Consider the following 57,671-nt stretch of genomic DNA (forward strand, 5'->3'; position numbering starts at 1 on the left):
GTAATGTTCTTTTAGGATATCATCGCTGATATCGACACATTGCCAAATTGGTCAACGGTTAGGTAATTAACGGCGCACGGTGGATGCCTTGGGACTAGGAGCCAATGAAGGACGGGACTAACACCAATATGCTTCGGGGAGCTGTAAGTAAGCTTTGATCCGGAAATTTCCGAATGTGGAAACCCACTGCTCGTAATGGAGCATTATCCTTAGCTGAATACATAGGGTATGGAAGGCAGACCCGGGGAACTGAAACATCTTAGTACCCGGAGGAAGAGAAAGCAAACGCGATTTCCTGAGTAGCGGCGAGCGAAACGGAATTAGCCCAAACCAAGAGGCTTGCCTCTTGGGGTTGTAGGACACTCAACATGGAGTTACAAAGGAACGGGGTAAATGAAGCGATCTGGAAAGGTCCGTCATAGAAGGTAAAAACCCTGTAGTTGAAACTTCGTTCCCTCCTGAGTGGATCCTGAGTACGGCGGGACACGAGAAATCCCGTCGGAAGCAGGGAGGACCATCTCCCAAGGCTAAATACTCCCTAGTGACCGATAGTGAACCAGTACCGTGAGGGAAAGGTGAAAAGCACCCCGGAAGGGGAGTGAAATAGATCCTGAAACCGTGTGCCTACAAGTAGTTAGAGCCCGTTAATGGGTGATAGCGTGCCTTTTGTAGAATGAACCGGCGAGTTACGATCCCGTGCAAGGTTAAGTCGAAGAGACGGAGCCGTAGCGAAAGCGAGTCTGAATAGGGCGAATGAGTACGTGGTCGTAGACCCGAAACCAGGTGATCTACCCATGTCCAGGGTGAAGTTCAGGTAACACTGAATGGAGGCCCGAACCGACTCACGTTGAAAAGTGAGCGGATGAGGTGTGGGTAGGGGTGAAATGCCAATCGAACCTGGAGATAGCTGGTTCTCTCCGAAATAGCTTTAGGGCTAGCCTCATGTGTTAGAGTCTTGGAGGTAGAGCACTGATTGGACTAGGGGTCCTCATCGGATTACCGAATTCAGTCAAACTCCGAATGCCAAAGACTTATCCATGGGAGTCAGACTGCGAGTGATAAGATCCGTAGTCAAGAGGGAAACAGCCCAGACCGCCAGCTAAGGTCCCCAAGTATACGTTAAGTGGAAAAGGATGTGGAGTTGCTTAGACAACCAGGATGTTGGCTTAGAAGCAGCCACCATTTAAAGAGTGCGTAATAGCTCACTGGTCGAGTGACTCTGCGCCGAAAATGTACCGGGGCTAAACGTATCACCGAAGCTGCGGACTGTTCTTACGAACAGTGGTAGGAGAGCGTTCTAAGGGCGTTGAAGCTAGACCGTAAGGACTGGTGGAGCGCTTAGAAGTGAGAATGCCGGTATGAGTAGCGAAAGAAGGGTGAGAATCCCTTCCACCGAATGCCTAAGGTTTCCTGAGGAAGGCTCGTCCGCTCAGGGTTAGTCGGGACCTAAGCCGAGGCCGAAAGGCGTAGGCGATGGATAACAGGTTGATATTCCTGTACCACCTCCACTCCGTTTGAGCAATGGGGGGACGCAGAAGGATAGGGTAAGCGCGCTGTTGGATATGCGCGTCTAAGCAGTAAGGCTGAGAAGTAGGCAAATCCGCTTCTCATTAAGGCTGAGCTGTGATAGCGAGGGAAATATAGTACCGAAGTTCCTGATTTCACACTGCCAAGAAAAGCCTCTAGCGAGGAGTATGGTGCCCGTACCGCAAACCGACACAGGTAGGCGAGGAGAGAATCCTAAGGTGAGCGAGAGAACTCTGGTTAAGGAACTCGGCAAAATGACCCCGTAACTTCGGGAGAAGGGGTGCTCTGTTAGGGTGTTAAAGCCCGAGAGAGCCGCAGTGAATAGGCCCAGGCGACTGTTTAGCAAAAACACAGGTCTCTGCGAAGCCGTAAGGCGAAGTATAGGGGCTGACGCCTGCCCGGTGCTGGAAGGTTAAGGGGAGAGGTTAGCGCAAGCGAAGCTTTGAACCGAAGCCCCAGTAAACGGCGGCCGTAACTATAACGGTCCTAAGGTAGCGAAATTCCTTGTCGGGTAAGTTCCGACCCGCACGAAAGGCGTAACGATCTGGGCACTGTCTCAACCAGAGACTCGGTGAAATTATAGTACCTGTGAAGATGCAGGTTACCCGCGACAGGACGGAAAGACCCCGTGGAGCTTTACTGTAGCCTGATATTGAATTTTGGTACAGCTTGTACAGGATAGGTAGGAGCCTGAGAAGCCGGAGCGCTAGCTTCGGTGGAGGCGTCGGTGGGATACTACCCTGGCTGTATTGAAATTCTAACCCGCAGCCCTTATCGGGCTGGGAGACAGTGTCAGGTGGGCAGTTTGACTGGGGCGGTCGCCTCCTAAAGAGTAACGGAGGCGCCCAAAGGTTCCCTCAGAATGGTTGGAAATCATTCGCAGAGTGTAAAGGCACAAGGGAGCTTGACTGCGAGACCTACAAGTCGAGCAGGGACGAAAGTCGGGCTTAGTGATCCGGTGGTTCCGCATGGAAGGGCCATCGCTCAACGGATAAAAGCTACCCCGGGGATAACAGGCTTATCTCCCCCAAGAGTCCACATCGACGGGGAGGTTTGGCACCTCGATGTCGGCTCATCGCATCCTGGGGCTGTAGTCGGTCCCAAGGGTTGGGCTGTTCGCCCATTAAAGCGGTACGCGAGCTGGGTTCAGAACGTCGTGAGACAGTTCGGTCCCTATCCGTCGTGGGCGCAGGAAATTTGAGAGGAGCTGTCCTTAGTACGAGAGGACCGGGATGGACGCACCGCTGGTGTACCAGTTGTCTTGCCAAAGGCATAGCTGGGTAGCTACGTGCGGACGGGATAAGTGCTGAAAGCATCTAAGCATGAAGCCCCCCTCAAGATGAGATTTCCTTTTACTTCGGTAAGTAAGATCCCTGAAAGATGATCAGGTAGATAGGTTCGAGGTGGAAGCATGGCGACATGTGGAGCTGACGAATACTAATAGATCGAGGACTTAACCCAACAACAATGAACTAATTTGAACGATAGAATGTCTTGATATGAACACATTATCTAGTTTTGAAGGAACAAAGAAAGATGTAAAAACATCTTGATTTTCTTCCTCAATTTTGTATAATATAATTTGTCTGGTAATGATGGCGAAGAGGTCACACCCGTTCCCATACCGAACACGGAAGTTAAGCTCTTCAGCGCCGATGGTAGTTGGGGGATCTCCCCCTGTGAGAGTAGGACGTTGCCAGGCTAGTATTGTTCCACCATAGCTCAGCGGTAGAGCATTCGGCTGTTAACCGAAGGGTCGTAGGTTCGAATCCTACTGGTGGAGCCATGCTTCCATAGCTCAGTTAGGTAGAGCACTTCCATGGTAAGGAAGAGGTCACCGGTTCGAGCCCGGTTGGAAGCTTATACAAAAAATTGGCCCGTTGGTCAAGCGGTTAAGACACCGCCCTTTCACGGCGGTAACACGGGTTCGAATCCCGTACGGGTCACCAAAGTTTTTTCGCGACAGTGAAAATAACTTTCCTTAATAACATATTTTTTTACATTGGAGGATTAGCTCAGCTGGGAGAGCACCTGCCTTACAAGCAGGGGGTCGGCGGTTCGATCCCGTCATCCTCCACCATATCCCTTGGAGGGGTAGCGAAGTGGCTAAACGCGGCGGACTGTAAATCCGCTCCTTCGGGTTCGGCAGTTCGAATCTGCCCCCCTCCACCATTTTAACTTCGAAATGAAAATTCCGGAGTTTTTGTTTGAAGAAATGTATAAACTTCCCGAAATCAGAGATAATAAGTGAAGTTAGTTATCAATGAAGATAGGGTATGTGGTACATAGAGACAACTACAATTAATGGGCTATAGCCAAGCGGTAAGGCATCGCACTTTGACTGCGACATGCGTTGGTTCGAATCCAGCTAGCCCAGCCAACGTGCCATTAGCTCAGTCGGTAGAGCATCTGACTTTTAATCAGAGGGTCGAAGGTTCGAGTCCTTCATGGCACATAATTTTTTTCAAAGCTTTATTATAACTTCATAAGGGGCCTTAGCTCAGCTGGGAGAGCGCCTGCTTTGCACGCAGGAGGTCAGCGGTTCGATCCCGCTAGGCTCCACTTATTAATAAAGTTTAAGTCATAGACCTTTTGGTTTATGGCTTTTTTGTTTGTTTTCTGGACTACGTAAGATTTTTACGAAAAAGTTTTAATTGTAACTTAAGGCTGAGAGAACTCCAATTACTCCATAAATAAATCGGGCGATAATTTAGGATTACGGGCTATTTTTCTACCTAATCGGGCGATAATTTAGAATTACGGGCGAAAATAAAATTAATCGGGCGATTTTTAAAAAATACGGGCGAAAATAACGACTAATCGGGCGAAATGCAAAAATGGCCAGTCAAGTCCTTAATATTGTGTAAAATTCCTTACAAGTGTTTTCAACTATTATAGGATATATGGGTTATTCCCCTCACATTTTTTTGAGCGGAACTTCCGTGATTTTATCTCTTCATAGTCAGGATGGGCTGTCAAAGGCTCCTCACTTTGACAGCTCAGGCTCGGATCGGTTCACTTAACTTTATCTTTATAGATATCCTCACATCTTCCCTCCGTCATAAATAATCCAACAATTCCAAACTGCATATATATTCAAAACTATGTCGAGTTGAGTCATCTGATAGTTTCCCTATACAATAGAACTAGATTACATAAAGGGGGACACGATTCATGAAGAAAGATATCAGCATTATTGGAGTACCAATGGACTTGGGGCAGACACGTCGCGGAGTGGATATGGGTCCTAGTGCGATAAGATATGCAGGAGTAGTAGAAAGATTAGAAAATTTAACAAAGACAATAGAAGATCTTGGAGATATCGAAATAGGCAGTAGAGAAAGAACAGCATCAGGTGAAAGTAACCTCAAAAATTTGAAAGCGGTTGCGGAGGCAAGTGAAAACCTGGCTTCTAAGGTAGATGAAGTCCTATCAAGTGGAAGGTTTCCTCTTGTATTTGGTGGAGATCATAGTATTGCTATTGGGACCATTGCAGGTCTTGCGAAGCACTATTCCAACATGGGAGTCATCTGGTATGACGCACATGGGGACCTGAATACGGGAGAAACTTCCCCATCAGGTAATATTCATGGCATGCCACTTGCAGTAAGCTTAGGAATTGGTGATTCTACATTGACGTCTATCGGTGGTGACCATGCTAAAATCAAACCAGAAAATATTGTCATAATTGGTGCAAGATCTTTGGATGAAGGCGAGAAAATATTAATTAAGGAAAAAGGCATTAAAGTATTCACGATGCATGAGATTGATCGCTTGGGTATGACTGCCGTGATGGAAGAAGCTATTGCCTACTTGAAGGAACGAGAAACTGATGGGGTTCACCTATCATTAGACCTTGATGGACTAGATCCTCATGATGCACCTGGCGTTGGGACACCAGTACTTGGAGGAATCTCGTATCGCGAAAGCCATCTGGCTATGGAAATGCTAGAAGAAGCAAATATCCTGACATCAGCAGAATTTGTAGAAGTTAACCCAATTTTAGACGAGCGTAACAAAACAGCTACGGTAGCTGTGGCGTTAATGGGATCCTTGTTTGGCGAAAAACTTCTATAAATCGGTCTGTTAATCTACTTTTACAAAAAAACACCAGCAACTAATACTTAACTAGTTGCTGGTTTTCGTTTTATTTGTAAGTATAGGTATTGATTTATCAATGAATCAAGCGAGGTGCTCGCATCAATTACTTCCTTAGATTGAAGATGGTTAGATGAGGAAAGTCGAATCATTTCTTCTCTTTTTCTCTCAATTGCTTCTTGTAAATGGACGGTAGCATGGACGGCCACTATACAACACCCCTTATTCATTAGGCTTCAAAAAACCAATAATAGTTGCTTTTACCCTCTTTTATCCTTTTTTAAATCAAATTCAGTAAAAATTTGTTAGAATATATTTTAGAGAGAAGTTTTTCGTGAAAAAATGAAACCTTTTACGGCGTAGGCACGTATTACAAGTCGACCGCCAGACAACGGGGGAACGGAATGGAAGAGCTAATCAGAAAAAGAATAAAACAAATAAAAAAAGGCGATCAGGATGCATTTGCGGAAATTGTGGAATTGTTTAAGGACAAGATTTATCAATTGGTCTATCGAATGATCGGCAATTCGCATGAAGCAGAAGACATTGCACAAGAAGCGTTTATACGTGCATATATTAACATCAACAGCTTCGATGTAAATCGCAAGTTTTCGACCTGGTTATATCGAATTGCCACAAACCTGACGATTGACCGCATCCGCAAAAAGAAGCCAGATTATTATCTAGATGCAGAAGTAGCAGGCACAGAAGGTTTAACTATGTATTCCCAGGTTGCAGCGGATATTGCGTTGCCGGAGGAGGAAGTGGAAACAATGGAGCTGCAAGGAGAAATCCAGCGCCAGATATTAAAGCTTCCGGATAAATACCGATCGGTAATTGTCTTAAAATACATTGATGAGTTATCATTGATTGAAATCAGTGAAATTCTAGAAATTCCGGTCGGAACCGTAAAGACTAGAATCCATAGAGGGCGAGAAGCGCTGAGACAGCAATTGCGCCATGTTTAATTCTGGAGGTGTTATAAATAATGAATAAATGCCCGGAACATATCGTCCAGTATATGCATGAGTATTTAGATGGTGATCTAGAAAAAGAACGAGAAAAAGAGTTAAAAGCACATCTCCACGACTGCAAGGAATGCTATCAGCAGTTTCATGAACTGGAGAAGGCGATTGCCCTTGTGCAAAGCACCTCTCATATATCTGCACCAAATGATTTCACGCAAAGAGTGATGAATAGTTTACCGAAAGAAAAGAAGACGATCGGTTGGAATCGCTGGTTCCGTTCCCATCCGATGCTTGTAGCTGCTGCCATTTTCTTTATTTTAATGAGCGGAAGTTTATTTGGAGGTTGGCAGGAAGAGAAGTTTGCATTCACGAACCAGCCGAATCTTGTAGTCGAGGATAATACCGTCGTTGTCCCAGAAGGAAAGGTTGTAGATGGTGATGTTGTCGTAAAGAACGGAAACATTCGCGTGGAAGGTGAAGTTAGAGGGAATGTGACGGTCATCAATGGCGAAAACTACCTCGCTTCCGCAGGCCAAGTAACAGGAGAAATCGAAGAAATTAACCAAGTATTCGAATGGATCTGGTACACCATGAAAGACGGTTTCAAAAAAGCGGTTGATGTGTTTAACGATTGAGCAATAACTTAGTTGATCGCAGTGGAAGGCGCGAAGACTCCCGCGGGAGGAAGGGACAGGGAAGACCCCACAGGGCGCATGCCCGAGGAGGCTTCCGGACCGCCCGCAGGGAAGCGAAGCGCCTGAAACGAAGATCAACTGTTATAAGTTATATCAAAATGAGGTGCTTGAAACTATTCAAGCATTTTTTTATATTTCAAGGAGATTATAATAATATTGCAAAACATGAATTAACAGGCCATTTCTACCTGATTGTTAAAAATATGCTATAATAACATGGTTACGGTTTTCGTACTAGATACATAAATCTTGTACTGTTAAAGGAAGTGTGAGGATGCCTTTTGAAATACCTTTTGGAGATATGCCATATTTAAGTTACCTTGCTAATATCATAGATATTTTACTCGTTTGGTTTGTTATCTATAAGCTTATCATGGTCATCCGTGGGACAAAGGCGGTCCAGTTATTAAAGGGGATAACAGTAATTGTAGTGGTAAGGATCATTAGTAACTTTTTAGGATTCAGTACCTTACAATGGTTGATGGACCAAGCTTTGACATGGGGATTCCTGGCGATTATCATTATTTTTCAGCCAGAGCTTCGTCGCGCCTTGGAGCAATTAGGTAGAGGGAAATTGTTTTCAAGAAGCGGGATAGATGATGAGGAAGAGCATGCCAAAATGATTGAAGCAGTCGTTAAATCCGTGCAATACATGGCCAAACGCCGTATTGGAGCGTTGATTTCGATTGAACGAGAGACCGGGATGGGAGATTACATAGAAACGGGTATTCCGTTGCATGCAAAAGTTTCATCCGAACTTTTGATTAACATCTTTATTCCGAATACACCACTTCATGATGGAGCGGTTATTTTACAAAAGAGCCAAGTATCTGCAGCAGCTTGTTACCTGCCATTGTCCGAGAGTCCTTTTATATCAAAAGAGCTCGGAACAAGGCATAGAGCAGCACTTGGTATCAGTGAAGTAACAGATAGTATCACCATTATCGTATCGGAGGAGACTGGTAGTATATCTGTTACAAAGAACGGTGAGTTGCACCGTGATCTAGAACCTGAATTATTCAGCGAGCTATTGAAGAAAGAATTGGATATAAGTGTGAAGACCGCTACTTCGAATCGCTGGCAATGGAGGGGGCAGAAGGATGGATAAGTTTATCAATAACCGTTGGGTGATGAAAATTATCGCTTTGTTGTTGGCTTTTATGCTTTACATGTCAGTCAGCATTGAGAATAGTTCCACTCAGCAGGCAGACTCTCCCCCTTCCCCTTTTTCCGGCTCCACTGATGTGCAAACAGTGACAGATGTTCCGGTTGAAGCGTTCTATGACCGGGAGAATCTAGTTGTTTCCGGTGTTCCGCAAAGTGTTACAGTAACACTAGAGGGTCCTACGGCATCTGTTAAACCAACGGCCTTGCAGAAGGATTTCGAAATCATTGCAGATCTTTCGAATTTGGGTATCGGGACTCATCAAGTAACGTTGGAGTCTAGGAATCTTTCTGACAGATTAGATGTAGTAATTGAACCGTCAGTAGCTTCCGTTACCATCCATGAAAAGATCTCTGAGGATTTCCCAGTGGACGTTGATTTTATTAACAGAGGCCAGATGGAAGAAGGTTATCAAGCAGAACAACCAATTGTAAAGCCTAATATTGTTAAAGTAACAGGATCTCGTGAATTGATTGAAAGTATCGCATTGGTGAAAGCACGTGTTGATCTGAAGGGCGTCAATGAAGCTGTTGAACAACAGTCTCGTGTGACGGTATATGACAGGGAAGGAAACACGTTGAATGTGGAAGTAAATCCTCCTGTAGTAGATGTGAGTGTTCCTATTACAAGTCCCTTTAAATCAGTTCCGTTGAAAATAAATCGCAAAGGGTCTTTAAAAGAGAATCTAAGTATTACAAAGATAGAAGCAGTACCAAATGAAGTAACGGTCTATGGACCAAAGAGCGCCCTTGACAAGTTAGAGTTCATTGATAATATAGAGTTGGATTTAACTCAGATTACGGAAAGCACAACCATTGAAGTTGATGTACCTGTACCGGATGGCTTGAAACGTGTTGTACCGGAAAAGGTGAAGATCAATGTGGAAGTGGAAAAAGAAGAGCAAAAAACGTTTACGAATGTCCCTATTCAACAAATCGGTCTATCAGAGGGCCTCGAAATAGAATTCATTGACCCGGAAACTGGTTTGATGGATCTTAGGGTACTTGGTGCACCAAGCACCCTTGAGGGAGTTAACAGCTCCGATATGGAAATGTATATCAATGTAACAGACTTAAATGCTGGGGAACATGAAGCTCCTCTTGAGATCAACGGTCCACAAAACGTTTCGTGGGACCTGCCAAAGAGAAATGTGAAGTTTAGATTAATAGAAGAAACTAATGAGTAGTAAAAGGAGAGATTTACGAAATGGGTAAATATTTTGGTACGGATGGAGTGCGCGGTGTAGCGAACTCGGAATTAACACCTGAATTGGCATTTAAAGTAGGACGTTTGGGAGGATATGTGTTAACAAAAGACCAAACTCGTCCGAAAGTGCTGATCGGCCGTGATACGCGTATTTCAGGACATATGCTGGAAGGAGCGCTAGTGGCAGGTTTACTATCCATTGGTGCAGAAGTCATGCGTTTAGGTGTAATCTCTACTCCTGGTGTGGCTTACCTGACAAAAGCATTAGGTGCCCAAGCTGGTGTGATGATCTCTGCTTCTCATAATCCGGTTGCAGACAACGGAATTAAGTTTTTCGGTCCGGATGGTTTCAAACTTTCTGACGAGCAGGAAGCGGAAATTGAAGCATTGATGGATGAAGAAACAGATAGCCTTCCTCGTCCAGTCGGTGCAGACCTAGGTCAAGTAAACGACTATTTTGAAGGCGGACAGAAATACCTTCAGTTCTTAAAACAGACTGTGGATGAGGATTTCTCCGGTATTCACATTGCATTAGATTGTGCACATGGTGCGACATCTTCTCATGCTACACATCTTTTTGCAGACCTTGAGGCGGACATTTCTACAATGGGATCTTCTCCAAATGGACTGAACATCAATGATGGTGTAGGATCTACTCACCCAGAGGCGCTTGCACAATTAGTGCTTGATAAGGGTGCTGATATCGGTCTTGCATTTGATGGAGACGGAGACCGCATCATTGCGGTGGATGAAAAAGGACAAATTGTCGACGGTGACCAGATCATGTTCATCTGTGCAAAATACTTAAGCGAACAAGGTCGTCTTCGCCATAACACAGTCGTATCCACTGTGATGAGCAACCTTGGCTTCTACAAAGCATTAGAAGCTAACAATGTAGAAACAAAGCAAACAGCAGTGGGTGACCGTTATGTAGTAGAAGAGATGAAGAACGGCAATTACCTCCTTGGTGGAGAGCAATCCGGCCACATCATCTTCCTTGACTACAACACTACAGGTGACGGCATGCTAACAGGTCTTCAGCTAGTAAATATCATGAAGTTAACGAAAAAGAGCCTATCTGAGCTTGCTGGTGAAATGACAAAGTTCCCACAACTTCTTGTGAACATAAGAGTGACGGACAAGCACCGTGTAACAGAGAACGAAAAAGTAAAGGCTGTCATTGAAGAAGTAGAAGCGGAAATGAACGGCAACGGCCGCATCCTTGTGCGTCCTTCCGGTACAGAGCCTCTTGTACGTGTCATGGCCGAAGCGCCAACTCAAGAGCAATGTGATGAATATGTAGAGCGTATCGCAGCTGTTGTGCGCGCGGAAATGGGCACGGAATAATTGATACGGTGAACGAGAAAGATATGCATATACCGCACTTATGGAGCGGTGGATGCATATCTTTTTTATATGGTGTGGAATTTTTGGTTATGGATGGTGATTGCATGTAACGTCTTTGTTTGGTGGTATCAATGCTGGAAAAGATTGAAGTAGCAGCATGCGTCATGCGTTGGATGAAGTGGAATTTGCATTTGTCCGAAGTTTTGCCGTTTTTGACCGAAGTTTCAGCGAAGTTGGCCGAAGATTTCGCGAATTTGACCGAAGATTGGACATAATTGTCCGAACGAAATTTTAATATGTCCAAACATCGTGGATTTTTGACCGAACAGTGCCCATCAATTGTCCGAACCTACCCCTAAAACCATGCCGAATTGTCCGAACTGTATGGGAAAGTGTCCGAATGCTTTTTTAACCTATCAAAAAGCAGGAAATTTGCTCATTTTTACAACTTTCTAATGTCTAATCCAACTCCTTGAGCTAACTTACTACTCAATTCACACCAGTAGCATAAGTAAAAATGGCCTCACCTTTGCATAAAATGGAAATAATCCACATAATTGTTGACGAATTGGGGTATGGAAGGTAAGATATTATTTGTTGCTATTCAAGAATGGAAAGGAGCATTAAAGCTACACGACAATAACTAGATACACAAAGCGCCTGAACTAAGCGACGGACGATACAATGCTTAGTTGACGAGGAGGAGGTTTATCGATCTATCGGCGGATGCCTCCCGGTTGCCAATCACAACCGACTTTAGGGACAGTTTAAAGCATAAAGGCAACTTTATGTACAAAGACTGTTACTATGATTACAAAATTATTTTATAGGTAATGTGGGGGCAAGACTGTCCCCTAACTATGGTGTGCTTTCTTGTCCCTGCAACTCTAGGGAGGAAACTATTTATGTGCGGAATCGTAGGATATATCGGAACACAAGATACAAAGGAAATTCTTTTAAAAGGTCTAGAAAAGCTTGAATACCGTGGATATGACTCTGCTGGGATCGCTGTTATGAACGAGAGCGGCGTACACGTATTCAAGGAAAAAGGCCGTATTGCAGACCTTCGCGAAGTAGTGGACAATGACGTTTTAGCATCAACTGGAATCGGTCACACTCGCTGGGCAACTCACGGTGTACCAAGTCAAGTAAATGCGCATCCACACCAAAGTACATCTGGACGATTTACACTTGTACACAACGGAGTAATCGAAAACTATTCACAACTTAAACGCGAACACTTACAAGGCGTAGAGCTAGTAAGTGAAACTGATACAGAAGTAGTCGTACAAATCATCGAGAAATTTGCAAACGAAGGACAGCATGTGGAAGAAGCGATGCGTCGCACTCTTTCCATCCTAAAAGGTTCTTACGCGATTGCTTTACTGGATAATGAAGATCCTGAAACAATCTATGTAGGGAAAAACAAGAGCCCATTATTAGTTGGAGTAGGAAAAGGTGACTTCAACGTAGTGGCAAGTGATGCAATGGCGATGATTCAGGTGACGGATCAATTCGTTGAGCTGATGGACAAAGAGATGGTTATCGTGAAGAAAGAAGCGGTAACGATCAAAAAGCTGAACGGTGAAATCATCGAGCGCGCGCCATACACGGCTGAACTTGATGCAAGTGATATCGAAAAAGGCACATACCCACATTACATGTTAAAAGAAATCGATGAGCAGCCATTAGTAATTCGTAAGCTCGTCCAAAAATACCAAAACGAAAACGGCGAATTGACGATTGATGAAGACATCATCAACGCAGTGAAACAATCTGACCGCCTTTACATCGTAGCAGCAGGAACAAGCTACCACGCAGGTCTTGTTGGAGCGCAAATGATTGAAAAGCTTGCAAAGGTTCCTGTAGAAGTACACGTAGCAAGTGAGTTCAACTACAACATGCCGATTCTATCTGAAAAACCGCTATTCATCTTCATCTCTCAAAGTGGAGAAACAGCGGACAGCCGTGCGGTACTTGTACAAGTAAAAGAGTTGGGTTACCCTGCACTTACTGTAACTAACGTACAAGGATCTACACTATCCCGTGAAGCAGATTTCACATTGCTACTTCACGCTGGCCCTGAGATTGCAGTTGCTTCTACAAAAGCTTACACGGCTCAACTTGGCGTTCTGTCCATTTTCGCTGCTGTACTAGCGGAATCTAAAGGACACAACCTAGAATTCGACCTAGTGCAAGACCTAGGAATCGTTGCAAACGCAATGGAAGTTCTATGTGATGCAAAAGAAGAGCTAGAAGACATCGCTCGCAAATTCTTGGCAACAACAAGAAACTGCTTCTTCATCGGCCGTACAATGGACTACTATGTTGGTCTTGAAGGTGCGTTAAAACTAAAAGAAATCTCCTACATCCAAGCAGAAGGATTTGCTGGAGGAGAATTAAAGCACGGAACGATTGCCCTGATCGAAAATGGTACACCAGTTATCGCGATTTCCACACAAGAACAAGTGGACTTAAGCATCCGCGGTAACGTGAAAGAGGTAGTAGCACGTGGTGCCAACCCTTGTATCATCTCCATGAAAGGCTTAGAAACAGAAGAAGACAGCTTCGTTGTACCACCAGTAAACGAACTGCTCTCTCCACTAGTTTCTGTTATTCCGTTGCAGCTGATCTCTTACTATGCAGCACTTCACAGAGATTGTGACGTAGATAAGCCACGTAACCTTGCGAAAAGTGTTACGGTGGAATAATTCAATAATTAGGTTAAATATGAGAAGCACCTTTACTGTGAAAAGTAAGGTGCTTTTTGTATCTTCTTAGTCCTGTATCTCTAATCCAAAGTCAGTGATTGTGATCTGTACTTCATAATCGATGGAGTCTGAGTGAAAATAGAATCCCAGTCGATTTGGTGATCTTTCCAAGCTAGATTTAATCTTTTTTTTAAAAACTTCTTCATCTATTTGCTCCTCTAATTTTCTTCTTGCTTTTTCCTTTAATCAAAGATTAGGCCTTCTGATTTAACTGCTACTATTATCACTCATGACCTAAATACGATGCGTTCCTTTATTCAATTATCGAACATAAAACGAGAAAAGATTGTTCCTGAGAGATTAGAATGTAAAACTAGCTCCTTGACAATATAGATGAATTTTATTATTTTTATATAGAACTTGATAAAATTATCACATTCGTATAACTCCAATAATATGGTTTGGAGGTTTCTACCAGGTACCAATAATTCCTGATTACGAAGGAAATACAAGAATTTTTTCTTGTGCTTTCTTCGTAATCAGGATTTTTTTTGTTGAAAAATAGGAGGACAAATAATGAATTTTTCTAAAATACCTAAAATTGAACTTCACTGCCATTTAGATGGGAGTGTTAGACCGGAGACTATCATTGACATCGCAAAGAAAGAGGGCATCCATATACCTTCTTTTGATAAGGAAGAGATAAAAGAAGAACTAATTGCTCCATTAAATTGCGAATCCTTAGATGAATATCTTAAAAGATTTTCAATTCCTAATTTAGTAATGCAGTCAAAAGAAAATTTGAAAAGAATTACTTATGAGCTTTATGAAGATGCAGCAAAGGAAAATGTAAAATATATGGAGGTTCGATTTGCCCCCTTACTTCATACGAAAATGGGATTATCTATAGAAGAAATTATCTTAAGTGTGATAGAGGGAATGAAAGAGGCAGAAGAAAAATTTGATATTCATGGAAATATCATTTTGTCATGTATGAGAACAATGCCGGTGGAAAGTGCTTTTGAGGTCGTTGAGAAGGGGGAGAAATTCTTAGGGAAAGGGGTTGTCGCAATAGATTTGTGTGCTTCTGAGGAAGAAGGTTTTTGCAGGGAATTTATTGAACCAATCAAATTGGCTAGAAAATATGGCTTTAGAGTCACGATTCACGCAGGTGAAACTGGAATCGGGAAAAATGTGCTCGAAGCTGTTAAATGGTTAGGAGCTGAAAGAATTGGACATGGTGTGTTCATTCATGATTGTGAAGAAGCATATAATATTGTAAAGCAAAGGCAGGTAGTACTTGAAATGTGTCCAACAAGTAATGTCCAAACCAAAGCAGTAAAACAAATCAGTGATCATCCAATCTATGATTTCCACAGGGATGGAATAAAAGTAACTGTTAATACAGACAACAGAACGGTTTCGAACACAACGATGGCAAAGGAATGTAATTTAGTCTGGAATGAATTTGCCATGAGTGATGTTGAGTATAAACAGATTTACATGAATAGCGTACAAGCCTCTTTTGCAAATGAAAAGGTAAAGAAAAAACTGAAGAAATATTTACAGTACATTTAAAATTATTCATTTATAAAATACCTGTAAATGGATGGTATGCCGAAAGAATTGGTAGTAAGCGAATGGGTAGCTTAAATAAAACACCGTTTCAATACTGAAACGGTGTTTTATGTGTTTTGTCGCTCTCACAATATAAAACATTTTTTAAGTGTACCCGATTCTAAATTAGGCTTTATATAGGAGAGTCATTAACTAGCATTTCTTTCAAGTTCTACACTTTGCGACTTTTCTTTTTTCACCTGCCCCCAAACGTATCCCAACACACCACCAATAATTGCTGGAAGAATCCAACCTAAACCTACTTCATATAAAGGAAGAATCGTAGCAAAAAGGTTTTCAACCGGTGCTATGCTAATACCCGCAGCCTTCAATGCATCAGAGAACGCCACAATGGAAGTGAATATCATGCTTCCCTGATACACTTCTTTTCTTCCGTTAAAGAATGAATGCAAGAAGGTTAAGGCCATCAAGCAGACAACAAATGGATAGATCGCAACTAACACCGGTACAGAAACGGCGATCAACTGAGTTAAGCCCACGTTTGCAAAAATAGCACTAATGGTAGATAACAAGACAACAAAAGTTTTATAAGAAATGTTTGGCAATAGTTTATTAAAGTAGGAAGAACATGAAATGATAAGACCGATACTTGTTGTTAAACATGCTCCTATAACAATCAGGCTTAGTAATAACCCGCCATAAGCCCCGAAGAAGTGATTAGATGCACCTGATAGCACCGCTCCCCCATTTTCTAATAATCCTAAGGCTTCTACACTTGAAGCACCAATATAAGATAGAGATGTATAGATGATGGCAAGAAGTCCTGCTGCGATGCTGCCTGCTTTAGTCACAGCAATCATGATTTCCTTTTTCGATGTCGCGCCTTTCTCTTTAACGGCATTGATGACAACAATTCCAAAAACAAAGGCAGCAAGGGCATCCATGGTCAGGTATCCTTCTTGGAATCCTGTGAAGAAGGAGCCGTCTACATAACTCTCAGTAGGAGCCTGGAAGCTACCTATTGGGAAAATAAATGCCGTGGCAATTAATATTCCTATGAAAACTAGTAATAGTGGTGTTAAAACTTTTCCTACAATATCGACTATTTTAGTAGATTTTAAAGAAAAGAATACGGTAACGCCAAAAAATAGACTGGTGAAGATTAATAACCCAATGCTGCTACTTTCTTCTGATAAGAACGGTCTGATTCCCATTTCAAAGGACGCCGTTCCTGTTCTTGGAATGGCAAAAAGAGGTCCAATAGCTAGATATAAAATAACGGTAAAAGCAAGTCCGAAAACGGGGTGGACCCTACTCGCTAAAGACTGGAGATCGCTTTTCCCTGAATAGCCCAAAGCTAGTACTCCAAGCAAAGGCAAACCAACTCCAGTTACGATAAAGCCTGCATTAGCAGACCAGATATTTGTCCCTGCAGATTGACCGAGCATGGCTGGAAAGATTAAATTTCCTGCACCGAAGAATAAGGCGAACAGCATAAATCCAATAGCTAGTACAAATGAAAAAGGCATTTTGTTTATCATCTTAAGTCCTCCTGGTAGTTTAGTGATCTGGTTGTTCCCATATAAATATATAGAAAATTATTTTAGTAAGGTAATATATTGCATACCACAAGATAACACATGCAAAATATTTATGCAATATATTACTGATGGTGATTGAATGCAATATATTGTATTTAAAAGCAGAATACTATACACTTTTATTATAAGTCATGAACCGTATTCATTATTTTTCAAATTGATAAAGGTGGTTGTTCATAATGCCCATACCTACCAACTATTCATCTCCCACTCGGGTATCCGCTAAAAAACGCGCCTTTGCTCAAATTCAAGAGTGGATTATTGACGGAACGCTTCAACCGAAAGAAAAGCTGAATGATGCAGAACTTGCACAAGCTTTAGGTGTGAGCAGAACGCCTATACGAGAAGCACTGCAACTACTCAATGTTCAAGGGTTAGTGGAAATGTTTCCAGGAGTAGGCACGCAAGTCACCTCTGTCAATAAAGAAGACATAACCAAGATCCTTCCTCCATTGGGCGCTCTAGAGGCGCTGGCTGCTGAACTGGCAACACCATTAATTACCCAAGATACTATTGATACATTGCGTGAGATAAATACTGCATTCGCACGTGCCATTAAAAAAGGAGACTTTTATTCTGCATTAAAGCAGGATGAGCAGTTCCATAATATTATTGTCGAGAACGCGGAGAACCCTTATCTAGCTAACTCAGTATCAAACCTTCAGGCACATGTTTTGCGTCTCTATTTTCACCAGTCCATTATTCTGACAGATGCTTCTATAGAAGAACACGAGTCTATGCTAAAAGCATTTGAAAATCGAGACCCAGAAACGGCGGCTAAAATCGCCCGCACTAACTGGCTTCGAGCAATTGATGAGTTCTATGCGGAGCAGAAAGATAGTGGAGAATAGTTTATTTTTGAACGGAGCAGATAAAATGCAAATTATCGAACTAAGAGACAAGGATCAACTATTGGAAAACGCAATCCAAGTTTTTTGGCAGCAGTGGGGGAGTGAGGAGAACTTTAAGTTTTATGAAGATGCGATTCTCCATTCTGCTACAACCTCTTCTGATATACCACGATTTTATGTGGCAGTGGAAGAGGGTGAAATCATAGGTACGTATGCTATCTTACGAAATGATATTAATAGCCGTCAGGACTTGTGTCCATGGTTGGCTTGCCTTTATGTGGCAGAGGAGCATAGAGGGAAGGGGATAGGTGCAAAGCTTCTGGATCACGGATTAAGCGTGGCGGCAGAAAAAGGCTATGAGAACCTATACCTAACAACAGATTTAGAAAACTATTATGAGAGATACGGCTGGGAAAACAGCGGGATCGTTTATGGGCCAGGTGGTGGCTCCATTAAGCTCTATGAAAAAAGGATTACTAAATAAAAGAAAATCCGGATGAAGTGTCTAAACTCCATCCGGATTTTTTGCTTTATTTTTTCACTTTTACATCATAACGATCTGCATCCATCACTTTTACCCATGCAGCCACAAAGTCGTTTACAAACTTTTCTTGGCTGTCGTCTTGTGCGTACACTTCGACAAGGGCACGAAGGACGGAGTGGGAACCGAAGACTAGGTCTACCCTTGTTCCAGTACGGACTAGCTCGCCAGTTTGGCGATCACGTGCTTCATAGTAGCCTTCTCCTTCTACAGGCTTCCATTCCACACCCATATCAAGCAGGGTCACAAAGAAGTCATTGGTGAGCGTGCCTACTCGGTCCGTAAAGACACCGTGCTTCGTGTCGCCGTGGTTGGCACCAAGGACACGCAAGCCTCCGAGAAGGACGGTCAATTCTTTTGCAGAAAGGTCCATTAGTTGAGCTTTGTCCACCATGAACTCTTCCGGTTTCAAGGAGTATTCCTTCTTATGGTAGTTGCGAAAAGCATCCGATACAGGCTCCAGCACTTCGAAGTTTTCTTCGTCTGTTTGGTCCTGTGTGGCGTCACCGCGACCTGGTGTGAATGGAACTTTTACATCAAAGCCGGCGTCCTTGGCAGCTTTTTCAACGGCTGCACTTCCGCCAAGCACGATTAAATCTGCCAGGCTGACGTTTTTATCCAGGCTGCTTTGCAAGTCTTCTAACACATTGATAGCCCTAGCAAGCTGCTCTGGCTCGTTTGCTTCCCAGTCCTTTTGAGGGGAGAGGCGAACGCGGGCACCATTTGCGCCACCGCGTCTGTCCGAATGACGGTAGGTGCTGGCAGAAGCCCAAGCAGTTTTCACAAGTTCGCTGACAGAGAGACCACAATCTAATAGTTTTGCTTTGAGTTCCTCAATCTCCGCATCTGTTAACGTGTAGTTCACCTTCGGAACCGGATCCTGCCAAATGAATTCTTCTTCTGGCACTTCAGGTCCTAAGTATCTGTCGCGCGGCCCCATGTCACGGTGAAGCAACTTAAACCATGCGCGTGCAAAGGCATCGGCAAACTCATCCGGATTTTGATGGAAGCGGCGAGAAATCTTTTCGTATTCTGGGTCCATGCGCATTGCCATGTCCGCAGTCGTCATCATTGTTTTTACTTTTTTGGATGGATCGTGAGCGTCTGGAGCTAGGTGCTCTTCATCCGGATCAATTGGTGCCCATTGGTAGGCGCCAGCTGGACTCTTTGTCAGCTCCCACTCATACCCAAAGAGCAAATCAAAATAGCTCATATCCCATTTCGTTGGGGTTGGCGTCCAGGCACCTTCAATTCCACTTGTAATCGTGAATGCACCGTGGCCAGTTTCATGAGAACTCTTCCAACCAAATCCTTGATGTTCCAGGCCTGCTCCTTCTGGCTCTTCTGTCACATGAGATGGGTCCCCTGCACCGTGGGCTTTCCCGAATGTATGTCCGCCGGCAGTCAATGCCACGGTTTCCTCATCATTCATACCCATCCGCTTAAAGGTATCGCGAATATCAAAGGCACTTTTCTTTGGATCTGGTTCGCCGTTTGGTCCTTCTGGATTCACATAAATCAATCCCATTTGCACGGCTGCAAGTGGATTCTCGAGGTCACGTTCGCCGGAATAACGGTTGTCGCCAAGCCATTCCTTCTCCGGCCCCCAGTTTACGTCTTCTTCAGGCTGCCAAATATCTTCACGGCCACCGCCGAATCCAATCGTTTTTCCACCCATGGATTCAATCGCTACATTTCCTGCAAAAACAAGCAAGTCTGCCCAAGAGAGCTTGTTGCCATATTTCTTTTTAATCGGCCAAAGCAAACGACGTGCCTTGTCCAAGTTACCATTATCAGGCCAGCTGTTTAACGGTGCAAAGCGCTGAGAGCCGCTTCCGCCGCCTCCGCGTCCATCTGCTTGACGATATGTACCTGCAGCATGCCAGCTCATACGGATAAAGAAAGGCCCATAATGCCCATAATCCGCCGGCCACCAGTCTTGGCTGTCTGTCATAAGATTATGTAAGTCCTCTTTCAGGCTCGCATAATCAATCTTTTGAAATTCCTCTGCATAGTTAAAATCTTCCCCTAGTGGGTTTGTCTTCATGTCATGCTGGTGAAGCACATGCAAGTCTAGTTGATTCGGCCACCAGTCTTTGTTCTTAGTGCCTCTGATCGGCTTTTCGGAACTACTTTCTCCCGTAAACGGGCACTTTCCAACGTTCTCATTGTCCATACATCTTTTCCCCTTTCTGTTTTGAGAAGAGTAAATAGCACACTATCTTGCCTTACAACGTACGAAACTACAAAATGAGACAACATCAATTCTTACATTGTAATTATAATAAATAATCAGCAGAATAAAAAGAAATATGACTTAATTTTCGATAATATTCTGAAATTAAAACTATTTGAGTTCGTCGCCAATAATTAAGATGCCTTTTTATTGGAATTTAATACCTATAATTGAAAAAGCCAATCACTATTTACATAGGATTGGCTTTGAGGATGAAACTATTTAATTTTCAGAAGGGTCTCGGTACCTGTACTTATATTGTAATAATAGGTTTGATACTCTGTTTCAAAGGTAGATTTGCTCCAGATGCTTGTTCTATCGTTTGTTTCCTCTGTTTCCACTAATCTCAGTTCGCCTGCGCCAAGTGTCATGATGTTTTGGCGCTCCTTTATGAGTGATGCTGACAATAATATTGACGAGCGCTATGATGAATACAATAGCCCCAGTAACGGTAAGCCCTACTATGCCTTCAAAAAAGTTAAATTCCTGTAATGATAGTTATTGCTAAAAATAGTATTTGAAGAAAAAGGTTTGAATGGTATCCAGACAACCTCTTTTATTATTGTTTTTTTCTTGCATAACTTTGGCCCTGTCCTCTCTTAAAAATAACCCGTCCAAAAGTTACAATAACCTCTGAAAAAGTCACAATCCTCGCCGAAATAGTTACAATAACTCAATGAAAAGTTACAATCCACCGAAATGGCGCGATGAAAAATACAAAAATTACGCTAGTTTAGTTGAAAAACCCTAATTTTTAGGCTACCGTTCAATATATATAGAAGTTCCGAATGGAGAGAGAGCATATGATGTTAGTGTTAGGTGTTTTAGGAGTGCTAGTTTTGGTTGGTGGGCTGTTTGCAACAATCCAGGTAGCAGGAAAAGGGGATCAGGACTATCAGAAGAAATCGGAGGGGAATGTAAGACGACTCACGTACATTTATATCGTGTTGTTTGTCGTTATTATAGTTGGATTTATCGTTTATTTGAGATGGTTTGTGTAGCATGGAATGTTAAAAGCCCCCCGGGAGGTTATCTCCGCGGGGGGCTTTTGTGTTTACTATAACTTAAACGAACTCTTCAACGACACAATCTCATTAAACACAAGATTGTCTTCAGTTGTATGCTTTGGATCCACATTGAAGTAACCGTGACGGAAGAATTGGAATTTCTCCTGTGGCGCCACACCCTTCATGTTCTCTTCCACAAAACCATTTAACACTTTCATGGAATTCGGATTCACTTTGTCAAGGAAGGATTTCTCGACAACTTCCACCGATTCCTCTTCCGTGCCAGCAACATTAGCCACTTCAGTTTCGACTTCCTCTTCAGGCTCCTCGTCCAATAGCAACGGTTCGAACAAACGGAACTCAGCAGGGACCGCTTGGGATGCTTCTACCCAGTGTAATGTACCTTTTACTTTACGTCCTGTAAAGCCTGTTCCACTCTTCGTTTCAGGATCATACGTACAATGAATCTCCACCACATTTCCGTCCGCATCCTTAATAAAGTCCTCACACTTAATGAAGTAAGCATGTTTCAAACGAACTTCATTGCCAGGGAAGAGGCGGAAGTATTTCTTTGGCGGATCTTCCATGAAATCCTCTTGCTCAATATAAATCTCACGGGAGAATGGAATTTGTCTTGTTCCCATTTCCGGATTTTCCGGGTTGATTTCCGCATCCAGCATTTCCACTTGTCCTTCTGGGTAGTTGGTGATGACCACTTTCAATGGACGAACAACACCCATCGTACGAGGGGATTTCAACTTCAGATCCTCACGTACAAAGTGATCCAGCATTTGCGAGTCAACGAAACCAGAGCCTTTAGAAACACCTGTTTCACGAACGAATGCGCGGATTGCTTCAGGTGTGTAACCTTTGCGGCGCAGTCCGGAGATCGTCGGCATACGAGGGTCGTCCCATCCATCAACAATGCCTTCTTCCACAAGCTTGCGCAGCTTACGCTTACTCATTACGGCATTTGTGATGTTCAAACGGCCAAACTCGATTTGCTGAGGCGTGCCAGCCATTTCCGTTTCCGCTACGACCCAGTTGTATAGTGGGCGTTGGTCTTCAAACTCCACTGTACAGATAGAATGAGTCACATCTTCAATCGCATCCTCAATCGGGTGTGCGAAGGCATACATTGGATAGATGCACCATTTGTCTCCTGTGTTGTGGTGGGTAGCATGAGAAATACGATAGATAACCGGGTCACGCAAGTTGATGTTCGGTGACTTCATGTCAATTTTTGCCCGAAGAACTTTTTCTCCGTTACCGAATTCGCCTTTACGCATGCGCTCAAACAAGTCAAGGTTTTCGTCCACAGAACGATCGCGGTATGGGCTGTCTTTTCCTGGTTCTTTCAGTGTACCACGGTAAGCGCGAATTTCATCAGCAGAAAGGTCGTCTACATACGCTTTGCCTTTTTTGATTAAAAGAACCGCGCGATTATACATCTCTTCAAAGTAATCAGATGCAAAGAAAAGTCCGTCCCAATCATAGCCTAGCCATTTTACGTCTTCTTTGATGGAGTTAACATATTCAACGTCTTCTTTTAAAGGGTTGGTGTCGTCAAAGCGCAGGTTCGTTTTACCGTTGAACTCGTCAGCAAGATCAAAGTTGATAACGATGGACTTTGCATGTCCGATATGTAGGTAACCGTTTGGCTCTGGAGGGAAGCGGGTGATGACATGGTTGCGCTTGCCGGTTTCCAGGTCCTCTTTTATGATATTTCGAATAAAATTCGAGTTTGCTGGGTTATGTTCCAAGTTTTTCAACCTTCCTTATATAAGAATGCCGGGGGAGCGGGCTATTTTAGCTATTATCCCCACATTTATGATAGTCAATATTGTAACATAAGAAATGGTAAGCGCAAAAGCTTATAAGGGGGTGAGGGGAAGATAAGTTTCGAGTTTGACGCCACTGTTGATTTCCGCACCGGGCTTCGCTTTCCGCGGGGCGACCTTGAGCTTCCTCACAACGCTTCAGGGGTCTCAACATTGTCGCTACTCCCCCGCTGGAGTCTACGCCCTGTGCTCCAATCAACAGCTAGGTTGTCTGATATACAGAATCACCCTTTTTCACACAAAAAAGCAGCAGGACCCCTTCATCCCACTGCCCATCTCTCCATCTATCACCAAGGCCTGAACGGCGGTGATCCTGGTGGCGCGTTTTGTATCATATCCATCAACGGAATCGTGTAAGCAAACAAAATCAATGCCACTGCAATTCCAATCCAAAGTTTCCAGTTCTCCAATATACGTGGTGTTTCACCCGCATCTTCCGCGACCTCACCAATCGGGAATTCCGTAAGGGCTTTTGGTGCGAAGAAGGAAAGGTTGATGACAATGTAGATCATCAGCATGGATGCTACAAACAAGATGACGCCACCGAGTGCCATGGTTACTTGATTTGCGAAGATACCATCAAACCAAGCGGCGGCTGTAGCATGATCCTGGTAAGTCGTGTAAGCGGTTCGTCGTGGTGCCCCTAAAAGTCCAAGCAAGTGCATCGCACCAGACATGAAGAACATTCCGACCGTCCAAAGAATCGTCTGTGTCATCGCAAGTTTGTTCATGCGTGCGGTGAAAGCTCTGCCGCGCAATACTGGAATCAGCCAGTACGCGATTCCGAAGAATGTCAGGATAACGGTGGAGCCAACGGTAATGTGAAAGTGTCCCACCACCCAAAGTGTGTTATGGACAACCGCATTCATCTGGTTACTGGCATTGATGATTCCGCCGGTTCCTGCAGGAATGAAGAACAGCATTCCCATGAATGGCGCGAAAAAGCGTGCGTCACCCCATGGTAATTTTCTTACCCAACCGAAGGCACCTCTAGCGCCTTTTGCACGACCTGCCAATTCAAATGTTGCAAAAATAGAGAAGGCGGTCAGCAGGGAAGGAACGATTACCGCAAACGTTAATACAACCTGCAGGTATTTCCAGAATTCAGAGATTCCAGCTTCCATCAGCTGATGGTGAAAGCCTACTGGAATCGAGAAGAGCAAGAACAACACGAATGCCAAGCGTGCGAGTGAATCACTGAACAATTTCCCACCGATAATTTTCGGAATACAGACATACCAAGCGATGTAAGCCGGTAAAAGCCAGAAGTACACCAAAGGATGGCCGAAGTACCAGAACAACGTGCGGCTCAAGAGAATATTGATGTTATCCACCAGTCCAAGGGACCAAGGTAAGAACTGAAGCAACACCGTCGCAGCCACCCCAATGGAAGCAACATACCATAAAAGGATGGTTCCGACTGTCATAAAGCTGAACAGTGGTGTTATCTGGCCACGGTTTTGTTTTTTCCAGCGGATATATTGGGCCAACAAGCTTGCCCCGCCAATCCAAGTTCCAACCACAAACAGGGTCAACCCTACATAATAGAGGGGAGAGGCTTGCAATGGCGCGTAAAAAGTATATAAGACCGATGCGTCATTCGTTAAGATCATTGCAAAGCTCAATAGCGTTCCGATTGTGAGTACCCAAAACCCGATCCAACCTAATCTCCTTTCAACAGGTGTCATCGTACCCAAGGTCCTGCTCATCCCGGCATGAAGGAAACCGTAGATAAAATAGGTCGTCAACACAAGTGCAAGAAGCACACCGTGTGCCGTTAACAGCTGATAATAGCTGATGCTGTAAGGAAGCTCAATCAGTCCCCCGCGGACAAGCCCCTGGACCACACCTGCCATCGTTCCTAAGAACAGCGCGGCAAAGGCGATATAAATATAGGCCATACTTAGTTTTGAATCGTGACTGTCTACTTCCGCTGTCTGTCTCATTCTTCTGTCACCTCAATTTCCATTTGCATATGCTGATGTCCGATGCCGCAGTATTCATTGCAAAGGACAAGGTATGAACCAGCTTCCTTGAATGTATGTTCCGATTGGTTGATGTGACCAGGTGTGATCATCATGTTGACGTTTGTCTGTGGGATGGTGAAGCTGTGGACGACATCCTGGCTTGTCAGTTGGAACTTGACAGTAGAGCCTTTTGGAACGGTAATTTTATTAGGTTCATAGCCAAATGTCATGGCAATGATGGTAGCTTCATAGGTATTCTCATCGATTTTATTCAATCCCGGCTCATCAAATGGAGCGGATGCTCTAACATTTTCTGCATCTACGGTGGCCATATGACTTGGTGGATGATGGCCGTGAGCGAAGGCGGTAAACCCAATGACGGATAAAAAGACAATCAAGGTTCCGACGCCGAAAATTAACCAATATTTTTCATAACGGTGTAAATGCATCTATTTGTACCCCCTTTTTTGAACTGACTAATTTCGTGAAATAAATAAGCTGAAGACGCTGATCCACGAAATGACGATAAATGCCCCTAACATAAATACGGCAATCAATGTTCCTTTTAATGAAGCTTCCTCTTCTTTCAAAGGAAGCTTATTGTCGGTAGTTTTTTCAGGACGTTCATATTGTACATTTGCCATCCCTGACACCCCTTTCTATTCCACAACCAGTTTGGAAACCATCTCGGTATGCCCTGTTCCACACATGATGTCACAAATGATTTCGTATTCACCAGGCTCAAGGTTCGCGACCACACTGCCATCTCCTTGTATCTTTACGTCTGTTCCTTTAATAGTAATTCCGTGGTGACCTTCCACGTTTTCATGGTGGATAGCAACAGGTTTGCCGGCCGGTGCAGTATAGGTAGCTTGATCGAATTCCCAATTTGAACTCTTAATTGTTACTTCCGCCTCCGCATCCTCCACTGAAACCTCATCAGAACCACAACCAGACATAACCCCTAAAAGTAAGACAAGTGCAAAGCAGCACGCCAAAAATTTTTTAAAAGAAAACATACTCGCCACTTCCTTTTCCATTTTTATATAAATGATCTATGCACTTTCATTGTAAAAGGTGGGAAGATTTAAAAGTGTGATAAAAGTCACACATTTGGAAGAAAAAGTTGAACAATTTGTTAACAAGTGAGCAAAGTGGAAAAGACGGTTTGACCTTGCACGATTTTGTTATAATAGTAGGAAAGAAATGTAATGAACCAGAGGAGGATGGAAGAGGGATGAATGCGGAAAAAACCATTATTGATAAATTGAATCTGCAAAAATATAAGAACCGTTTATTTTTGCAGTTGCCTGAAAATACTAGGGAATTTGAAGGACTGGACTATGATACTTCTATAAAGAAGGACAAGTATGATTTGATCTTCTTGTTCATGTTCTCCATGGATGATTTCAACAAGTACGCCGATGTTATAAATGAAAAACAACTGCTGTCAGATAACGGCTATATGTATGTCGCTTATCCAAAAAAGGGGAATTCCGTCTATCCGAAATACATTGAGCGGGATAGCTTTTATGCAGAATTAAATCTGGATGAGGAAAAGTATTTGCCAAACAGCAATCTTAAATTTTCAAGAATGGTCAGCCTGAACGAGGTCTTTACAGTTGTGGGGTTGAAATCGACACCGAAGAAAGCAAAAAAGAAAACAAGTGCCAAAAGCCAATGTGTGGATGACTATATCACCCACATTGATGACATTAAGAGCTTCCTAAAAAATAATGAGGCGGTCCTGGAGAAATATAACCAACTAACATATGGCTATCAAAAAGATTGGGCGCGCTATGTCTACAGTGCCAAAAGGGCAGAAACACAGGAGAAAAGACTGCATGAGATGGTAGCAATTATTGACGAAGGTCATAAATCGATGGATCTGTATAGGAGAAATAAGAAGTAATAGGAGGCCGTATTCTACATGTAGAATACGGTTTTTTTACTATTAAATTTGAATAATTGAGGTGTTTCCACTCATACTACTAAATACTATCATTCGTTGAAAGAGAGGAAACAACATGACTTTTTCCCGTCTGCAACTATCATTTGTCATCATTCTGTTTATCGGGATTTCTAATCATGTTCTAATGTTGCCTCATCTATTATCTGTCGCTAAACGCGATGCTTGGGTTTGTGTGTTAGCAGGGTATGGTATCTTGCTGATTTGGGGGATGGTTCTTTATTTCATCATGTCTCGAAACAAACAAAATATGAAGCTCTCTACCTGGATTGCTAAACGCGCGGGAAGAGTTGTTTCCGCCAGTGTCATGTTCATCTATTTTTTTCATATTTCCATCATTGCTTTTATATCATTTTATGATTTTATTACATCCATTAAGATATATTTTCTTCCTCTCACACCACAATGGATCGTCGTACTTCCTTTCCTTCTATTATGTGTATGGGGAGCTAGTTCAAATTTAAAGACTATTGTGTACAGTGCTACATTTTTATTGCCAATAGTATGGATTCTTGGCTATTTTGTCGCATTTACTACCATCTCTAATAAGGATTACTCTTATATGTTTCCAATCCTTGTGAATGGCAGCTCTCCAATCATTAGTGGTATTACAGTCGTTCTTGGAGGCAGTGTGGATATTCTGTTGATCCTGCTTTTACAACATTATTTGAAGAAGCCGTTTGTGCTTTGGCAGCTTCTGCTATTGGTTACGATATTAATTGGACTTATTTTAGGGCCTTTACTTGGGGCTATTGCTTCGTTTGGACCAAATATTGCAGCGGTTTTGCGCTTTCCGGCATTAGAACAGTGGCGATTAGTAGAGCTTGGGGAGCATGTTTCCCATTTAGATTTTTTTGCAGTTTTTCAATTAATTTCAGGTTCGCTGATCAGGGTTGCTTTATGTTTGTATTTCCTTAAGGATATCGCGTTTACATCCAATAAAATGAAGTCTATTATATTCTGGACATCTTCCTCGTGTTTACTCATTGTAGGTATTTTGCCAATTAGCGATCTTTGGATGCAAAATGCCATTGGTAATTATTTTTATCCTGGGTTACTGCTGATTGGAGTGATTCTTACCATAGGCTTGCTTGTAGTAAGCTTTATTCCGCAAAAGGTGAAAGGGACGGGTACTATATGAAAAATTCATCATCACCATGTCTAAGACTGGAAACATTAGATACCCTCTTGAAAGAAAACAACCTTCTAAATGATGAATTGGAAGCTTACTTTCAGAATTATGCGGATGTCCACTTTATTCCGATGGAAGAGAAAAACAGGGAACTTTCCATTTTTTATTGCATGGGAATGGTGGATATCAGCCAAGTAAACAAGTATTTTCACGCTATCGTTGAGTATGTTCAAATTCTTAAAGAAGCTTTTGTTGATAGCGAATTACCACCGATGGAAAAAGTGAGTTCCATTAGTGGGCTAGTTGAGAAAGTTTTCTCTGGATATTTCATCGTATTTCAACCACACAGGAATTACTTTCTGGCTTTTGAACTTACTGATGTACCAAAAAGGGAGCCTTCCGAATCCAATACTGAGGTTTCCATCAAAGGGCCCAAAGACGGATTTACTGAAGAACTGAACATCAATACAGCCCTGATTCGTAAAAGGTTGAAATCACCTTATTTATTTAATGAAAACTTTGAAATTGGAACGCTAAGTAAGACAGCAGTTTCTCTAATGTATCTGGATGATAGAGTAAATAGGGAGATGCTAAGTGAGGTAAGAAGTAGGCTTGAACAAATGGAAACAGAAAGCTTGGTTAGCAGTGGACAATTGGAGCAATGGTTGTCAAACCGGACCTTATCATTATTCCCATTATTTGATTATATCGGACGCCCTGACTTTGCGGTGGAGTGTATATTGCGGGGAAGATTTATTGTCATTGTAGACGGTTCACCGATGATATTGATTGGACCTAATAATGTTTTTGTTTTATTAAAATCACCCGAAGATATTCATTATCCGTATCATACTGTGGCCTTTCAAAGGATATTTCGAATTATTGGATTTCTTATAGCGGTTATGCTACCAGGTTTTTGGATTGCCATATCTTCTGTAAACGTGGATCAGCTTCCTTTTCAACTCTTAAATACCGTATCCATGTCCAGAGAAGGGCTGCCGATACCATTAGGGTTGGAAGCGTTCTTTATACTTGGGTTGTTTGAACTGCTAAGAGAGGCCGGAATCAGGATGCCAAAAGCAGTGGGACAGACAGTTGCGATAGTTGGGGGATTGATTATTGGGGACGCTGCAATAAGAGCGGGCTTGGCATCTGCCACTATGATTGTGGTGGTTGCTTTGACGGCGGTAGCAACTTTCACACTGGTGAACCAATCATTGACAGGGACCGTAAGTGTGTTACGAATTTATATAATGTTGTTGGGAGTGTTTTTGGGTATCTATGGAGTGTTTTTAGGTTTATTTAGTATCTTATTTTACTTGGCACGACTGGAGTCATTTAAGGTGGGGTATTTAGAACCGGTCTCCACATTAAATTTTAAGGATATTTTATCAGCCTTGCTTGTTAACCCTTTTAAAAACCGTCAGTTTAAAGCACCAATGGTACAACGGAAAGGGGGAGAAGAATGAGAGGGAATCTTAAAATGATGATGAAGGGATTAATGATAATCCCTCTTTTATTTCTAACAAGCTGCACAGATATCAAAGAGGTTCAGAACTTGAACTATGTTACCGCAATAGGAGTAGATTTCAAGGATGATGAATATATAGGATATATTCAGTTAATCAGTTTTAATTCTCAAGGAACTAACGGCAGCAGCGGGGAACCTTCTGTATGGGTCTCAGAAACTAAAGGGAAAACATTCGATGAAGCCCTCTCACAAGCATATAATACTTCACAAGAACGGCTGCTTTGGGCACACGTAAATACGATTCTAGTCAGTGAAAATGCATTGGAAGAAGGATTCCATCATATTTTTGATGTGCTGACAAGGTATTATGAGCTTCGTTTAACCACGTGGATTTTTGGAACAAAGGCCCCCATCAAGGAGGTCTTTTCTACGACAAGCTTCTTCAATCAATCAGCGTTAGCAACCATTATGCACCGTCCTATTGGTACTTATGAACAAAATTCTACTATCCGTCCAATACAACTTCAAGAATTTGTAAGGGAATTATATGAACCATCCCTCACCACCTACCTTCCATCTATCCATATTAACGAGGATCATTGGGTTCATAATATGAAACCTGATTCGAAACTCGAAATAGATGGTGCTTTTTTCTTGAAAAATAAAGAATATAAAGGGTTTTTTGCGCTTGAGGTACTTAAAGGACTTCGTTGGGTTGCCCCGGAAATGGAAAGAGCTGGAATACAAGTGGTGGACAATACGGGAGAGCCAGACTTTAATATTGTTTTTGAAAAAAATAAAGTGGATATAAAACCACTTGAAGGTGTAAGCTCGCCTCGCTACGATGTAGAGGTATCTCTTGAGGGAGTCATAGCAAATAGAGATGCAAATAAAATTGTAAATTTGAATGAAATGGAATCAAATTTAAGGGAAGAGATACATAAGGAAATTAAGGACTTATACCAACTAGGTATACAGAATGATACGGATTTTTTTCGCTTGGAGCATATCCTGTACAGGAAAAAGAATGAAATGTGGAAGTCGATTTTAGAAGATGGGGATTTTATATTATCAGAGAATTTGTTGGAGGAAATCGATTTAAATGTTAAGGTCATTCATTCTGGAGCGCTCAAAAACCGTACCATTAATATGGATGAAATAGATTGATTACAAAAAGCGCAGATTTGTTCATGTAAACTGCGCTTTTCCTTATCATGAAAACCTCTCCTATTAAATAAGTTGTATAAAGAGGAGGGGACAGAATGAGCTATGAACCGATAACTCCGTGGGAAGAGCATGAATTCTGGCTTGGCATCTTAAAGGACCATGCCTATTTTATAAGAGATTATCTATCACCAGAAGAAAAGAAATGGGTCAAGCAGGCGGAAACATTTATTGAGACTTTTGGAAAAGTGGAGCGGGAGCTGAAGAAGATTCCGCGAGATGCGCCTGTGGACTCGAAACCAATGATCAGGCTTTCCGAAATGGCAAATGAGGTAGCTTACAAGTATTACTTGTTTGAGGGAAATCTATTAAACCTTAGACTTTTCAATAAAGTCAATTTGAATTTGACCCCAACCTATTTGAACGGCACGCTTTTGGAAAATAGGGAGTACTTGAGGATTTTAGAAAGCTACGTCCAGGGGGAAGACTATCCTGCATTGACGCTAGTTGAACTGTTAAGCATGTGGCTAGATGATCAGTTAGGGCACGCTTCCCTGTTATTGAGGATGTTAGACGGGATAGAATTCGCATTGGTTGAGAGGGCCAATCAAGTGAGAGGAAAGTTCTCGCAGTTCATTGTGAAAAACGACATGATGGAAGGCTATCTCCATTTTGCAGAACCTGGCTTCCCCGCCCAGATGCGATTCGCGAAGGAAGTGTCGGTGGAGGTAGTGAAGTTTAATAATTTGGTAGCTGAAGTACTGGAACTTTATCTAAACGACGAACTCATTAACCAAAGCACCCTTCGATTCCTCGAACATCATTTTCCGGAATCATGTTACTTCATGAGAAAGCTGTCTTATTATGCACCCTCTATCAGTTATCCGGCGTGTAAGCTGACAAAGCCTACGGTTAGGAATGAAACATAACCCTCTCGAAAAAACACACTACTCGGTGGTGTGTTTTTTGAGTAGATAAAATAGTTTACATTCCCCATAAGAGGGGAAATTTAAAAAGAGAACATGTTAAAGGATGTGTCAGAATTGTCCTCTACTATTACAACTTACGTATTTGATGTGTATGGAACCTTATTTGATGTTCATTCTGTAAAAGAAAAAGCGGATGAATTGTTTGACGGGAGAGGGACGGAAATCAGTGAAATATGGAGGAGAAAACAATTGGAGTACTCGTTCCTTCGTCAATTAATGGGGAATTATGAAAAGTTCTCCGACGTAACGGAGCATTCTCTGAAATATGCTCTAAATCAACTGTCCATTTCTTATTCTAAAAAAGAAGTGGATTCTCTCTTAGAACAATATATTTGTCTGCGTGCCTATGAGGAAGTGCAGCAAGTTTTAAGCACTCTTAAAGAGAAAGGGAAGGTTCTAGCGGTCTTCTCCAACGGATCTCGTGACATGCTGGAGCCTTTGGTGGAACAAGCAGGATTAAGGAACTATTTCGATCACATCATCAGTGTGGATGACATCAAGCAGTATAAACCTACACCTGCTTCCTATACAAGTGTGCTGAAAGTGTTAGGTGTGAAAAGGGAAGAAGTCCTTTTCATGTCTTCAAATGGGTGGGATATTAGCGGTGCTAAAAACTTTGGTTTTCATACTGCTTGGATTAACCGAAATCATTTGCCGCAAGAAGAATTGGGATTAGCCCCAGATTACACAGTTGATTCACTAGATGGCATTTTAGATCGGAATTAAAGGAGGAAACGAATATGGGATATCTTAAATTAAAAGACAAAGCACCAGAATTCAAACTTATTCAAACAACAGGGGAGACTTTCTCGTTTGATGCTCACCAAAAGGAGCATGAGGCATGGCATTTGATTGTATTTTTCCGAGGATCATGGTGTCCTGTCTGTCAAAATGAATTGAAGGAGTTAGAGGAAAGCAAAGGATATTTTGAGGATAAAAAGGTACATGTCCTGGCCATTTCTACAGAAGAAGTGGAAAAACTAAAGGAAATGGTATCGGAATATGATTTGACTATGCCTGTTCTCTCAGACCCAAAACTTGAAGCTTTAGAGGCATATGGTGTCTATTATCATGGAGAAGATGCTCCGTATGAAGACCATGGTGTTCATGGGGAACCAGCTTACTTCCTTGTAGATGAAAAGGGAAAACTACTCTATCAACAAAGGCAGACAAGCCCATTTGGCAGACCATCTGTATCTGAGCTTAGAAAAATTGTGAAATCCATTGGGAAGAATCTTAAATAGACATGTCTAATAGAAAAACCGACTCTAGCATAACATTGCTAAGAGTCGGTTTTTTTTGTCAGTGTGGCATTTGTCCTTGATTTGGAACTGTCACATAGCTTTGTAGCATTGTATTCATATCCTGCATAGCTAGCTGTGGCACTTGGTAGTATTGATGTTTATTTTGGTACAAGAATATCTCATAGCTCATTTCAATGAAGTTTGGCACGCTGTCTGCAACAACACGGCGCAATACCGGATTGGTCATTTCAAGTGCCGTCATGGCAAGAAGCGTTGCAAGCCCTTTTGTATGTCCAAGCATATAAGCGGAAAGGCCGTTGTCTGCAAGGTCGCTCACTGACTGGTTCGGTTTTTTCGGCTGTGTCGGTTGGATTCCGTACACCACATCATGTGTTTGGGTCATTTTATAGACTTGAGTGGAAACGGATGGCTTTTGACCTGTGCGGAAGCTTTCCACTATCGTATTGTACATTTGGGTTACAAAGGCTGTTTGCCGTGTCAGGATATCTTTTAACACTGGATCCTGGATATGCTGCTCATACATTTGGTATTGATCCAACATATTGATAATCGTAGCAATCACTTCATGAGCATCATAAAGCTCGTGTCCACCATGGTTTGTGCTTGCCGTTTGTGAACCTGGCATATTCATATTCATGTTGGGAGGCATTTGATTTTGATTCATATTTTGCCCTTGCTGGTTAGGTTGGTTTTGGTTTTGCATCGTTTTCATCTCTCCTTAAAGTGGCATTCTTTTTTATAATGAGCAAAATTGGCCTAATCATGTATGAAAAGGATTGGGAGAATATATACTTTCCATAGTGGACAGGAGTTTCATCTTGGGTGGTGAATAGTTATTGGTGGAGGGATATAAGATGATTGAAACTCTGAAGAAGGTGCTTTTACTAGTATCAATATTGGGACAAGTGGTCGGGTTGGCTTTGCTTGTCGTTAATATTTGGTTAGGGGTTTTGTTTTACATATTCTACGTGCTTGCAATCATCGCACTCTTCATTGTGCTGATTGTGGAGCGGGCCAGGGAAAAAGAGGAGGATGACAAAAATGATTATAGTGACTACTGAGTCGGTGCCTGGGAAAAAGATTGTGGATCTGAAGGGATTTGTCAAAGGGAGCACGGTGCAGTCCAAGCATATTGGGAAGGATCTATTGGCTGGATTAAAAACCATTGTCGGTGGGGAGATTAAGGAATACTCAGAAATGATGCAGGAGGCTCGTCAAAAAGCTATTGGGCGGATGGTCGAGGATGCGAAAAGCAAAGGAGCGAACGCGATTATTTGTGTTCGTTTGGAGACCTCGAGCGTAATGGCGAATGCGTCTGAGATAATTGCCTATGGGACGGCAGTAACAGTAGAGTAGAAAAAAAGAAAGCGTTTGGCTAGCTTTGTAGCTTCAAGCGCTTTCTTCCGGTATGTTTATTTTTCCACTTTCACAATTTTTGCATCCTTACTTTCCAAACCAGTATTGGAAATGGAGGTCACGCCATATGTGTAGCGCTTGTCTTCCTCGATGGTGCTGTCCACATAAGTGGTAACACCTTCTGTTGCATACACAACATCCACGATATTGGCAGGATTTTTGTAATCTCCTTCCTGAAGCCCGTCAAAGCGATAGATGACATACTTTCTTGCATCCGAATGCTTTTTATCATCAATGATAAGAGTGATGCTGCCATCTGTTTTGTCTGCTTTCACTGTGTTTGGTTTTTTAGGAAGCTGTTCTCCGTTCCAAGGTGTTGCAGGAACAAGTGCAGGTTCCGTATAGATTTCATTCGTAAGGATATCTGCATAGCCAAGGTTATTTTTGATGATTTGTCTAAGGGAGAAGTGCATTTGTCCCAATGCATTTACATCTTGGCGATTGTCTAGGATCTGTTCAGGAAGCTCGTATGGGTTATTCCAGTTCTGGTCAAAGTTGGCTCCTACCTTGTAGTCCGCTGTTCCAATATACAAGTTCACCGGATGATTATTGGCATATTCTTCGACTTCGTTGCTCCACCAGTCAAGTAAAATAGAGTAGTTTGCTACTGCAAGGCCTCGGGACCAGTAAATTTGTGGTGTAATATAGTCGATGCTGCCGTCCTTGATCCATTGTCTTGTATCGGCGTAAAGATCATCATAGTTTGTTTGTCCAGCTTGCGTCTTGCTTCCTGTCGGGTCTTTGTCAATATTTCTCCAAACGCCAAACGGGGAAATACCAAACTGTACCCAGCTCTTTGTTTCTTTGATAGTGAAGTTGATGGCAGACACTAGGTTGTTTACGTTGTCGCGTCTCCAGTCCTCAATATTATAAAATCCGCGCGGGTCTGCTTCAAATTGCGCTTGATCCGGGAATTCCTCTCCAGCTCTGCGATATGGATAGAAGTAATCATCCATATGAACCGCTTCGATGTCATAATTTGTTACAAGTTCCTCGACAGTAGAAAGCAGGTAATCCTGCACTCCCTGAATTCCTGGATTCAAGTAATATTGATATCCATATTTAACAACCCACTCAGGATGTTCTTTTGCGACATTGTCCTCTGAGAGGCTCTCTAATGTTTCAAAAGGCATGGTCACACGATAGGGGTTCACCCATGCATGCACTTCCATGCCGCGCGCATGAGATTCATCAATCATGATTTGAAGCGGGTCATAACCAGGGTCTGTTCCTTGTGCCCCTCCAGTCACATATTTGGACCAAGGATCAATGTCGGAAGGATAAAAAGCATCTGCGGTCGGTTTCACCTGATAAATGATGGTGTTAAAGTTTTTACCTTTTAGAAAATCAAGTGTCTGTTGTACCCATGCGGTATAATCTGCTTCGCTCATGCCTGCTTTCACATCGATGTTTTGCACGGTGGCAATCCAGGCTGCTCTCATCTCATGCTTGGGTTGCTGAGTCATTTCTGCACTCCCTTTCCCTGTAAAAAGAGGGAGAGTGAAAGAAAATAATAATACCGTAATCATTATGTACTTACATGCTTGTCCAAATTTCATTTGTAGCCCCTCGCTTTCTCATTTTTATTTAGTAAACGCTTACAATAGTTGAAATAATATTTCAATATTTAACAGAAAAATTGAAATATTATTTCTGTCTCCATTATAAAAGTAATGACAAATATGGGATATAAGGCCAAAGTATTAAAATGCAGAATATTCTAAACTGTTTATTGGTACATTAGACTTATTTTTTTGAAAAACCTATTTACCTTTACGCTACGTCAAGGTGTACACTGAATTTGTCAGGAGGTGATCAGAGGTGGAATACTCCGTACAGAAATTAGCAAAAATGGCTGGAGTAACAGGCAGGACGCTGCGCTATTATGATGAAATTGGGATTCTTAAGCCGGCGAGAATCAGTGCATCGGGGTATCGTATTTACGGGCAGGCGGAAGTGGATAAGCTTCAGCAAATCCTCTTTTATAGGGAGCTCGAATTGGACCTTGAAAGCATCCAAAAAATCATCAATGCTCCAACTTTTAATGAAGTGGAAGCACTAAAAGAACACCGTGAAAAACTTCTGACAAAGCAAAAGCGGCTTGAGGGCCTCATTAAAAGTGTAGACCGGACACTGGCTGCAAAAGAAGGGAGTATTACGATGAGTGATAAAGAAAAGTTTGATGCATTCAAGCAGAACATGATAGATAAAAACGAAGCGAAGTATGGAAGAGAAATCAGAGAGAAATACGGCAATGAAACGATTGATCAATCAAATGACAAGTTGAAAGGCATGTCGAAGTATCAGTACGAACAAGGAGAAAAGCTAGGCGAAGAAGTACTCCAAGTTCTAAATGAGGCATTTCAAACCGGAGACCCTGCCGGAGACCTAGCACAAAAAGCAGCTGACTTGCACCGTCAGTGGTTAGGATTTTACTGGGATTCCTACTCCAAGGAAGCACATGCCGGCCTTGCACAGATCTATGTGGATGATGAGCGATTTACAGCTTTTTATGATAAAGAACAACCCGGTACTGCTGAGTTTCTGCGAGATGCCATCTATATCTACACAGGAATGTCAAAGCAGTAATGCAAACTTCCTAACTCCTTTTTAAAAAGTTGGGATGTGTCAACCAAGTGTATGTGTATAACAGTTACCAGGTTAATTGGAGTGAAAGGAGCGCAGACTCCCGGACTGCCCGCGGAAAGCGAAGCTCCTGTAACGGAGACCAACCGTTAAAGTTATAACCAATGAAATAAATGATTTGTCACCAGTCCCTACCCCATTCAATGGAGTAGGGATTTTTCTATTAATCTACAAATATTGACTTTACAGTGAAACTATAATAGAATTTCTCTTGATAGTTTATGAGTTTAAGCTATCGCTCTGCTTCAAAGAGCTTATAATACTCCAAAGGGGAGTAGCTGACAGTTATGTCGTCAATACGTGATGGAATAAGTCACCGGCTTAACTGGCAACATTTTTAGATGTTGTTTGCGAGACCTTTGCCACTCAGGTATAGGTTAAATAACTTTACAAATAAAACCTCTGCCAATTTTTGGTGGAGGGTTTTTTATATCCAGATAGGGGGAGAGTTCTAATCTAAAATTAGGTGGAATAGTTAAAGGTAAAGGTAGAAAAAATAAAAGTGGAAATTTTCGGAGGTGAATCCCTTTTTTTGAGGGAAACAATTGGATATTGACAGTATATTAATCATGAACTTACTTTTAGTGGCTTTGTTAATAGGTTTAACAGCGTTCTTCGTTGGATCGGAGTTTGCAGTGGTAAAGGTGCGTATGTCCCGAGTGGATCAATTGATTGCAGAAGGCAACAAGACTGCAGTAGTGGCTAAAAAGCTTATTGCAGATCTGGATTATTACTTGTCCGCATGTCAACTTGGTATTACGGTGACAGCATTAGGTCTTGGTTGGTTAGGAAAACCGACTGTGGAAAGACTTCTGTATCCTTTATTCGATAGCTTAGGAGTACCTGCGTCCGTTTCTACTGTTGTTTCGTTTGCGGTCGCTTTCTCGCTTGTAACGTTCTTGCACGTAGTAGTCGGGGAGCTTGCACCGAAGACACTTGCGATTCAGTTTGCGGAAAAGATGACATTGCTTATCGCGAGACCTTTATATTGGTTCGGTAAGCTGATGTACCCATTAATTTGGGCATTGAACGGTTCAGCGCGTGTGTTACTCCGCATGTTCGGGGTACAACCTGCAAGTCATGAGCAGGCTCACTCGGAAGAAGAGCTCAAAATTATTATGACGCAAAGTTTTGAAAGTGGAGAAATTAATCAAACAGAACTATCCTACATGGAAAACATATTCACTTTTGACGAAAGAGTCGCACGGGACATCATGATCCCGCGTGTGCAAATCGTCACTTTATCTAATAGCATGTCCAGAGAAGAAATTATCAGCATATTGGATGAACACCAATACACCCGCTATCCTGTTACAGAGGATGGGGACAAAGATAATATTCTCGGGTTCGTAAACGTAAAGGAAATGCTAACAAACTTCGCTGCCGGTAGAGCAGGCGAGATGAAAGACTTCCTTCACGAGCTTCCACTAATTCATGAGGTGACCTCCCTGCAAGATGCCTTATTAAAGATGCAGGAAGAACAGGTTCATATCGCACTAGTCATTGATGAGTACGGTGGTACGGCCGGGATCATCACGATGGAAGATATCTTAGAAGAAATCGTCGGGGAAATCCGTGATGAATTTGATGCAGATGAAGTACCGGATATTCAAGAAATCGAAACAGACCTTTATCATATAAATGGCCTTGTCTTGTTGACAGATATTGAGCAACGATTCGGGGTAACATTTGATGAGAAGGATGATATCGATACGATCGGCGGCTGGATGCAAGTGATGCTACAGGACCTTGAAGAAGATGAAGAGGAACACATTAAGCATGGTGAAAACATTTGGACAGTACTCGAAATGGACAATCACCAGGTAAAGCAAGTTGGTCTTCAATTGAATGCATTATCCAATCAGCATCAATCTTTAATATAGTAAAAAGGTGCCGCACTTCCGTGATGGAAGGCGGCACCTTTTCCTGTTTTAATTCGCTTTTTTCTTTACTTTCACTTGCTTGATAACATTGTCCTCCATCTTCAATATATTAAAATGAAGGTGATGATATTCAAGCGATTCGCCCTCTGAAGGAATATGCCCCAGTTCTTTGAAAAGAAACCCGGCAATCGTGTCCTCTTCTTCAGGGACTTTTGTTTTAAACACTTCATTAAAGCGTCTGATGGCAAGTTTCCCATGACAGATGATTTGGGTTTCCGTTAATTCTTCAATAAGAATTTCACCAGATTCATCCGTCTCATCCTCAATTTCTTGTCCGATCATGGCTTCAATAATATCCTCATGGCTGATGATTCCTGTCGTCCCTCCGTATTCATCAATGACAATCGCCATATGTTTCTTCTCTTTAAGCATCATCTTAAATACTTTCTCAATGGAAGTGGATTCAGCTACAAACAATGGGCTCGTGTCCATAAGGTCCTTAATTTCTAAGTCGGGATTTAAAGACCAATTCAATAAAAATTTCGCATGAAACACCCCAACGATATTATCCATATTGTCTTTATAAACCGGATAACGGGTATAACTGCTTTCCATCACAAAGTTTCTTGCGTCTTCAAACGTTACATCACAAGGTAATCCGTGAATTTCAATCCTCGGAGTCTTCAATGCATCACGCACATCTTTCGTGTAAAAATCGATGGCACCGATGATATGCTGTGATTCTTCCTCGTAAAATGTACCCTCTGTCCGGCCGATATCTACCATCGTTTTAAGCTCTTCTTTAGAAAGGGTCGCTTCTTGGACCATTCCTCTTGATAGAAGGCGGATGATAAAATTAGTCAGGATGGAAAGTAAAAAAATAAGAGGCTTTAAAACAAAAAGAAGAATAGAAATAACAGGTGCTACAATGAAAGCTACTTTATTTGCGAAAGTAGCGGCAATGGATTTTGGCACCACCTCAGCGCAAATAATCAGCACTACAGTCAGAACGGCTGTCGCCACTCCAACGTTCCATTCATAATTAATGGCAATTAGCGTTACAAGTGTTGGCAGCATAATGTTAGCAATGTTATTCCCTATCAGAATAGCTGTAATAAACTGATCAGGGCGCTCAATCAGTTTCAGCAGTTTTTGAGCAGCCAAATCGCCGTTCTCTGCTCGAATTTGGATTTTCATCCTGTTAACAGCTGTCAGCGCCGTTTCGCTACCCGACAAGAAAAAGGACATAAACAAGAAAAAAGCAATCGCAATAAACAAAGTATGTATTCCTCCTAAAATCAGTTAGTTCTAATTTCCCCTTTTTATGTTTCCGCATGCATTATCCATAATTTTATGGATTGACCTTTATGTTTTTCTCTAATATGCTTTATAGGTTATTCTATTATTAAACATATCCATAATTTAAATAATAATATAAACAATCTAAAAAGAAAAAGTTTAAGTAGAGATAGGAGAGAAAACAGTGGAAAAAGACTATAAACCTCAGTTAGATACCACGCTGATTTTTCTTATGGGGATTATGGTAGTAGCAAGTCTTTTTGCCTTGAAGAGCGTAGAACCCACATTACCGCCAGTGTTGCAGAATATAAATTTTATGCAAAAGCAATTAATGTGGTTTGTAGTCGGAGCGATCGGGATTGGCGTATCGTTGTTAATACATTTTGACTACTTGCGAAATCTGGCTTGGATTACATACGGCATAGGAGTTGTGCTGTTACTTGGGCTGGAGTTTAACGTCCCGTCTTCCCTTGTCAGCACCATCAAAGGGGCAACAAGTTGGTACACACTACCGGGCCTTGGTAATATCCAACCATCCGAATTAATGAAAATATCCATCATTTTAGTCTTAAGTAAAATTATAGCTGATCATCGTGCACAGTATGAGATAGCGACCTTGCGCGACAGTTATTTGTTACTTGGGAAAATAATTGCGGCTTCCAGTATCCCATTATTCCTTGTAGCAAAACAGCCAGATATGGGGACAACGCTTGTGTATTGTGCCATCATTGCAGCGATGATCCTTGTTTCCGGAATCAAATGGAGCATAATTCTCTCGCTAGTCGGTGCAGCGCTGGGATTCATTGCATTATTTCTATATATTTTCATAGCACATCCAACGTTTTTCCATACGTACCTAATCCCTGAATATCAATTAGACCGCTTCTACGGCTGGTTGAATCCCTATGAATATCAGGACGTACAAGGCTTTCAGCTCGTAAGGTCCCTACTTGCCATAGGGTCAGGGGAGTACACAGGTTCAGGATATGGCCAGATGAATGTCTACCTGCCTGAAGCACACACAGACTTTATCTTTGCCGCCATTGCCAGTCAGTTCGGCTTTATGGGCGCGACGGTTGTCATCTCGTTATTCTTTTTCTTAATCTATAAAATCACCTTTATCGCTATGGAGTGCCATGATACGTATGGTACTTACCTTTGCGCAGGAGTTATCGGCATGCTGACTTTCCAAGTATTTCAGAACATTGGCATGACGATAGGTCTGCTTCCTATTACAGGAATTCCGCTACCGTTTTTCAGCTACGGAGGGAGTTCGCTTCTGACGTATATGATCGCAGTCGGGATCGTGTTGAATGTGCAGATGAGGACTCGGAAGTATTTTTTTGAATGATTGGATTTGGATCCCTTACCGCTTGGAGTGGTAGGGGATTTTTTATAAGTTAAAGCATAGAAAAATCCGTTGATTTCCGTTACAGGCGCTTCGCTTGCCTGCGGGCGGTCCGTGAGCCTCCTCACTGCGTTGCGGGGTCTCACCTGTCCCTTCCTCCCGCGGGCGTCTGCGCGCCTTCCACTTCAATCAACTAGAAAATCACATTCACTTAAGGGCTAACAAGAGCAATTAACCAATCAGAAAAAGTTTATTGGATATAGATGGGTCGGGCTTTTTTTGTCCAGTTTTTTAAATGATAAAATTAATCTGTAACAAAACAACAACTCAATCGACTATTAGATAAAGATGTGCAAGGGGGAATCTATTTGGGGGAGAACAGGGAGGCATTTATCCGTGAAGTGTATCAACCATATCATCAAGATGTGTATCAATACTGCCTTTATTTTACCAATAATATAGAAGAGGCAAAGGACCTCACACAGGAAACGTTTGTGAAGGCGTTACATAGTATAGGTAGTTTTCAGGGTAAGTCCAGTACAAGAACGTGGATTATTTCGATTGCTAGGAACACGACAATCGATTTTTATAGGAAGAGAAAGTTTCAACGGTTATTGCCTGAGAAGTGGCGCAGGGTTCAGCCAGGTGGGGGAATGTCCCCATCAGATTTGGCAGATAAAGGAGCAGAATGGGAAGTATTGCAGCAAGCTTTAAATAGCTTGAAGAAGGACTATCGGCAGGTCGTCATATTACGTGCTTTAAAGGATTTTTCGGTAAGGGAGACCGCAGAGATACTCGGATGGACAGAATCTAAGGTAAGAGTGACCTACCATCGGGCACTCCAGAAAATGAAACAATCCATTGGCCTTGATACGGAAGGTGTGATATTTTATGAAAAATAATACAGAATGGTTGGAACCATTGAAGAATCGACCTGATTTGTTGATGGATGAAGAGACGTGCGAGCGGTTGGAAATTGAATTGAGAGGTATGAATAGAGATAAGAAAAGAGTGAGGTTATGGATACCCTCTGTAGCTGTTTCTGCAGTTATTGCGATGATACTGTTTGTGGGAGTACAAAATTTCTTTCCCGGTGGTAACAATGATGGCTTATCCGCGGAGATGAGGGAAACACTTAATGTGTTCCATGAAATGGGAGAACCAGCCTATTACTTTACCGTCTTGCCTTTTGAGCCTGAAAAGGTTTTTGCTACAGAAGTCCCGTTGAGTTTTACTAGAAGTGTGGAATTAAAATATGTTGGAAAGGAAGCAGAAAATGAGCTGATTTCTATTAACATCTATTTTGACATGCAAGATGGGTTTGATTTCGATTCAATCGATTATCGAAAAAGTTTTGAAACCTTAAACGGTGATAGAATTGATTACTCCGTTAAACAGTCTAGGCCGGACCTTCAGGCGATATTTTGGATGCAAGATGGTGTAACATTTCAAGTGATGAACATGCATGATCCACTCACGAAAGCTGAAATTGAAGAACTCATCAACTCCATGAAAAAGTATGAATGATACGGGTTGTCTGATATATAATGGGAAGTAGAGAATAGAAACGGGGGTTCGAAAATGTATATATTTGGTTTAGTTTTATTTGCGGTTAGCTTTGGCCTGATCGGATTCGGTGTGTTCACGACGCTTGTGAGGTCTGAAAAGAAAAAAGGTCGCATTTCGCTTGTTGTGGGTACCCTATTCCTCATTACGACATTTGTGATGTATACGTATTTCCCTTCAGCATCCGGTGAGGATCAAATTACAGTGGAGAGTGTGGCAGTGACGGAGGGTGAGGACGGCGCTTATCGTTGTTCGGTTACCGAGACGGATTATAATGGGTTGACTTATCATTATGAAGCGGCGAGCGAAGAGGATGCAGAAGCATTCTGTGGCCAGTTTGAGGAAGGAAAAGAGTATACGATTTCTTTTGAATATGATTTGGATACTGAGGAGTATACCTTGGTGGAGTTGGTAGGTCAGGAGTAATGATGAACACCTAAGGATGCGGTAGTTGCTGCACTTAGGTGTTTTTTTTAAAAGTGGGTTTTTGAAAACTAGGTTTTAAGGTTTTAGGTTTTAGATTTGAATTGGAGGGAGGACCAAATGTCCGAAGATTTTCTGATTTTGACCGAAGATTTTTCGAAGTTGACCGAAGTTTTGGCAAAAGTGAACGAAGATTTCGTTATTTTGACCGAACGAATTTTTGGGTTGTCCAAAGGTGTTGAAAAGTTGACCGAACAGATACCCGTAATTGACCGAACCCCTTAAGAATTAAGGAAGAATTTGTCCGAACCGAGGGAAGAAATGACCGAACGCTTTTTAGACGTATCATAACGTGTGATTTTTGGGCTATTTTCACAAAAATCATCGTGATTTTAATAGCCACTTGAAATAATTACCCCCAATCCAACCCCAATTACCTAAACCCACTTTTAATCTGACCAAAATCAATGATAAATGAGCTGGACTTTAGGATATCATTGTAAAATATAGAGAATATCCTAAAGATTTCAAAGCTGCATTTAAACGTGTGACTCTGCTTGTATCCAGCTCAAAATTGCTCTAGACACAAGCAAAACAAAATTCCTTATTGACCTTGTGGTGCACCACACAGTTTAAACTGAACAAAGGAGGGCAAATAATGTACAAAGTAAGCGAATTTTCCGAGATGACTGGCCTTAGCAAGGAAACTCTGCGCTATTATGCGGAAGTGAAGCTGATGGAGCCCGCCTATATCGATCCGAAAAATAATTACCGGTATTACGATGATGGCAGTTATTTTCTTGCAGTGCTTTTAATGAAACTTAGGAGCTTCGGGTTCACCATCCAAGAGATGATTTCGGTAATGGAAGATGAATCATTTGCACACCTTGAGGACTTACTCATTCAAAAGAAAGAGGCCATCAATCTTCAAATAGAAGAGTTGCAACAAAAAACAGAAGAAATCGATGCCTTTTTGGCGTCAGGAATGGAGGAAGAACAATGATTCAGTGGCAAGAAGAACGAGTGATACCTGCCAATATTGAAAAAGTATGGGAGCTGTTTTTTGATAAAAATATCAAGAGAACCATGCCGAAAGTGGAGGAGCACACGCTGATAGAAAAAACAGAAACCGAGGTCGGCGCGAAACATCAACAGAAATACCGAGAGGGCAAACGGGTAGAAACGTATATCGTGGAGACCTTGGCTTATGAGGACAAGCCCGACAGGAAACATAAACAAATAGCGTTTGTACTGGGTAAGGCATTCGAAATCAATTTGTCTTTTACGCTGGAAAAGGTAGATGAGACGCATACACGATTCATTTATGCTGGACACAATAAAGGTGTCAATTTTGTAGGGCGGGCGATGTTGAAGCTTGGCAGCGAGAAGAGCAACAACAAAGTTGTGCAGGAGTACATGGACCGTGTAGAAGCGGAAGCGCTGAAATAGAAAGGGAGCTGACGCAATATAAAATGCGCAGCTCCCTGGTTTTATTTTGGAGAGGTGGTGGATGCTCTCTTTAGCTCGAAGAATAAATATCCCCCAATTAATGCATACATGACAAGGCTTGAAATCCACAACTGGTTGCCTTCCGATAAGTCTGTAAAACCGATTAAGTATTCGGGAACGATATAGAAGACCGGCAGAACGATGGAAACAATCGTTTTACTCCAAATAGAAATCCCAATTAGAAACGAGATGGCCATACTCGCGACAATCAGATTTCCATAATAGCCGAGCAATATTATCGGTGACTCTATATAATTAGGCAGAAACATCAATCCTGCAAACAATGCAATGGATATAAAGCTGACTAAGTACAAGAAAAAGAATTCTTTAGCCTTGGTGAAGTTATTACTGGAAATATGTCGGAATGTCCACATGTAAGCAAGAAGCAGAAGGATGCAAACTAGCGGATAACCAATCAGCTCCACCAGTGAGTATTGAAACCCGCCAAATACGATGTCCTTTAAGACAATTCCAGAAAATGCTCCAAGTATGATGATGGGAACATATTTAGCCCAGCCTCGTACATCAAAGGGCATTTCACCAGAGATCTGCTCCATGTATTCTTTCGGAGAGGTACCGATGATATGTTCCACACTTTTATTTTCTTTTTCCGCTTCGTATAAATGGACTTCTAACTCATCGGTTATTTCATCAATTTCATTCGTCTTTTTACCGCAGGAAAATAGGTAAACACGTAGATTTTCTATGAATGTTTGGCTCTTTTTGGATAATGGTAATTGGTTCATTTAGGTTGCTCCTTTCGGTTAATGGGTTTGGTATGCGCGCTGAATCAATTTTCCTGTGGCAAGTAGAATAAGCGCGATAATAAGGTAAATCCACCATTCTATCAAAATGGTCGGTCCAAAATCAGGCATAAGCCAGGAGAACAATAATATCAACGCGAAGGAACCACCACCAAAAATCCCCGCTTTAAGATAGGCGCGTTTTGCTGCTTTCTTTTCACTGAAAAGGCTGGAACGAATTAATGTGAAGATTACTTTCACTCCTAGAGCGGAAACACCTAGTACAGCTAAAGCTAATACTATTAAATTTCCTATAGGAGAAGGTGCTTTTATCTCAGTAAATAAAGGAAGTATCAAGTGAACAACGGATAGTACGAGAGCGAACCATCCTAAGGAATTACTGACCTGGGTACTGATGAAAGGAATGACATCCCTTTTTTTATCTTTAGGCAGCCCTTCAATCAGTTCATCTGCATAAGCTTTGGGGTCTGATCCTAGCAGTTCCGTTCCAGATCGCCCCTCATGTTGAGCTTCTAACATATGGTCGAGGAGGTCCATTAATAATTCCTCGCTTTCATGTTCCGCCACTCTTAAATCCGTACGGATATATAAGAGAAAATCCTCATACAACCCCAAATTATCATCACTCAACAGCTTTCGTTTTTCATTATTCTCTTCAATCAATCTTTTCGTATCTCTCATCCGTTTTCCCCTCTTTGCAATAATTGACTTACTGGACCTGCAATCAGCATCCATTCGCTTGAGATCCGTTCAAGCTCTTCTTTTCCGGCTTCGGTTAGAAAATAATACTTTCTATTCGGACCGGATGCAGAAGGGCGCATTTCCCCTATGATGAATCCATTTTTTTGAAGTCGGAGCAGGACCGGATAAATGGTGCCTTCACTGATGTCCGGTAACCCGACTTTTTGCAGCTGCTGGGAAAGTTCGTACCCATAGACTGCTTTCTCCTCAACAATTGCCATCACGCAGGCATCGAGGATTCCTTTTAATAGCTGGCTTCTTGCTGCCATGTGTTCACCTACTTTGGTTGTGGTAAAAGGTAATTTACGTTAGGTATCTTGTATAACAAGGTACCAGGTCGAAGTGGGGTGCTATCTTGTATTACATAATACCCTCATTATATGCGTAGCTATCTTGTAATGCAAGGTATATTTGGAAAAATTTTAAAGGACTCTCTGCAATTGATGTAGAATTTTAAAACAGAAGGAGTGGATTACAATGACCATACAAACTAGCACCATCCATACATATGAAGAAGCTGTTGCCGTGATTAAAGAAGTGGGGTTGCTTCCCCTTGCACCGTTATTTGACGATTACCCATCGCTTGGAGGTATGACGCCAAAAGAGGCATGGCATTCCGACACAGAGCAAGATCCGTGGATTTGGAGGACTCGATTTGCTGCAGATGGGGTGGCGGCTTATGGAAAATTCATGAAGAAAAAAGCGGTGTTCATCTCAAAGGACTTACTTCCGCTAATGCTTGCTGCACTTGCAGGTCAAGAAACCGTTGAGAAGCGATATGAAAAAGGAGAAGTATCCCGTGAAGCTTTATCCCTTTTTAGCCTCATTTCAGAGAACCAGGGAATTGATACGAGAGTACTGCGAGCAAAAGCTGGAATGAAGGAAAAAGAAAAGAAGAAAGCATTCGATCAAGCATTACTGGAGCTGCAAGGCAATCTAGATATTGTGGTATCGGGGACAAAAGAAAAGCAGGACGAAAATGGTGAGAAGAATGGTTGGAGCAGTACGTCCTATGAAACGATGAAGCATTGGTGTGATAGAAATCATATGGAACAGACCAACTTGAACAAGGAAGAAGCAACAGCCAAACTAATAAACCATTTTGAAAGCTTTTCATCGGGAACGGCGATGAAAAAGCTGAAAAAAATCTTTTAGTCAAACGTTTGTTCAAGACGAAAATGATGCGATTCATTGAACAACAAGATCTTACATAAAATAAAGGCGGGAATGTTTTATGAGTAGCAGGGTTAGTTTACTTTGGATAAAACTTTGTTTTGTATGCTCGATTCTGTTCATCATGCCAATCTACTATTCTTTAACAGGCACGCTGTTGGCTGCCTATCTTTTGGCTGCGGGAATGTATTTGGGGCTTTATTTTTCCATGCCAATTTGGAAGGGAAAATGGGTGGTATATACATTGGCGAGTGTGGCCGTGGTGATGGTGCAACACTTTATTCTGACACCGTTTGATGTGTTGCCTTGGCTGTTGGTCTATTTTTTATTGCTGGATGGAATGCAATCATCTGCTACCAAACAAACAGTTTTCACAACAATGGCTGTTCTTCTACCAGTTATGTTCTCTCTTAGTGTTCTGGCTGTTTCTGATCTATTTTTCTATCATCTATTTCTTTTCATCATGTTGATTGGGGTGGGGGCACTTATTCATCGATACTACCGTGATAATGAGAAGTTTGATAGAGAGTGGAAAAGCTTGTTAGTGGAGTATCGTGTGTTAAAAAGGCAGGTTCTTGAAAATGAGGAGGTTGCCAGGGTAGAGGAGCGGAACCGAATTGCACGGGATATTCATGATTCTGTTGGGCACCAGCTTACGGCGCTGATGATGCAACTGGCAGTGGCGGAGCAGGCAGCAGGGGAAGAAAAGGTTGCCTCCATTGTGAAGCAGTCTAAGCAGCTGGCCCGGGAAAGCTTGGATGGGATGCGAAAAGCAGTGAAAGCTTTGCAGGGAGAAGAGGAACAGGGAATCGCAGCTGTCATTCATTTGATCAGAAAGTTAGAAGCGGAAAGTCAAATGAGGGTACAGTTGACGACTAAGACGGGCGTGCTATCACAGCCCTTAAGCAACGAGCATAATATTGCCTTGTACCGGTTTGTGCAAGAGGGAATTACGAATGCGATGAGGCACGGTAGTTCAAAGGAAATTTCCATAACACTTGAGATTATCGGAGAACACAGTTTTCAGGTGAAAGTGGAAAATAAAGCGGAGGTTTCAAGGCACGTGGAAGAAGGATTTGGATTACAGAATATGCGAAAGCGTATGGAAGGTCTGAACGGCCGGATGGAGAAGGAAGTCACCGAGGGTTATTTTACAGTGAAGGGAATTTTTCCTTTGAAGGGAGTTACATATTAAGTGATTAATATATTGCTAGCTGAGGACCAGGCGTTGGTTCGGCAAGGGATAAAAATGATGATTGAGCAGCATCCTTCGTTTCGGGTTGTGGCTGAGGTCTCAAACGGGAAGGAAGCAGTGGAGGCATACGAGAAGCATCTGGTGGACTTGGTATTGATGGATGTACGGATGCCCGTCATGACGGGGATTGAAGCGACAAAGATCATCAGGCAGCGCGACCCGAAAGCCAAAGTGCTAATACTCACAACTTTTGCAGATGATGAATATGCGATGGAGGCGTTGAAACTTGGTGCACTGGGTTATCTTTTGAAGGATGCCGATGCGGCGAGCCTTTTGTCCTCGATTGAAAGCTGCTTGAATGGAGGAATTTCCATCGATGCTTCTGTAGCGGGTAAGGTGGTGCCACGGTTGATTAACCGGACTCCGGAATCCTCTTGTGTGGAGATGGTTGAGTTGACCAGTCGGGAGAGGTCCATTTTACAGCTTGTCGGGGACGGGAAAAATAATCAGGAGATTGCAGAAACCTTGCATCTCTCTATTGGCACGGTGAAGAATCATGTGACGGTTATTTTACAAAAGCTTGCGCTAAGGGACCGCACGCAACTTGCGATCTTTGCGATTCGGAATGGGGTTGTGTAGGCGGGCGTTATAGTTGTTTTCCAATATCATCCACCTGTAGACCTGAGGGGCATTAAAAATGTAGCGTTCGGTCAAATAGAGGGGTTCTATACGCCCGAAGCGGAAGTGAAACTGGTGGTTCGGTCAAATAGAGGGGTTCTATACGCCCGAAGCGGAAGTGAAACTGGTAGTTCGGTCAAATAGAGGGGTTCTATACGCCCGAAGCGGAAATAAACCTACACGTTCAGTCTAATAGAGCACTTCATACAGGCCTATCAGAAAGCACTCGCTCGCAAAAACACCTAATGTGACCCCGAGCCAATAAAAGGAGGAAGATAAATGGATCCAAACCAATATGATTTGCATATGAAAACACGACTTGAACGGATAAAGCAACGAGTCAAGGGTAAGAAGTCCGGAACCTATTCAAATGCTGAATGGAGTGGATGGGTGCAACAAATAGAGAACGAGAGAGGGCTACGGATGATGAATGCCATTCTTTTTCTCTTGCTGTCTACATCCTTCTTTTTAGGATCTACTCCGTTAATTTTCCTTTTTTTCGCTATATTAACTTATATGTGGGGGAACTTTTACTATCTCACCCATGTGGCCAAAAAGCTTGAGATTCACATACTGGAAGAGAAGTTGAAGCTGTTCACTGAAGATGAGGGGATGTTAAGACTTAGGATTACTCACAACAGTTTGCTTCCGATATTTTTCGGAAAGCTTAGATTGGGAACGGACAAAAACATACTTTTTCAACATGGGGAAGAGCAAATACATATGAACCAGTTACATTTTAACTTTCACCAGGTTGGGCGGAGTCAATGGGAGGTCGTACTTCCTTTCACGGCTGTGAAAAGAGGCGTGGCCCAGCTCCACCTGTTTGACATGGAAATTGATTCTTTCTTTGGATGGGGAAAAGTATACCTTCAGACAAGAGACAAAATGCAGTTTGAGGTCATGGTTTATCCGAGAAAGAGAAGGTAGCGGGGCTTGAAAAAATCTTTCCAAAGAAGCAAGGAGAGCAGCCGAGTAGAAGTTCCCTGTTTGAAGAGAAAAGTAGAGTGCTTGGTACAAGGGATTATGTGCCTGGTGATCCTTTCGGAAACATTCATTGGAAGGCCACGGCTAGAATGAACAGCCTGCAGTCCAAGGTGTACGATCGGACCACCCAACTGTCGTGGCTTTTTGTCATCGATATCAGTACCAGCAACTTTGAGGACAAAATGCGGGGCATTGCATTTCTCCTACACTATGCGACGAAGCACAACATTTCCTTCTCCATTCTGGTGAATATTAAGAAACTCGGGAATCCATCGTATATTGTAATGAATTCAGGGGAGGGCAAGCAACAACTGTACGCAGGAATGATGCTTTTAGCTCGGATCAAGGTGGAGAACGTAATGATTCCATCCATGACGTTTGGACAGATTCTACACCATCATGCAGTTAGGCATCCTTATGTGATTGCATGTGCCGAGCGAGTGGTGATGGAGAATTGGAATTTACCGGTTTCCACAGATGGATTTGTTTTAGAGAATGTCGGTAGGGGATTGAAGTTGGAGAGGTTGCGGCAGGGTAGGAAACACCAGGGCACTTTAATGAAGCATGCGTAAAGCTCGAAAATCCATTCGGGCTTTTTTTGCGTCCAAAGGCCCCGACCACAAAAGTGACCAAAGTCACCCCGCCCTTTACAAACTAATGACCTTCTTCAGGTTAATTTCCCCCAAGCCGATAGTATAGTAGAAGTAACAAAGGGGGCCAAGAACATGCTAGAAGCCATTCAACTAACAAAAATATTCAAAAACACGCAAGCCGTTAAAGGCGTCAATTTATATTTGGAGAAAGGAGAGACAGTGGGGCTGCTTGGGCCTAACGGAGCCGGCAAATCCACCACTATCTCCATGCTTTCCTCCCTCGTTCAGCCGACAAGCGGGGACGTACTTCTTAAAGGAGAAAGTGTCAAAGAGCAACCGCAGCATTTAAGAGAAATTCTCGGTGTCGTTCCGCAGGAGATCGCGGTATTTCCGGAACTAACTGCCTATGAAAATATGAGCTTTTTCGGAAAGATTTACAAACTGCCAAAAAGTGAGCTTAAGCAGCGTATTGAAGAAGTCCTAACGTTAGTCGGTCTCGAGCAACGTCAAAAAGAACCCGTCAAGCAATATTCAGGAGGGATGAAGCGCCGTCTTAATATTGCGGTTGCCTTACTCCACCAGCCGGAAATCCTCATTATGGATGAACCTACTGTCGGTATCGATCCACAATCAAGGAATTACATCCTCGAAACGGTGAAAAAGCTGAACGAAGAAAAAGGGATTACGGTTCTCTACACAAGTCACTACATGGAGGAAGTGGAGTTTCTTTGTCAGAGGCTCTATATCATGGACCGCGGTGAAGTGATCGCTTCTGGGACAAAGGATGAAGTGAAGAATATCCTTTCCTCCGAGCATACCATTGAGGTCGAAGTGGAAAAGGTCAATCCGGCATTCATTGAAAAGTTGGAGTCCATCCCGGCCATATCATCCGTAACCACCTTGGATAAGAAAATCATCCTGTTGGCTCCAAAGAATATCAACCTTTTAGAAGAGGTCTTTGATGCAGCCAAACAAACAGACAGTCCGCTAAAAGGAATACAAATTAAAGCGCCGACACTTGAGGATGTCTTTTTGCATCTGACAGGTCGCAAGCTTCGAGATTAGGGGGGCGTCAATGTGTTAAGTGCATTTATTAAAAAAGACCTCCTTCACTTGCTACGAGATAAAAAAGAAGTCTTGATATTACTTGCGATGCCGTTTGTGTTAATTACAATCCTTGGTTTTGCCTTAGGAAGCAACTCTAGTGAAGAAATCACCCTTAATGCGCAAGTAGCGGTGGTGGACCAAGGAAATCTCCAAACAGATTTAGAAAAGTTCAATGAATGGATGCTGTCAGAAAACATTCCTGACCAAGCCAGAACGCAGATTTTAGAAGCGGCAGAACAGACTTCCTTACCGGAGTTGCTCGTAGATACTGTAATGAAAGAGGAGCTTCAAGATTTGATAAAAGTAAAAGAAGAAACAGACCTGGAGGCGACTCTGACTAATGACGAATTCGCTGGGGTCTTGCAATTTCCGGAAGGACTTCGCGTTGAAACATGGAAAGGACAATTCTTCAATCAGGAAACTACGAAAGAACTACAGCTCTACCTAAATGAAGATAAGGGACTGGAAGCTAGTGTCATCTCAGATGTGGTCGAGAACTTTACAAATCAGATGCGGCTGCAAACGGTGTTGACGCGGGAGGCGCAACAAACCAACCAGGCTCCACCTGAATTTGAGGCAGTAGCCCAGGTCACAGGTGAAACTGTAACAGTGGATGGCAAGGTGCCGGTGGATTCCTTTGGTTATTTTGCAATAGGAATGAGTACGATGTTTGCTTTATATGTCGTGTCATTCGTCGCTGGCTATGCTTATTACGAAAAAGCGACCTTTGTGTACGACCGAATCCTGCTCACCAATACAAATCCCTGGATGTACGCGTCTAGCAAGTGGTTTTCCGGCGTGTTGATTTGCTTTCTACAATTGTGTGCGTTATATGGGTTGGCAGCGATTATCTACCAGGTAATCTGGTCGGATATTCTTGCTTTCCTCGCAATCACACTATTCTTCAGCTTTGTGGTAGGCTCGATGGCAGTGCTGATCACCGCTTTGAATTACCGTTTTGAAACACAACGGGTATCCACGATGTTTTCGGGATTCCTAGTCAGTGTGTTTGCTTTCTTGGGTGGAAGCTTTGTCCCTTGGAATGAGGTGTCGGACACGATGGTTACTATTGCTTCCTTCACGCCAAACGGTGCAGCCCTGCAAGGCTATTTAAAAATATTAAGTGGCGGAGAGCTGTCGCAAGTTACCAGTAATCTTTTCCGCCTTGCCGTGGTGAGTATTGCCCTCCTCCTGATAGCCATTCCTATTTTTCCGAAAAGGAGGTTGATTTAAATGATGGCAATCCTAATCAACCATTTTCAATATTTGAGAAGACAGCCATATGCTGTTATTGGCATGATCGTTCTAACATTTGTTTTTGCGCTAGCACTTGGACAGGTAAATCACGCGGAACCGGTTGAGCTCCCGGTATTTTCAACCACCCTTTCTGAGACGGAACAAGCAGAACTGATTCAGGCTCTGAATTCCAAAGCTGAGAATACCATCTTTGTATCAGAAAAAGAATCTGCCGTGAAGGATAAACTCGAAAAAGGCACCATCGACATGGGGCTAGAATTGGAGCAGGGTAGCTACAAACTTTACCTTAGTGCCACCACTCCCAACACCACCTTAATACAGGCTCATGTTGCCAACGTGTTGCAGTCAGAGAGGACACTTTCCGACGCAGCGGAAAGACTCAACGCGTCAAAGGATGAATTGAGGGGAAAAGTAGATGAAAGCAGCGGTATGTTTGCTGTTTCGGAAAAATCATTCAAAGAGAGTGAATTCATCTATGATGCTTCTCTGCAGGCTTTGTTCGGGTTCTCACTTTTCTTTGTCATCTTCACTGTTACCTTTACGGTGAGTACTATTTTGGAGCAAAAGAGAAACGGGATGTGGAACCGCTTGATCTTGTCTCCATTGACAAAAGTACAGTTGTATCTGGGGCATGTAAGCTTTAGCTTTTTACTTGGATACGCGCAACTGGCATTAGTTTTCTCCTTTTTTCACTTCGTATTGGGAGTTGACCTAAGAGGTGGATATCCAATGATTCTTCTCGTAATTATTCCATTTCTGTTTGCAATCGTGTCACTTGGTATATTAATTAGTGCGGTTGCCACCAATCCAAGGCAGTTGGATGCGGTCATTCCGTTGATATCAGTGAGTATGGCCATGATTGGGGGCGCATACTGGCCACTGGAAATCGTTCAGTCTGAGGTTTTGCTAACCTTGTCCAAACTAATTCCGATGACTTACGGGATGGAGATGCTAAAAGGTGCAACAATCTTGGATTGGTCTTTCTCTCAATTTTTGCTGCCTTCTTCCGTTTTATTTTGCATGGGTGTCCTCTTTATGGGAATTGGATTAAACCTGATGGAGCGGAAAGCAACGGTGTGAATTTTCTAGTAAGTGTGTAAAGATATCTTTACACACTTACTTTTTTTGTATATAGTGAGTGTAAAGATATCTTTACCTTTTATGGAGGGAACGCCAGTGGCAGTGATCAATCATATTAAAGAGATTCGACAGAAGCGAGGAATCACTCAAATCAAAATGGCCGAAGACCTGCAAATCACCAGGCAAACGGTGAATGCCATAGAAAAAAATAAGTATAACCCAAGCTTAGAATTAGCCCTCAAGCTAATTGCCTATTTTGAAGTCCCAATTGAGGAGATGTTTTATCTAGAAGAGAATAAAAAGGGGGAATAGGAGATGAAGAATAATAAGAAATGGTTCTGGTTGACGTGGGGAGTTATCTTAATTTGCATGCAGATTGGTGGAGCTCTCGGGATATATTTAATTGGAAAGGATGAAGGGGTATTTGATTATAGCCTTCTACTGTCCATGTTTAGCGGTACCTTGGGAGGGCTTATTTTGGTACTTTTGTTCATGTATTTACGCAAAAAAAGGAAACGAAAATTACCGGAGTTCGATGAGCGCAGTTTATTATTGATGAAACGCTACTTCTTGGGAGCCCTGTATGTTGTGTTGATTGGGAGTGGAGCCGTTGTGGTGACACTTGTTTTCCTAGGGGTGGAAACGGTGGAAGTAGGAATGCTTGCTGTGTATCTTAGCATCTTATATGTCGTTGTTGGAATGGGGGCACTTGTGACGGCGAGGCTTTAACGGATGATTTTTCAAAAAATACTGACTTCTCCTTTGTTTCTTAACATTTAACATCGTATGTCGATAAAATATTTATCCGTTAAAAACAAAGGAGTCAAATATATGTTTACATCATTAAGAGGGAAACTGGTTTTTTCATTTTTATTACTAATATTTTTAATCATTGGTAGTGTAGGTGCTATTACTTATAGTCAAGCAAAGGCAAAAATAGAACAGGAAGTAGTTGCAACCGCGGAAGCTGCAATGGAAGACCTTGAAAAGACTATTGATATTTACCTAGATAACTATTCTAAAATACTTAATTCCTATGGGAGCACCTCACTAGTGGATAATTTTCTCGTAGATGGTTCTCCAACAAATGAGGCGTCAATGTTAGCTGGATTCGGTAAAGTAATAGAAAATTACCCGGACATGCAGGTGCTATACTTGGCAACCAAGGAAAAAGGATTTTATTCATCTCCAGACATGGAACTTCCATCTGATTTTGATCCGACTACGCGCACATGGTATGTGCAGGCCATGCAAAGTCCCGGTGAAGTCATCTATACCGATGTCTATAAAGACTCAAGTACTGGTGAACCAGTTATCACCTTGGCAAAAGCGGTAACGGGTGATGGAGTAGTGCAAGGAGTCCTTGCAACAGACATTAACATTACTGCGTTAGAAGAGCTAGTTGCACAGAAAGAATTAGGATATGGAGGATATAGCATCCTTTTGGACAATTATGGTGTGGCATTGGTGCATCCTACCTTGACCGGGGAGAACCTATTAGATCAAGACCTGCCATTTATAGATAACATCTATAAAGAGGAAGCTGAAGGAATCCAGCGATATACTTATGATAATTCAAAAAGAGTAATGGCTTTCAATACGATAGACGAAACTGGCTGGAAAATAGGCGGAGTTTTCTTAGAAAAAGACATGCTTCAATTAGCAAACGGTATCTTAAGAACAATCGTTATTGTAGGTTTGCTTGCTTTAGTAGTGGCAAGTATTTCGACCATTCTATTAGCGCGCTATATCACTAGCCCGATATTGAAGTTGAATTCAGAAGTCACAAAAGTGGCTGAAGGGGATCTGACCGGTGATATTGATGTGCATTCTAAAGACGAAATAGGTGTATTGGCAGCGTCCTTTAAAACAATGCTTGTTAACATGCGCGAGATGATCGGGACGGTGGCTGATTCTTCTCAAAAAGTGAAGGCATCTGTGGAAGACATGAGTGCCGTGACAGAAGAAGTTTCCGCAACAAGCGAAGAGATGAATCGAGCAATTGAGGAACTTTCAAAAGGTGCAGTCCAGCAGGCCACCGATTTAGAGGGAACAAGTTCCCGTACACAAAACCTGGCGGATAATATTGAGGATGTGTTATCCAAGCAAGATGACCTTCGGGTGCTGTCTGGGCAGATTATTTCTGCAAATGAAACGGGTCTTGGGAAGCTTGGTGTGTTGCAGGGGCATACAAATGAATCAACAGAAATTGTGATGAGCCTCAATGGGTTGATGACTCAGTTCACAGAGAAGATTAACAATATTGAAGAAATCACACATACCATAAACGAAATTTCCAACCAAACAAACCTGTTGGCGTTGAATGCAAGCATCGAAGCGGCACGCGCCGGTGAACATGGCCGTGGATTTGCGGTGGTGGCAACGGAAGTAAGAAAACTTGCCGAACAAACAGCGGACTCGACCCAGCACATTAAAGAGACCATTTCAAGCATTCAAGAAGAGTCCAAGGTGATTTTGGAAGAGATGGAGAGAACGAACAAAATCTCAAGCGAACAAAGCATTGCTGTAACGGAAACCGGCGAGTCATTCGGAGAAATCGCGACCAATATCCGCTCCATTATTGGATTCATTGAGAACATTATGACCAACATGAATGCCATGAATGAATCGAAGGAAGAAGTGCTTGCTTCTGTGCAGAGCATCTCCGCCATTGCCG

At 42.5% G+C, this 57,671-nt stretch carries 56 protein-coding genes, 8 tRNA genes, 2 rRNA genes, 1 pseudogene and 1 riboswitch (1 of these 68 running past the window's edge); of the genes and pseudogenes, 52 read left to right on the forward strand and 15 right to left on the reverse strand.

The genetic code is table 11. From position 1 onward, the window contains the following. The first annotated feature begins 56 nt into the window (after positions 1-56). From HF078_RS04575 to rocF, 11 genes are all read left to right on the forward strand, one after another. Positions 57-2,988 (forward strand): 23S ribosomal RNA (locus HF078_RS04575). Positions 2,989-3,112: 124 nt separating this feature from the next. Further along, positions 3,113-3,229 (forward strand): 5S ribosomal RNA (gene rrf, locus HF078_RS04580). Positions 3,230-3,238: 9 nt separating this feature from the next. Further along, positions 3,239-3,313, forward strand: a tRNA-Asn gene (locus HF078_RS04585). Between the two features lies 1 nt (position 3,314). Continuing rightward, positions 3,315-3,388: transfer RNA gene (locus HF078_RS04590), tRNA-Thr, on the forward strand. A gap of 13 nt (positions 3,389-3,401) precedes the next feature. Then, positions 3,402-3,476 (forward strand) — tRNA-Glu (locus HF078_RS04595). A 55-nt stretch (positions 3,477-3,531) separates the two neighbouring features. Beyond that, positions 3,532-3,607 (forward strand) — tRNA-Val (locus HF078_RS04600). 8 nt (positions 3,608-3,615) lie between these two features. Further along, positions 3,616-3,699 (forward strand) — tRNA-Tyr (locus HF078_RS04605). A gap of 133 nt (positions 3,700-3,832) precedes the next feature. Next, positions 3,833-3,907, forward strand: a tRNA-Gln gene (locus HF078_RS04610). Between the two features lie 2 nt (positions 3,908-3,909). Then, positions 3,910-3,982, forward strand: a tRNA-Lys gene (locus tag HF078_RS04615). Positions 3,983-4,016: 34 nt separating this feature from the next. Next, positions 4,017-4,089: transfer RNA gene (locus tag HF078_RS04620), tRNA-Ala, on the forward strand. Positions 4,090-4,701: 612 nt separating this feature from the next. Continuing rightward, the gene (gene rocF / locus HF078_RS04625) at positions 4,702-5,604 is read left to right on the forward strand and encodes an arginase (protein WP_169290046.1); all 903 of its coding nucleotides are present in this window, start codon (positions 4,702-4,704) and stop codon (positions 5,602-5,604) included. A gap of 47 nt (positions 5,605-5,651) precedes the next feature. On the opposite strand, the gene HF078_RS21025 is transcribed toward rocF, so the two are convergent. Beyond that, complete coding sequence (locus HF078_RS21025) at positions 5,652-5,834, reverse strand: aspartyl-phosphate phosphatase Spo0E family protein (protein ID WP_010194972.1); 183 nt, start codon at positions 5,832-5,834, stop codon at positions 5,652-5,654. 195 nt (positions 5,835-6,029) lie between these two features. On the opposite strand from HF078_RS21025, the gene sigW reads away from it, so the two are divergent. The 8 genes from sigW (at position 6,030) to add (ending at position 15,295) form a co-directional block, all read left to right on the forward strand. Then, positions 6,030-6,593, forward strand: a complete 564-nt coding sequence (gene sigW, locus HF078_RS04635) for an RNA polymerase sigma factor SigW (RefSeq protein ID WP_060666092.1) — start codon at positions 6,030-6,032, stop codon at positions 6,591-6,593. A gap of 20 nt (positions 6,594-6,613) precedes the next feature. Then, entirely contained in the window at positions 6,614-7,228 is a 615-nt protein-coding gene (locus HF078_RS04640) for an anti-sigma factor family protein (RefSeq protein ID WP_169290048.1), read from the forward strand. Between the two features lie 346 nt (positions 7,229-7,574). After that, on the forward strand, positions 7,575-8,396 hold the full coding sequence (gene cdaA, locus HF078_RS04645; protein ID WP_148990332.1) for a diadenylate cyclase CdaA: 822 nt from the start codon (positions 7,575-7,577) through the stop codon (positions 8,394-8,396). Next, positions 8,389-9,639, forward strand: a complete 1,251-nt coding sequence (locus tag HF078_RS04650) for a CdaR family protein (RefSeq protein ID WP_169290050.1) — start codon at positions 8,389-8,391, stop codon at positions 9,637-9,639. Before cdaA ends, HF078_RS04650 begins: the two co-directional genes overlap by 8 nt. 20 nt (positions 9,640-9,659) lie before the next feature. After that, positions 9,660-11,006, forward strand: coding sequence for a phosphoglucosamine mutase (gene glmM, locus HF078_RS04655; protein ID WP_169290051.1), 1,347 nt, complete (start codon positions 9,660-9,662; stop codon positions 11,004-11,006). A gap of 131 nt (positions 11,007-11,137) precedes the next feature. After that, the gene (locus HF078_RS04660) at positions 11,138-11,281 is read left to right on the forward strand and encodes a hypothetical protein (RefSeq protein ID WP_169290052.1); all 144 of its coding nucleotides are present in this window, start codon (positions 11,138-11,140) and stop codon (positions 11,279-11,281) included. 630 nt (positions 11,282-11,911) lie between these two features. Continuing rightward, a complete protein-coding gene (gene glmS, locus HF078_RS04665; protein WP_169290054.1) occupies positions 11,912-13,717 on the forward strand; it encodes a glutamine--fructose-6-phosphate transaminase (isomerizing) in 1,806 nt (601 codons plus the stop codon). A 418-nt stretch (positions 13,718-14,135) separates the two neighbouring features. Further along, a riboswitch (purine riboswitch) is annotated at positions 14,136-14,235 on the forward strand. Between the two features lie 58 nt (positions 14,236-14,293). After that, on the forward strand, positions 14,294-15,295 hold the full coding sequence (gene add / locus HF078_RS04670; protein ID WP_169290055.1) for an adenosine deaminase: 1,002 nt from the start codon (positions 14,294-14,296) through the stop codon (positions 15,293-15,295). A gap of 188 nt (positions 15,296-15,483) precedes the next feature. Here the strand turns inward: add and brnQ are convergent, their stop codons facing one another. Continuing rightward, positions 15,484-16,836, reverse strand: a complete 1,353-nt coding sequence (gene brnQ / locus HF078_RS04675) for a branched-chain amino acid transport system II carrier protein (protein ID WP_169290056.1) — start codon at positions 16,834-16,836, stop codon at positions 15,484-15,486. 239 nt (positions 16,837-17,075) lie between these two features. Between brnQ and HF078_RS04680 the strand changes: the two genes are divergently transcribed. Continuing rightward, positions 17,076-17,747: a GntR family transcriptional regulator gene (locus tag HF078_RS04680; protein ID WP_169290057.1), complete on the forward strand. Its 672-nt coding sequence runs from the start codon at positions 17,076-17,078 to the stop codon at positions 17,745-17,747. Positions 17,748-17,772: 25 nt separating this feature from the next. Continuing rightward, positions 17,773-18,231 (forward strand): GNAT family N-acetyltransferase, encoded by a 459-nt coding sequence (locus HF078_RS04685; protein ID WP_169290131.1) that lies wholly within the window; start codon positions 17,773-17,775, stop codon positions 18,229-18,231. Positions 18,232-18,277: 46 nt separating this feature from the next. On the opposite strand, the gene katG is transcribed toward HF078_RS04685, so the two are convergent. Continuing rightward, a complete protein-coding gene (gene katG / locus HF078_RS04690) occupies positions 18,278-20,464 on the reverse strand; it encodes a catalase/peroxidase HPI (RefSeq protein ID WP_169290058.1) in 2,187 nt (728 codons plus the stop codon). Positions 20,465-20,742: 278 nt separating this feature from the next. Beyond that, positions 20,743-20,895: a hypothetical protein gene (locus tag HF078_RS04695; RefSeq protein ID WP_169290059.1), complete on the reverse strand. Its 153-nt coding sequence runs from the start codon at positions 20,893-20,895 to the stop codon at positions 20,743-20,745. A gap of 432 nt (positions 20,896-21,327) precedes the next feature. Here HF078_RS04695 and HF078_RS04700 point away from each other — a divergent pair, with 432 nt between their 5' ends. Further along, positions 21,328-21,525: a hypothetical protein gene (locus tag HF078_RS04700; protein WP_169290061.1), complete on the forward strand. Its 198-nt coding sequence runs from the start codon at positions 21,328-21,330 to the stop codon at positions 21,523-21,525. A 56-nt stretch (positions 21,526-21,581) separates the two neighbouring features. Here the strand turns inward: HF078_RS04700 and HF078_RS04705 are convergent, their stop codons facing one another. The 5 genes from HF078_RS04705 to HF078_RS04725 form a co-directional block, all read right to left on the reverse strand. Beyond that, positions 21,582-23,294, reverse strand: coding sequence for a glutamine--tRNA ligase/YqeY domain fusion protein (locus HF078_RS04705; protein WP_169290062.1), 1,713 nt, complete (start codon positions 23,292-23,294; stop codon positions 21,582-21,584). A gap of 365 nt (positions 23,295-23,659) precedes the next feature. Continuing rightward, positions 23,660-25,318 (reverse strand): b(o/a)3-type cytochrome-c oxidase subunit 1, encoded by a 1,659-nt coding sequence (locus tag HF078_RS04710; protein ID WP_169290064.1) that lies wholly within the window; start codon positions 25,316-25,318, stop codon positions 23,660-23,662. Next, positions 25,315-25,788, reverse strand: coding sequence for a cytochrome c oxidase subunit II (locus HF078_RS04715; protein WP_169290065.1), 474 nt, complete (start codon positions 25,786-25,788; stop codon positions 25,315-25,317). Before HF078_RS04715 ends, HF078_RS04710 begins: the two co-directional genes overlap by 4 nt. A 27-nt stretch (positions 25,789-25,815) precedes the next feature. Then, positions 25,816-25,983 (reverse strand): cytochrome c oxidase subunit 2A, encoded by a 168-nt coding sequence (locus HF078_RS04720; RefSeq protein ID WP_169290067.1) that lies wholly within the window; start codon positions 25,981-25,983, stop codon positions 25,816-25,818. A 15-nt stretch (positions 25,984-25,998) separates the two neighbouring features. Further along, positions 25,999-26,358, reverse strand: a complete 360-nt coding sequence (locus HF078_RS04725; RefSeq protein ID WP_169290068.1) for a cupredoxin domain-containing protein — start codon at positions 26,356-26,358, stop codon at positions 25,999-26,001. A 107-nt stretch (positions 26,359-26,465) separates the two neighbouring features. Here HF078_RS04725 and HF078_RS04730 point away from each other — a divergent pair, with 107 nt between their 5' ends. The 7 genes from HF078_RS04730 (at position 26,466) to HF078_RS04760 (ending at position 33,308) form a co-directional block, all read left to right on the forward strand. Beyond that, a complete protein-coding gene (locus HF078_RS04730; RefSeq protein ID WP_346775310.1) occupies positions 26,466-27,251 on the forward strand; it encodes a YdeI/OmpD-associated family protein in 786 nt (261 codons plus the stop codon). A 115-nt stretch (positions 27,252-27,366) separates the two neighbouring features. Continuing rightward, positions 27,367-28,449: an endospore germination permease gene (locus tag HF078_RS04735; RefSeq protein ID WP_169290070.1), complete on the forward strand. Its 1,083-nt coding sequence runs from the start codon at positions 27,367-27,369 to the stop codon at positions 28,447-28,449. After that, positions 28,446-29,909, forward strand: a complete 1,464-nt coding sequence (locus HF078_RS04740) for a spore germination protein (protein WP_169290071.1) — start codon at positions 28,446-28,448, stop codon at positions 29,907-29,909. The genes HF078_RS04735 and HF078_RS04740 overlap by 4 nt, the downstream gene beginning before the upstream one ends. Then, on the forward strand, positions 29,906-31,078 hold the full coding sequence (locus HF078_RS04745; RefSeq protein WP_169290073.1) for a Ger(x)C family spore germination protein: 1,173 nt from the start codon (positions 29,906-29,908) through the stop codon (positions 31,076-31,078). Before HF078_RS04740 ends, HF078_RS04745 begins: the two co-directional genes overlap by 4 nt. Positions 31,079-31,173: 95 nt before the next feature. Beyond that, complete coding sequence (locus HF078_RS04750) at positions 31,174-32,004, forward strand: DUF2935 domain-containing protein (RefSeq protein WP_169290075.1); 831 nt, start codon at positions 31,174-31,176, stop codon at positions 32,002-32,004. A gap of 114 nt (positions 32,005-32,118) precedes the next feature. After that, positions 32,119-32,790: a haloacid dehalogenase type II gene (locus HF078_RS04755; RefSeq protein WP_169290076.1), complete on the forward strand. Its 672-nt coding sequence runs from the start codon at positions 32,119-32,121 to the stop codon at positions 32,788-32,790. 14 nt (positions 32,791-32,804) lie between these two features. Next, entirely contained in the window at positions 32,805-33,308 is a 504-nt protein-coding gene (locus HF078_RS04760) for a peroxiredoxin family protein (protein WP_169290077.1), read from the forward strand. 58 nt (positions 33,309-33,366) lie between these two features. Here HF078_RS04760 and HF078_RS04765 read toward each other — a convergent pair whose 3' ends face one another. After that, on the reverse strand, positions 33,367-34,032 hold the full coding sequence (locus HF078_RS04765) for a spore coat protein (protein ID WP_169290079.1): 666 nt from the start codon (positions 34,030-34,032) through the stop codon (positions 33,367-33,369). 151 nt (positions 34,033-34,183) lie between these two features. Here HF078_RS04765 and HF078_RS04770 point away from each other — a divergent pair, with 151 nt between their 5' ends. Then, positions 34,184-34,390, forward strand: coding sequence for a hypothetical protein (locus tag HF078_RS04770; protein ID WP_169290081.1), 207 nt, complete (start codon positions 34,184-34,186; stop codon positions 34,388-34,390). Next, positions 34,371-34,685 (forward strand): YbjQ family protein, encoded by a 315-nt coding sequence (locus HF078_RS04775; RefSeq protein WP_169290083.1) that lies wholly within the window; start codon positions 34,371-34,373, stop codon positions 34,683-34,685. Before HF078_RS04770 ends, HF078_RS04775 begins: the two co-directional genes overlap by 20 nt. A gap of 56 nt (positions 34,686-34,741) precedes the next feature. Here HF078_RS04775 and HF078_RS04780 read toward each other — a convergent pair whose 3' ends face one another. Beyond that, on the reverse strand, positions 34,742-36,304 hold the full coding sequence (locus HF078_RS04780; RefSeq protein ID WP_169290085.1) for a glycoside hydrolase family 10-like protein: 1,563 nt from the start codon (positions 36,302-36,304) through the stop codon (positions 34,742-34,744). 262 nt (positions 36,305-36,566) lie between these two features. On the opposite strand from HF078_RS04780, the gene HF078_RS04785 reads away from it, so the two are divergent. Both HF078_RS04785 and HF078_RS04790 read left to right on the forward strand, forming a co-directional pair. Next, positions 36,567-37,334, forward strand: a complete 768-nt coding sequence (locus HF078_RS04785) for a TipAS antibiotic-recognition domain-containing protein (protein ID WP_169290087.1) — start codon at positions 36,567-36,569, stop codon at positions 37,332-37,334. 608 nt (positions 37,335-37,942) lie between these two features. Further along, positions 37,943-39,274, forward strand: coding sequence for a CNNM domain-containing protein (locus HF078_RS04790; protein ID WP_169290133.1), 1,332 nt, complete (start codon positions 37,943-37,945; stop codon positions 39,272-39,274). 48 nt (positions 39,275-39,322) lie between these two features. On the opposite strand, the gene HF078_RS04795 is transcribed toward HF078_RS04790, so the two are convergent. Further along, complete coding sequence (locus HF078_RS04795; RefSeq protein ID WP_169290093.1) at positions 39,323-40,552, reverse strand: hemolysin family protein; 1,230 nt, start codon at positions 40,550-40,552, stop codon at positions 39,323-39,325. 205 nt (positions 40,553-40,757) lie between these two features. On the opposite strand from HF078_RS04795, the gene HF078_RS04800 reads away from it, so the two are divergent. The 7 genes from HF078_RS04800 to HF078_RS04830 all read left to right on the forward strand — a co-directional run bounded on the left by HF078_RS04800 (position 40,758) and on the right by HF078_RS04830 (position 45,359). Further along, positions 40,758-41,924 carry an FtsW/RodA/SpoVE family cell cycle protein gene (locus HF078_RS04800; RefSeq protein ID WP_082380896.1) on the forward strand — a complete coding sequence of 389 codons (1,167 nt, stop codon included), beginning with the start codon at positions 40,758-40,760 and terminating at the stop codon, positions 41,922-41,924. Positions 41,925-42,289: 365 nt separating this feature from the next. Beyond that, entirely contained in the window at positions 42,290-42,823 is a 534-nt protein-coding gene (locus HF078_RS04805; RefSeq protein WP_169290095.1) for an RNA polymerase sigma factor, read from the forward strand. Further along, positions 42,813-43,448 carry a hypothetical protein gene (locus tag HF078_RS04810; protein WP_169290102.1) on the forward strand — a complete coding sequence of 212 codons (636 nt, stop codon included), beginning with the start codon at positions 42,813-42,815 and terminating at the stop codon, positions 43,446-43,448. Before HF078_RS04805 ends, HF078_RS04810 begins: the two co-directional genes overlap by 11 nt. 54 nt (positions 43,449-43,502) lie before the next feature. After that, the gene (locus tag HF078_RS04815) at positions 43,503-43,913 is read left to right on the forward strand and encodes a hypothetical protein (RefSeq protein ID WP_169290104.1); all 411 of its coding nucleotides are present in this window, start codon (positions 43,503-43,505) and stop codon (positions 43,911-43,913) included. A 117-nt stretch (positions 43,914-44,030) separates the two neighbouring features. Next, positions 44,031-44,195: a hypothetical protein gene (locus HF078_RS04820; RefSeq protein WP_169290106.1), complete on the forward strand. Its 165-nt coding sequence runs from the start codon at positions 44,031-44,033 to the stop codon at positions 44,193-44,195. Between the two features lie 373 nt (positions 44,196-44,568). Beyond that, complete coding sequence (locus HF078_RS04825; RefSeq protein WP_169290108.1) at positions 44,569-44,913, forward strand: MerR family transcriptional regulator; 345 nt, start codon at positions 44,569-44,571, stop codon at positions 44,911-44,913. Continuing rightward, positions 44,910-45,359, forward strand: coding sequence for an SRPBCC family protein (locus HF078_RS04830; protein ID WP_169290109.1), 450 nt, complete (start codon positions 44,910-44,912; stop codon positions 45,357-45,359). The genes HF078_RS04825 and HF078_RS04830 overlap by 4 nt, the downstream gene beginning before the upstream one ends. A 41-nt stretch (positions 45,360-45,400) precedes the next feature. Here the strand turns inward: HF078_RS04830 and HF078_RS04835 are convergent, their stop codons facing one another. From HF078_RS04835 to HF078_RS04845, 3 genes are read right to left on the reverse strand one after another with little or no spacing between them, the layout of a single operon-like run. Further along, the gene (locus HF078_RS04835; protein ID WP_169290110.1) at positions 45,401-46,165 is read right to left on the reverse strand and encodes an HAAS domain-containing protein; all 765 of its coding nucleotides are present in this window, start codon (positions 46,163-46,165) and stop codon (positions 45,401-45,403) included. 18 nt (positions 46,166-46,183) lie between these two features. Then, positions 46,184-46,864 (reverse strand): DUF1129 family protein, encoded by a 681-nt coding sequence (locus tag HF078_RS04840; protein WP_169290112.1) that lies wholly within the window; start codon positions 46,862-46,864, stop codon positions 46,184-46,186. Then, positions 46,861-47,193 (reverse strand): PadR family transcriptional regulator, encoded by a 333-nt coding sequence (locus HF078_RS04845; RefSeq protein ID WP_169290113.1) that lies wholly within the window; start codon positions 47,191-47,193, stop codon positions 46,861-46,863. Before HF078_RS04845 ends, HF078_RS04840 begins: the two co-directional genes overlap by 4 nt. A gap of 208 nt (positions 47,194-47,401) precedes the next feature. Here HF078_RS04845 and HF078_RS04850 point away from each other — a divergent pair, with 208 nt between their 5' ends. The 12 genes and pseudogenes from HF078_RS04850 to HF078_RS21250 form a co-directional block, all read left to right on the forward strand. Then, positions 47,402-48,079: an AlkZ-related protein gene (locus tag HF078_RS04850; RefSeq protein WP_169290114.1), complete on the forward strand. Its 678-nt coding sequence runs from the start codon at positions 47,402-47,404 to the stop codon at positions 48,077-48,079. A gap of 79 nt (positions 48,080-48,158) precedes the next feature. Continuing rightward, the gene (locus HF078_RS04855; RefSeq protein ID WP_169290115.1) at positions 48,159-49,292 is read left to right on the forward strand and encodes a sensor histidine kinase; all 1,134 of its coding nucleotides are present in this window, start codon (positions 48,159-48,161) and stop codon (positions 49,290-49,292) included. Continuing rightward, positions 49,293-49,931, forward strand: a complete 639-nt coding sequence (locus HF078_RS04860) for a response regulator (RefSeq protein ID WP_169290116.1) — start codon at positions 49,293-49,295, stop codon at positions 49,929-49,931. 318 nt (positions 49,932-50,249) lie between these two features. Continuing rightward, the gene (locus HF078_RS04865; RefSeq protein WP_169290117.1) at positions 50,250-50,900 is read left to right on the forward strand and encodes a hypothetical protein; all 651 of its coding nucleotides are present in this window, start codon (positions 50,250-50,252) and stop codon (positions 50,898-50,900) included. A 77-nt stretch (positions 50,901-50,977) separates the two neighbouring features. Then, complete coding sequence (locus HF078_RS04870) at positions 50,978-51,529, forward strand: DUF58 domain-containing protein (RefSeq protein ID WP_169290118.1); 552 nt, start codon at positions 50,978-50,980, stop codon at positions 51,527-51,529. 153 nt (positions 51,530-51,682) lie between these two features. Further along, positions 51,683-52,615 (forward strand): ABC transporter ATP-binding protein, encoded by a 933-nt coding sequence (locus HF078_RS04875; protein WP_169290119.1) that lies wholly within the window; start codon positions 51,683-51,685, stop codon positions 52,613-52,615. Between the two features lie 12 nt (positions 52,616-52,627). Further along, complete coding sequence (locus HF078_RS04880) at positions 52,628-53,890, forward strand: ABC transporter permease (RefSeq protein ID WP_169290120.1); 1,263 nt, start codon at positions 52,628-52,630, stop codon at positions 53,888-53,890. Beyond that, positions 53,891-54,994: an ABC transporter permease gene (locus HF078_RS04885; protein WP_169290121.1), complete on the forward strand. Its 1,104-nt coding sequence runs from the start codon at positions 53,891-53,893 to the stop codon at positions 54,992-54,994. A 96-nt stretch (positions 54,995-55,090) separates the two neighbouring features. Then, positions 55,091-55,306 carry a helix-turn-helix domain-containing protein gene (locus tag HF078_RS04890; protein WP_169290122.1) on the forward strand — a complete coding sequence of 72 codons (216 nt, stop codon included), beginning with the start codon at positions 55,091-55,093 and terminating at the stop codon, positions 55,304-55,306. Between the two features lie 3 nt (positions 55,307-55,309). Next, positions 55,310-55,723, forward strand: a complete 414-nt coding sequence (locus tag HF078_RS04895) for a hypothetical protein (protein ID WP_169290123.1) — start codon at positions 55,310-55,312, stop codon at positions 55,721-55,723. A 102-nt stretch (positions 55,724-55,825) separates the two neighbouring features. Next, positions 55,826-56,872, forward strand: a pseudogene (locus tag HF078_RS21245) (cache domain-containing protein); the annotation flags it as partial. 111 nt (positions 56,873-56,983) lie between these two features. Then, positions 56,984-57,671 carry the 5' portion of a methyl-accepting chemotaxis protein gene (locus HF078_RS21250; protein ID WP_481747995.1) on the forward strand. It continues 143 nt past the right edge of the window, so the window shows 688 of its 831 coding nt (coding positions 1-688); its start codon is at positions 56,984-56,986; its stop codon lies off the right edge, out of view.

It is taken from the genome of Bacillus sp. RO2 (assembly GCF_012911845.1).
GTDB lineage: Bacteria > Bacillota > Bacilli > Bacillales > Bacillaceae_I > Sutcliffiella_A.

Excerpts from the sequence above, each read along its gene's own strand:
- rocF (WP_169290046.1), top strand. The coding sequence starts at position 4,702 with ATGAAGAAAGATATCAGCATTATTGGAGTACCAATGGACTTGGGGCAG.
- sigW (WP_060666092.1), top strand. The coding sequence starts at position 6,030 with ATGGAAGAGCTAATCAGAAAAAGAATAAAACAAATAAAAAAAGGCGAT.
- HF078_RS04640 (WP_169290048.1), top strand. The coding sequence starts at position 6,614 with ATGAATAAATGCCCGGAACATATCGTCCAGTATATGCATGAGTATTTA.
- HF078_RS04650 (WP_169290050.1), top strand. The coding sequence starts at position 8,389 with ATGGATAAGTTTATCAATAACCGTTGGGTGATGAAAATTATCGCTTTG.
- glmM (WP_169290051.1), top strand. The coding sequence starts at position 9,660 with ATGGGTAAATATTTTGGTACGGATGGAGTGCGCGGTGTAGCGAACTCG.
- HF078_RS04660 (WP_169290052.1), top strand. The coding sequence starts at position 11,138 with ATGCTGGAAAAGATTGAAGTAGCAGCATGCGTCATGCGTTGGATGAAG.
- glmS (WP_169290054.1), top strand. The coding sequence starts at position 11,912 with ATGTGCGGAATCGTAGGATATATCGGAACACAAGATACAAAGGAAATT.
- add (WP_169290055.1), top strand. The coding sequence starts at position 14,294 with ATGAATTTTTCTAAAATACCTAAAATTGAACTTCACTGCCATTTAGAT.
- brnQ (WP_169290056.1), bottom strand. The coding sequence starts at position 16,836 with ATGATAAACAAAATGCCTTTTTCATTTGTACTAGCTATTGGATTTATG.
- HF078_RS04680 (WP_169290057.1), top strand. The coding sequence starts at position 17,076 with ATGCCCATACCTACCAACTATTCATCTCCCACTCGGGTATCCGCTAAA.
- HF078_RS04685 (WP_169290131.1), top strand. The coding sequence starts at position 17,773 with ATGCAAATTATCGAACTAAGAGACAAGGATCAACTATTGGAAAACGCA.
- katG (WP_169290058.1), bottom strand. The coding sequence starts at position 20,464 with ATGGACAATGAGAACGTTGGAAAGTGCCCGTTTACGGGAGAAAGTAGT.
- HF078_RS04695 (WP_169290059.1), bottom strand. The coding sequence starts at position 20,895 with ATGACACTTGGCGCAGGCGAACTGAGATTAGTGGAAACAGAGGAAACA.
- HF078_RS04700 (WP_169290061.1), top strand. The coding sequence starts at position 21,328 with ATGATGTTAGTGTTAGGTGTTTTAGGAGTGCTAGTTTTGGTTGGTGGG.
- HF078_RS04710 (WP_169290064.1), bottom strand. The coding sequence starts at position 25,318 with ATGAGACAGACAGCGGAAGTAGACAGTCACGATTCAAAACTAAGTATG.
- HF078_RS04715 (WP_169290065.1), bottom strand. The coding sequence starts at position 25,788 with ATGCATTTACACCGTTATGAAAAATATTGGTTAATTTTCGGCGTCGGA.
- HF078_RS04720 (WP_169290067.1), bottom strand. The coding sequence starts at position 25,983 with ATGGCAAATGTACAATATGAACGTCCTGAAAAAACTACCGACAATAAG.
- HF078_RS04725 (WP_169290068.1), bottom strand. The coding sequence starts at position 26,358 with ATGTTTTCTTTTAAAAAATTTTTGGCGTGCTGCTTTGCACTTGTCTTA.
- HF078_RS04735 (WP_169290070.1), top strand. The coding sequence starts at position 27,367 with ATGACTTTTTCCCGTCTGCAACTATCATTTGTCATCATTCTGTTTATC.
- HF078_RS04740 (WP_169290071.1), top strand. The coding sequence starts at position 28,446 with ATGAAAAATTCATCATCACCATGTCTAAGACTGGAAACATTAGATACC.
- HF078_RS04745 (WP_169290073.1), top strand. The coding sequence starts at position 29,906 with ATGAGAGGGAATCTTAAAATGATGATGAAGGGATTAATGATAATCCCT.
- HF078_RS04750 (WP_169290075.1), top strand. The coding sequence starts at position 31,174 with ATGAGCTATGAACCGATAACTCCGTGGGAAGAGCATGAATTCTGGCTT.
- HF078_RS04760 (WP_169290077.1), top strand. The coding sequence starts at position 32,805 with ATGGGATATCTTAAATTAAAAGACAAAGCACCAGAATTCAAACTTATT.
- HF078_RS04765 (WP_169290079.1), bottom strand. The coding sequence starts at position 34,032 with ATGCAAAACCAAAACCAACCTAACCAGCAAGGGCAAAATATGAATCAA.
- HF078_RS04770 (WP_169290081.1), top strand. The coding sequence starts at position 34,184 with ATGATTGAAACTCTGAAGAAGGTGCTTTTACTAGTATCAATATTGGGA.
- HF078_RS04775 (WP_169290083.1), top strand. The coding sequence starts at position 34,371 with ATGATTATAGTGACTACTGAGTCGGTGCCTGGGAAAAAGATTGTGGAT.
- HF078_RS04780 (WP_169290085.1), bottom strand. The coding sequence starts at position 36,304 with ATGAAATTTGGACAAGCATGTAAGTACATAATGATTACGGTATTATTA.
- HF078_RS04810 (WP_169290102.1), top strand. The coding sequence starts at position 42,813 with ATGAAAAATAATACAGAATGGTTGGAACCATTGAAGAATCGACCTGAT.
- HF078_RS04815 (WP_169290104.1), top strand. The coding sequence starts at position 43,503 with ATGTATATATTTGGTTTAGTTTTATTTGCGGTTAGCTTTGGCCTGATC.
- HF078_RS04820 (WP_169290106.1), top strand. The coding sequence starts at position 44,031 with ATGTCCGAAGATTTTCTGATTTTGACCGAAGATTTTTCGAAGTTGACC.
- HF078_RS04825 (WP_169290108.1), top strand. The coding sequence starts at position 44,569 with ATGTACAAAGTAAGCGAATTTTCCGAGATGACTGGCCTTAGCAAGGAA.
- HF078_RS04830 (WP_169290109.1), top strand. The coding sequence starts at position 44,910 with ATGATTCAGTGGCAAGAAGAACGAGTGATACCTGCCAATATTGAAAAA.
- HF078_RS04835 (WP_169290110.1), bottom strand. The coding sequence starts at position 46,165 with ATGAACCAATTACCATTATCCAAAAAGAGCCAAACATTCATAGAAAAT.
- HF078_RS04840 (WP_169290112.1), bottom strand. The coding sequence starts at position 46,864 with ATGAGAGATACGAAAAGATTGATTGAAGAGAATAATGAAAAACGAAAG.
- HF078_RS04845 (WP_169290113.1), bottom strand. The coding sequence starts at position 47,193 with ATGGCAGCAAGAAGCCAGCTATTAAAAGGAATCCTCGATGCCTGCGTG.
- HF078_RS04850 (WP_169290114.1), top strand. The coding sequence starts at position 47,402 with ATGACCATACAAACTAGCACCATCCATACATATGAAGAAGCTGTTGCC.
- HF078_RS04855 (WP_169290115.1), top strand. The coding sequence starts at position 48,159 with ATGAGTAGCAGGGTTAGTTTACTTTGGATAAAACTTTGTTTTGTATGC.
- HF078_RS04865 (WP_169290117.1), top strand. The coding sequence starts at position 50,250 with ATGGATCCAAACCAATATGATTTGCATATGAAAACACGACTTGAACGG.
- HF078_RS04875 (WP_169290119.1), top strand. The coding sequence starts at position 51,683 with ATGCTAGAAGCCATTCAACTAACAAAAATATTCAAAAACACGCAAGCC.
- HF078_RS04885 (WP_169290121.1), top strand. The coding sequence starts at position 53,891 with ATGATGGCAATCCTAATCAACCATTTTCAATATTTGAGAAGACAGCCA.
- HF078_RS04895 (WP_169290123.1), top strand. The coding sequence starts at position 55,310 with ATGAAGAATAATAAGAAATGGTTCTGGTTGACGTGGGGAGTTATCTTA.